General features: G+C 56.0%; 53 protein-coding genes and 2 tRNA genes (1 of these 55 running past the window's edge). 29 read left to right on the forward strand and 26 right to left on the reverse strand.

The window, feature by feature from the left end; all coding sequences use genetic code 11:
* Nucleotides 1-219: 219 nt before the first annotated feature.
* From msrQ to Q6A51_RS16110, 6 genes are all read right to left on the reverse strand, one after another.
* A complete protein-coding gene (gene msrQ, locus Q6A51_RS16085; RefSeq protein WP_304575253.1) occupies nucleotides 220-840 on the reverse strand; it encodes a protein-methionine-sulfoxide reductase heme-binding subunit MsrQ in 621 nt (206 codons plus the stop codon).
* Nucleotides 840-1,853: a protein-methionine-sulfoxide reductase catalytic subunit MsrP gene (msrP, locus tag Q6A51_RS16090; protein ID WP_304575254.1), complete on the reverse strand. Its 1,014-nt coding sequence runs from the start codon at nucleotides 1,851-1,853 to the stop codon at nucleotides 840-842. The genes msrQ and msrP overlap by 1 nt, the downstream gene beginning before the upstream one ends.
* 63 nt (nucleotides 1,854-1,916) lie before the next feature.
* The gene (gene pssA, locus Q6A51_RS16095) at nucleotides 1,917-2,774 is read right to left on the reverse strand and encodes a CDP-diacylglycerol--serine O-phosphatidyltransferase (RefSeq protein WP_201005457.1); all 858 of its coding nucleotides are present in this window, start codon (nucleotides 2,772-2,774) and stop codon (nucleotides 1,917-1,919) included.
* A 145-nt stretch (nucleotides 2,775-2,919) separates the two neighbouring features.
* Entirely contained in the window at nucleotides 2,920-3,936 is a 1,017-nt protein-coding gene (ilvC, locus tag Q6A51_RS16100; protein WP_200994731.1) for a ketol-acid reductoisomerase, read from the reverse strand.
* Nucleotides 3,937-3,989: 53 nt separating this feature from the next.
* Complete coding sequence (gene ilvN, locus Q6A51_RS16105) at nucleotides 3,990-4,481, reverse strand: acetolactate synthase small subunit (RefSeq protein WP_025258538.1); 492 nt, start codon at nucleotides 4,479-4,481, stop codon at nucleotides 3,990-3,992.
* Between the two features lie 2 nt (nucleotides 4,482-4,483).
* On the reverse strand, nucleotides 4,484-6,208 hold the full coding sequence (locus Q6A51_RS16110; protein ID WP_201020505.1) for an acetolactate synthase 3 large subunit: 1,725 nt from the start codon (nucleotides 6,206-6,208) through the stop codon (nucleotides 4,484-4,486).
* 400 nt (nucleotides 6,209-6,608) lie between these two features.
* Here Q6A51_RS16110 and Q6A51_RS16115 point away from each other — a divergent pair, with 400 nt between their 5' ends.
* Nucleotides 6,609-7,028 (forward strand): DUF4124 domain-containing protein, encoded by a 420-nt coding sequence (locus tag Q6A51_RS16115; protein WP_304575255.1) that lies wholly within the window; start codon nucleotides 6,609-6,611, stop codon nucleotides 7,026-7,028.
* Here the strand turns inward: Q6A51_RS16115 and Q6A51_RS16120 are convergent.
* From Q6A51_RS16120 to mrcB, 3 genes are read right to left on the reverse strand one after another with little or no spacing between them, the layout of a single operon-like run.
* Complete coding sequence (locus Q6A51_RS16120) at nucleotides 7,025-7,351, reverse strand: YqcC family protein (RefSeq protein ID WP_201020507.1); 327 nt, start codon at nucleotides 7,349-7,351, stop codon at nucleotides 7,025-7,027. The genes Q6A51_RS16115 and Q6A51_RS16120 overlap by 4 nt on opposite strands.
* Entirely contained in the window at nucleotides 7,351-8,079 is a 729-nt protein-coding gene (locus Q6A51_RS16125; protein ID WP_201020508.1) for a tetratricopeptide repeat protein, read from the reverse strand. The genes Q6A51_RS16120 and Q6A51_RS16125 overlap by 1 nt, the downstream gene beginning before the upstream one ends.
* 16 nt (nucleotides 8,080-8,095) lie before the next feature.
* Nucleotides 8,096-10,420, reverse strand: a complete 2,325-nt coding sequence (gene mrcB, locus Q6A51_RS16130) for a penicillin-binding protein 1B (RefSeq protein WP_201020509.1) — start codon at nucleotides 10,418-10,420, stop codon at nucleotides 8,096-8,098.
* Between the two features lie 130 nt (nucleotides 10,421-10,550).
* On the opposite strand from mrcB, the gene Q6A51_RS16135 reads away from it, so the two are divergent.
* Both Q6A51_RS16135 and Q6A51_RS16140 read left to right on the forward strand, forming a co-directional pair.
* Nucleotides 10,551-12,086, forward strand: a complete 1,536-nt coding sequence (locus Q6A51_RS16135) for a bifunctional aminoglycoside phosphotransferase/ATP-binding protein (protein ID WP_304575256.1) — start codon at nucleotides 10,551-10,553, stop codon at nucleotides 12,084-12,086.
* Nucleotides 12,087-12,181: 95 nt separating this feature from the next.
* On the forward strand, nucleotides 12,182-12,526 hold the full coding sequence (locus Q6A51_RS16140; RefSeq protein ID WP_304575257.1) for a pentapeptide repeat-containing protein: 345 nt from the start codon (nucleotides 12,182-12,184) through the stop codon (nucleotides 12,524-12,526).
* A 304-nt stretch (nucleotides 12,527-12,830) separates the two neighbouring features.
* Here the strand turns inward: Q6A51_RS16140 and deoC are convergent, their stop codons facing one another.
* From deoC to Q6A51_RS16155, 3 genes are all read right to left on the reverse strand, one after another.
* Entirely contained in the window at nucleotides 12,831-13,610 is a 780-nt protein-coding gene (gene deoC, locus Q6A51_RS16145) for a deoxyribose-phosphate aldolase (RefSeq protein ID WP_304575258.1), read from the reverse strand.
* Between the two features lie 118 nt (nucleotides 13,611-13,728).
* The gene (locus tag Q6A51_RS16150; protein WP_405046155.1) at nucleotides 13,729-14,604 is read right to left on the reverse strand and encodes a ChaN family lipoprotein; all 876 of its coding nucleotides are present in this window, start codon (nucleotides 14,602-14,604) and stop codon (nucleotides 13,729-13,731) included.
* 178 nt (nucleotides 14,605-14,782) lie between these two features.
* Nucleotides 14,783-15,088, reverse strand: coding sequence for a c-type cytochrome (locus Q6A51_RS16155; RefSeq protein WP_304575260.1), 306 nt, complete (start codon nucleotides 15,086-15,088; stop codon nucleotides 14,783-14,785).
* A gap of 693 nt (nucleotides 15,089-15,781) precedes the next feature.
* Here Q6A51_RS16155 and Q6A51_RS16160 point away from each other — a divergent pair.
* The 10 genes from Q6A51_RS16160 to Q6A51_RS16205 all read left to right on the forward strand — a co-directional run bounded on the left by Q6A51_RS16160 (nucleotide 15,782) and on the right by Q6A51_RS16205 (nucleotide 24,833).
* Nucleotides 15,782-16,219, forward strand: coding sequence for a hypothetical protein (locus Q6A51_RS16160; protein ID WP_201020514.1), 438 nt, complete (start codon nucleotides 15,782-15,784; stop codon nucleotides 16,217-16,219).
* A 546-nt stretch (nucleotides 16,220-16,765) separates the two neighbouring features.
* A complete protein-coding gene (locus Q6A51_RS16165) occupies nucleotides 16,766-18,064 on the forward strand; it encodes an FAD-dependent oxidoreductase (RefSeq protein WP_304575261.1) in 1,299 nt (432 codons plus the stop codon).
* A 102-nt stretch (nucleotides 18,065-18,166) separates the two neighbouring features.
* The gene (locus Q6A51_RS16170; RefSeq protein WP_304575262.1) at nucleotides 18,167-18,952 is read left to right on the forward strand and encodes a hypothetical protein; all 786 of its coding nucleotides are present in this window, start codon (nucleotides 18,167-18,169) and stop codon (nucleotides 18,950-18,952) included.
* Nucleotides 18,953-19,474, forward strand: a complete 522-nt coding sequence (locus Q6A51_RS16175; RefSeq protein WP_304575263.1) for a hypothetical protein — start codon at nucleotides 18,953-18,955, stop codon at nucleotides 19,472-19,474.
* 84 nt (nucleotides 19,475-19,558) lie between these two features.
* Nucleotides 19,559-20,692 carry an MFS transporter gene (locus tag Q6A51_RS16180; protein WP_304575264.1) on the forward strand — a complete coding sequence of 378 codons (1,134 nt, stop codon included), beginning with the start codon at nucleotides 19,559-19,561 and terminating at the stop codon, nucleotides 20,690-20,692.
* An 80-nt stretch (nucleotides 20,693-20,772) separates the two neighbouring features.
* Nucleotides 20,773-21,423 carry a hypothetical protein gene (locus Q6A51_RS16185; RefSeq protein ID WP_304575265.1) on the forward strand — a complete coding sequence of 217 codons (651 nt, stop codon included), beginning with the start codon at nucleotides 20,773-20,775 and terminating at the stop codon, nucleotides 21,421-21,423.
* Nucleotides 21,416-22,237 (forward strand): NAD(P)-binding domain-containing protein, encoded by an 822-nt coding sequence (locus tag Q6A51_RS16190; protein ID WP_304575266.1) that lies wholly within the window; start codon nucleotides 21,416-21,418, stop codon nucleotides 22,235-22,237. The genes Q6A51_RS16185 and Q6A51_RS16190 overlap by 8 nt, the downstream gene beginning before the upstream one ends.
* Nucleotides 22,234-23,346, forward strand: coding sequence for a MalY/PatB family protein (locus Q6A51_RS16195; RefSeq protein WP_201020521.1), 1,113 nt, complete (start codon nucleotides 22,234-22,236; stop codon nucleotides 23,344-23,346). Before Q6A51_RS16190 ends, Q6A51_RS16195 begins: the two co-directional genes overlap by 4 nt.
* The gene (locus tag Q6A51_RS16200; protein ID WP_201020522.1) at nucleotides 23,343-24,341 is read left to right on the forward strand and encodes an NAD-dependent epimerase/dehydratase family protein; all 999 of its coding nucleotides are present in this window, start codon (nucleotides 23,343-23,345) and stop codon (nucleotides 24,339-24,341) included. Before Q6A51_RS16195 ends, Q6A51_RS16200 begins: the two co-directional genes overlap by 4 nt.
* 159 nt (nucleotides 24,342-24,500) lie before the next feature.
* On the forward strand, nucleotides 24,501-24,833 hold the full coding sequence (locus Q6A51_RS16205; protein WP_201020523.1) for a Rieske (2Fe-2S) protein: 333 nt from the start codon (nucleotides 24,501-24,503) through the stop codon (nucleotides 24,831-24,833).
* A 1-nt stretch (nucleotide 24,834) separates the two neighbouring features.
* Here Q6A51_RS16205 and sfsA read toward each other — a convergent pair whose 3' ends face one another.
* Both sfsA and Q6A51_RS16215 read right to left on the reverse strand, forming a co-directional pair.
* Entirely contained in the window at nucleotides 24,835-25,548 is a 714-nt protein-coding gene (gene sfsA / locus Q6A51_RS16210) for a DNA/RNA nuclease SfsA (protein ID WP_201020524.1), read from the reverse strand.
* Nucleotides 25,548-26,720: a pyridoxal phosphate-dependent aminotransferase gene (locus tag Q6A51_RS16215; RefSeq protein ID WP_201005481.1), complete on the reverse strand. Its 1,173-nt coding sequence runs from the start codon at nucleotides 26,718-26,720 to the stop codon at nucleotides 25,548-25,550. The genes sfsA and Q6A51_RS16215 overlap by 1 nt, the downstream gene beginning before the upstream one ends.
* Nucleotides 26,721-27,058: 338 nt before the next feature.
* Here Q6A51_RS16215 and dksA point away from each other — a divergent pair, with 338 nt between their 5' ends.
* From dksA to Q6A51_RS16295, 16 genes are all read left to right on the forward strand, one after another.
* Nucleotides 27,059-27,499 carry an RNA polymerase-binding protein DksA gene (gene dksA / locus Q6A51_RS16220; RefSeq protein WP_117166288.1) on the forward strand — a complete coding sequence of 147 codons (441 nt, stop codon included), beginning with the start codon at nucleotides 27,059-27,061 and terminating at the stop codon, nucleotides 27,497-27,499.
* 79 nt (nucleotides 27,500-27,578) lie between these two features.
* Entirely contained in the window at nucleotides 27,579-28,466 is an 888-nt protein-coding gene (gluQRS, locus tag Q6A51_RS16225; RefSeq protein WP_304575267.1) for a tRNA glutamyl-Q(34) synthetase GluQRS, read from the forward strand.
* A gap of 89 nt (nucleotides 28,467-28,555) precedes the next feature.
* Nucleotides 28,556-28,732: a hypothetical protein gene (locus Q6A51_RS16230; RefSeq protein ID WP_002552060.1), complete on the forward strand. Its 177-nt coding sequence runs from the start codon at nucleotides 28,556-28,558 to the stop codon at nucleotides 28,730-28,732.
* The gene (locus Q6A51_RS16235) at nucleotides 28,716-31,670 is read left to right on the forward strand and encodes a sensor histidine kinase (RefSeq protein ID WP_201005484.1); all 2,955 of its coding nucleotides are present in this window, start codon (nucleotides 28,716-28,718) and stop codon (nucleotides 31,668-31,670) included. Before Q6A51_RS16230 ends, Q6A51_RS16235 begins: the two co-directional genes overlap by 17 nt.
* Before the next feature lie 22 nt (nucleotides 31,671-31,692).
* On the forward strand, nucleotides 31,693-33,120 hold the full coding sequence (locus Q6A51_RS16240) for a sigma-54-dependent transcriptional regulator (RefSeq protein WP_201020527.1): 1,428 nt from the start codon (nucleotides 31,693-31,695) through the stop codon (nucleotides 33,118-33,120).
* A 690-nt stretch (nucleotides 33,121-33,810) separates the two neighbouring features.
* Nucleotides 33,811-35,211, forward strand: a complete 1,401-nt coding sequence (locus tag Q6A51_RS16245) for a polynucleotide adenylyltransferase PcnB (protein WP_201020528.1) — start codon at nucleotides 33,811-33,813, stop codon at nucleotides 35,209-35,211.
* Complete coding sequence (gene folK / locus Q6A51_RS16250; protein WP_304575268.1) at nucleotides 35,204-35,707, forward strand: 2-amino-4-hydroxy-6-hydroxymethyldihydropteridine diphosphokinase; 504 nt, start codon at nucleotides 35,204-35,206, stop codon at nucleotides 35,705-35,707. The genes Q6A51_RS16245 and folK overlap by 8 nt, the downstream gene beginning before the upstream one ends.
* A gap of 223 nt (nucleotides 35,708-35,930) precedes the next feature.
* Nucleotides 35,931-36,731, forward strand: a complete 801-nt coding sequence (gene panB / locus Q6A51_RS16255; protein WP_201020530.1) for a 3-methyl-2-oxobutanoate hydroxymethyltransferase — start codon at nucleotides 35,931-35,933, stop codon at nucleotides 36,729-36,731.
* The gene (panC, locus tag Q6A51_RS16260; protein WP_304575269.1) at nucleotides 36,728-37,576 is read left to right on the forward strand and encodes a pantoate--beta-alanine ligase; all 849 of its coding nucleotides are present in this window, start codon (nucleotides 36,728-36,730) and stop codon (nucleotides 37,574-37,576) included. The genes panB and panC overlap by 4 nt, the downstream gene beginning before the upstream one ends.
* Nucleotides 37,577-37,583: 7 nt before the next feature.
* Nucleotides 37,584-37,964 carry an aspartate 1-decarboxylase gene (panD, locus tag Q6A51_RS16265; protein WP_201020532.1) on the forward strand — a complete coding sequence of 127 codons (381 nt, stop codon included), beginning with the start codon at nucleotides 37,584-37,586 and terminating at the stop codon, nucleotides 37,962-37,964.
* Between the two features lie 188 nt (nucleotides 37,965-38,152).
* Nucleotides 38,153-39,817 (forward strand): glucose-6-phosphate isomerase, encoded by a 1,665-nt coding sequence (gene pgi, locus Q6A51_RS16270; protein WP_201005496.1) that lies wholly within the window; start codon nucleotides 38,153-38,155, stop codon nucleotides 39,815-39,817.
* A gap of 196 nt (nucleotides 39,818-40,013) precedes the next feature.
* On the forward strand, nucleotides 40,014-40,883 hold the full coding sequence (locus Q6A51_RS16275) for an oxygenase MpaB family protein (RefSeq protein WP_201005497.1): 870 nt from the start codon (nucleotides 40,014-40,016) through the stop codon (nucleotides 40,881-40,883).
* Between the two features lie 114 nt (nucleotides 40,884-40,997).
* Nucleotides 40,998-42,176: an acetyl-CoA C-acetyltransferase gene (locus Q6A51_RS16280; RefSeq protein WP_304575270.1), complete on the forward strand. Its 1,179-nt coding sequence runs from the start codon at nucleotides 40,998-41,000 to the stop codon at nucleotides 42,174-42,176.
* Nucleotides 42,177-42,285: 109 nt separating this feature from the next.
* Complete coding sequence (locus tag Q6A51_RS16285; RefSeq protein WP_304575271.1) at nucleotides 42,286-43,302, forward strand: class I SAM-dependent rRNA methyltransferase; 1,017 nt, start codon at nucleotides 42,286-42,288, stop codon at nucleotides 43,300-43,302.
* 60 nt (nucleotides 43,303-43,362) lie between these two features.
* The gene (locus tag Q6A51_RS16290) at nucleotides 43,363-46,371 is read left to right on the forward strand and encodes a DUF748 domain-containing protein (RefSeq protein ID WP_458296245.1); all 3,009 of its coding nucleotides are present in this window, start codon (nucleotides 43,363-43,365) and stop codon (nucleotides 46,369-46,371) included.
* 5 nt (nucleotides 46,372-46,376) lie between these two features.
* Nucleotides 46,377-46,703 (forward strand): DUF2845 domain-containing protein, encoded by a 327-nt coding sequence (locus Q6A51_RS16295; RefSeq protein WP_304575273.1) that lies wholly within the window; start codon nucleotides 46,377-46,379, stop codon nucleotides 46,701-46,703.
* Nucleotides 46,704-46,841: 138 nt separating this feature from the next.
* On the opposite strand, the gene Q6A51_RS16300 is transcribed toward Q6A51_RS16295, so the two are convergent.
* From Q6A51_RS16300 to tpiA, 12 genes are all read right to left on the reverse strand, one after another.
* Nucleotides 46,842-47,192, reverse strand: a complete 351-nt coding sequence (locus tag Q6A51_RS16300) for a BON domain-containing protein (RefSeq protein WP_201020537.1) — start codon at nucleotides 47,190-47,192, stop codon at nucleotides 46,842-46,844.
* A 291-nt stretch (nucleotides 47,193-47,483) separates the two neighbouring features.
* Complete coding sequence (pnp, locus tag Q6A51_RS16305; RefSeq protein WP_201020538.1) at nucleotides 47,484-49,589, reverse strand: polyribonucleotide nucleotidyltransferase; 2,106 nt, start codon at nucleotides 49,587-49,589, stop codon at nucleotides 47,484-47,486.
* A gap of 172 nt (nucleotides 49,590-49,761) precedes the next feature.
* On the reverse strand, nucleotides 49,762-50,031 hold the full coding sequence (gene rpsO / locus Q6A51_RS16310; protein ID WP_002555121.1) for a 30S ribosomal protein S15: 270 nt from the start codon (nucleotides 50,029-50,031) through the stop codon (nucleotides 49,762-49,764).
* Nucleotides 50,032-50,181: 150 nt separating this feature from the next.
* Nucleotides 50,182-51,099 carry a tRNA pseudouridine(55) synthase TruB gene (truB, locus tag Q6A51_RS16315; RefSeq protein ID WP_201005505.1) on the reverse strand — a complete coding sequence of 306 codons (918 nt, stop codon included), beginning with the start codon at nucleotides 51,097-51,099 and terminating at the stop codon, nucleotides 50,182-50,184.
* A gap of 3 nt (nucleotides 51,100-51,102) precedes the next feature.
* Complete coding sequence (gene rbfA, locus Q6A51_RS16320) at nucleotides 51,103-51,519, reverse strand: 30S ribosome-binding factor RbfA (protein WP_201005506.1); 417 nt, start codon at nucleotides 51,517-51,519, stop codon at nucleotides 51,103-51,105.
* A 160-nt stretch (nucleotides 51,520-51,679) separates the two neighbouring features.
* On the reverse strand, nucleotides 51,680-54,223 hold the full coding sequence (gene infB / locus Q6A51_RS16325; protein ID WP_201020540.1) for a translation initiation factor IF-2: 2,544 nt from the start codon (nucleotides 54,221-54,223) through the stop codon (nucleotides 51,680-51,682).
* Between the two features lie 26 nt (nucleotides 54,224-54,249).
* Nucleotides 54,250-55,731: a transcription termination factor NusA gene (gene nusA / locus Q6A51_RS16330; RefSeq protein WP_201005510.1), complete on the reverse strand. Its 1,482-nt coding sequence runs from the start codon at nucleotides 55,729-55,731 to the stop codon at nucleotides 54,250-54,252.
* 59 nt (nucleotides 55,732-55,790) lie between these two features.
* Nucleotides 55,791-56,249 (reverse strand): ribosome maturation factor RimP, encoded by a 459-nt coding sequence (gene rimP, locus Q6A51_RS16335; protein ID WP_162880526.1) that lies wholly within the window; start codon nucleotides 56,247-56,249, stop codon nucleotides 55,791-55,793.
* A 129-nt stretch (nucleotides 56,250-56,378) separates the two neighbouring features.
* A tRNA-Met gene (locus Q6A51_RS16340) sits at nucleotides 56,379-56,455 on the reverse strand.
* Nucleotides 56,456-56,551: 96 nt separating this feature from the next.
* A tRNA-Leu gene (locus Q6A51_RS16345) sits at nucleotides 56,552-56,637 on the reverse strand.
* 47 nt (nucleotides 56,638-56,684) lie between these two features.
* Nucleotides 56,685-57,065 (reverse strand): preprotein translocase subunit SecG, encoded by a 381-nt coding sequence (gene secG / locus Q6A51_RS16350; protein WP_201005512.1) that lies wholly within the window; start codon nucleotides 57,063-57,065, stop codon nucleotides 56,685-56,687.
* Between the two features lie 4 nt (nucleotides 57,066-57,069).
* Nucleotides 57,070-57,671, reverse strand: the 3' portion of a protein-coding gene (gene tpiA, locus Q6A51_RS16355) for a triose-phosphate isomerase (protein ID WP_201005514.1). 154 nt of this gene lie beyond the right edge of the window; 602 of the gene's 756 nt are visible here — the last part of the coding sequence; the start codon falls outside the window, past its right edge — the gene reads right to left on this strand; the stop codon is at nucleotides 57,070-57,072.

Consider the following 57,671-nt stretch of genomic DNA (forward strand, 5'->3'; position numbering starts at 1 on the left):
GTTGCTCGTTAGCGGGAGGCGAATTCTACAGCACCCGAAGGCAGTGTCAAACTCTTTCTCGAACCGCTATCGATCAGGCTGCGACCGAAGCACTTCCGAAGCCACTCCAGAACCTGATAAACACTTGTAACCTACTGATCTACAAGGCTTTTTCAGTTCCGTCTGCGCCGGAAGTGGGGCGAATTATAGAGACATTAAATCGCCCGTCAACACTTAATTTCAGCTTTTTATCGAACCCGCTGCTTTCCGGGTGCCGAACCGGGGGATTCGCCTCGCAATCATTGGGACTCTCAGGATTAACAACACCGAACCAATCGAAGCATATAAAGCCCATTCCTTGAGATCAGCCCTGACGATCCAGAGCATATGCAACAACCCCAGCCCCAGAATCACATAAACAAGCCGGTGCAGTTTCTTCCAGCGCATCCCCAACCGCCGCTGACTATAGCGATTGGACGTCACGGCCAGAGCCAACAACCCGAGAAAGCCCAGGCTGCCGACAATGATGTAAGGCCGCTTGACCAGCTCTACCCCCAACTGCCCCCAATCCAGCCCGAGGATAAACAGTGCATACATCGTCATGTGCAAGATGACATAGGCAAAACACCACAACCCCAACTGCCTGCGCACTGCAATCCACCCTGCCCAGCCCGTCACTCGCTGCAAAGGCGTCATCGCCAGAGTAATCAGCAACAGGATCAGCGTTCCCAATCCAAGGCGATCAACCAGAACCTTGCCCGGGTCCGGCCCCAGGGCAAAGATCCAGGCCTGATACAGCCAGAGGACAGGAGCAACGCAGGCAGCCAGAAAAACCCCAACACGCCAAAACGGATATCGCATCAATAGTCCTTCCTCAGATCCATGCCGGCATATAAAGAAGCAACCTCTTCGGCATACCCGTTGAACATCTCGGTCTGACGAACATTAGGGCTGAACAACCCGCTCGGCAGCCGACGCTCACGGGCCTGGGTCCAGCGCGGGTGATCGACCTCAGGGTTTACGTTGGCATAGAAACCATATTCATTGGCAGCGATGCTTTGCCAGGTGGTCTTCGGCTGCTCACTGACCAGACTGATGCGCACGATGGATTTCACGCTTTTGAAACCGTACTTCCAGGGCACGACCAATCGCAACGGCGCGCCATTCTGGTTAGGCAACTCCCGCCCGTACATGCCGACCGCAAGAATGGCCAGCGGATTCATGGCTTCATCCAGGCGCAGCCCTTCTACATAAGGCCAGTCGATCAATGCAAAATCGGAGCGTTGCCCCGGCATGGATTGAGGATCCTGAAGCGTTTCAAAACGGATGTATCTGGCCTTGGAAGTAGGCTCCACCTGTTTGAGCAATGCCGAGATAGGGAAACCGATCCAGGGGATGACCATCGACCACGCCTCTACACAGCGAAGCCGGTAGATCCTCTCCTCCAACTGATAAGGCTTCATGAAGTCTTCCAGGGCATAGCGACCCGGTCTGGCGACCTCTCCATCAATGACCACACTCCACGGCTCAGTCTTCAATGACGCAGCATTGCGAGCAGGATCCCCCTTGTCGGTTCCGAACTCATAGAAGTTGTTGTAATGGGTCGCATCCTTGAAGGGCGTGATCGCCTCATCCTTGACGTTGACGGCCTGCCATTGAGTGCCCGGCAGCTTTTCGGAAAACCAGGCAGGCGCTTTCCCCGGCTCGACATCGGCGTATCGCGATGGATCCTGCGCATTCGCCAGACGCGGCATAGCCGTAACCGCCAGACCGGCAAGTGAGCTGGCCAGTAGCGCGCGACGTGAGAGATAGATTTTTTCAGGTGTAACGTCCGACTCTTTGGAGTCGGACGTCGAAGGCAACTTGATCAGCATGGCAACTCCGTAAACCTGGTGAGCTTATGCACCTACAGTCTACGAAGTATGAGGGATATCCGATCAGTCGGCGGACTTGTGGCGACGAAGATGTAACAGGTATTGAACCGGGCCGGATAGCGCATAACCGAGGAATATCAGCAGCAAAATGCGCGGTGGGTCGCTGAACACCACTGCAAACACCAATACAACCACCAGAATCGCAACGAACGGCACTCGGCCTCTCAAGTCCAGCTCCTTGAAGCTGTTGTACTTGATATTACTGACCATCAACATGCCCGCCGCAGCGACCAGCAAGGCCACCAGGAAAGACAGCTTCGAACCCTGGATTCCGAAGTCACTGAAAGCCCAGACCGTACCGGCAACCACACCCGCAGCAGCCGGGCTGGCGAGGCCGATGAAGTAGCGTTTGTCCGCCTTGCCCACCTGGGTGTTGAAACGGGCGAGTCGCAACGCTGCACCAGCCACATAGATGAAGGCGACCATCCAGCCGACCTTGCCCATATCGCCCAGTGCCCAGCCGAATGCCAGCAGTGCCGGCGCAACGCCGAAGGCGACCATATCCGACAACGAGTCATATTCGGCGCCAAAAGCGCTCTGAGTATTGGTCATGCGCGCCACACGACCGTCGAGACCATCGAGGACCATCGCGACAAAGATGGCGATGGCCGCGAAAGCGAAATATTTGCTCGCCGCTGCCGAATCACCCGCGCTCAAGGCGCTCTGGGCACTCATGGAACTGATGATGGAGTAAAAACCTGCAAACAGGTTCGCAGTAGTGAACAGGTTAGGCAGGAGATAGATCCCGCGATGGCGGACCTTGCGCCCTTCGGCGTCGTGCCCTTCTTCAACATGTTCATCGATAGGTAGCAGACTTTCGGCGTCAGAGGCCTTGTTTGGCTCTTCAGGACGTTCGCTCATGGACATTACCTTGCAGCGGTTTGAAAAGATTCGACAGGTGTCTGCGACGAGGGTTCGTCGACAAACGATGCAGCTTTATACCAGACACTGATCCCATAACGAAAAAACGCGGCCGATTGGCCGCGTCCTTTCAGAACGGAAGAACTTAGTTCTTGTTCTTGTCGACGATTTTGTTCGCCGCGATCCAAGGCATCATGGAACGCAGTTGCTCGCCGATGATTTCGATACCGTGAGCAGCGTTGTTACGACGCTTGGCGGTCATCGATGGGTAGCCGGTAGCGCCTTCGCTGATGAACATCTTCGCGTATTCGCCATCCTGGATGCGCTTCAGAGCGTTGCGCATGGCCTGACGGGATTCAGCGTTGATGACTTCCGGACCGGTCACGTACTCGCCGTATTCGGCGTTGTTGGAGATCGAGTAGTTCATGTTGGCGATACCGCCTTCGTACATGAGGTCAACGATCAGCTTCAGTTCGTGCAGGCACTCGAAGTAAGCCATTTCCGGAGCGTAGCCAGCTTCTACCAGAGTCTCGAAGCCAGCCTTGACCAGTTCAACGGTACCACCGCACAGAACGGCTTGTTCGCCGAACAGGTCGGTTTCGGTTTCGTCCTTGAACGTGGTTTCGATGATGCCGGTACGGCCGCCACCAACGCCCGAAGCGTAGGACAGAGCGACGTTCTTGGCGTTGCCCGAAGCGTCCTGGTAAACAGCGATCAGGTCAGGGATGCCGCCGCCTTTGACGAACTCGGTACGTACGGTATGGCCTGGAGCCTTTGGCGCGATCATGATCACGTCCAGGTCAGCGCGTGGCACGACCTGGTTGTAGTGAATCGCGAAGCCGTGGGAAAAAGCCAGGGTTGCGCCCTTCTTCAGGTTCGGCTCGACTTCGTTCTTGTACAGCTGAGCCTGGAATTCATCCGGAGTCAGGATCATGACCAGATCGGCAGCAGCAACGGCAGAAGCAACGTCAGTTACTTTCAGGCCATGAGCTTCAGCTTTGGCGACAGTAGCCGAACCTTTGCGCAGGCCAACAGTGACGTCAACACCGGAGTCTTTCAGGTTGCACGCTTGAGCGTGGCCCTGGGAACCGTAACCGATGATGGCGACTTTTTTGCCCTGGATGATCGAAAGGTCACAGTCTTTGTCGTAAAAAACTTTCATGGAATTCCCCTGTTATCTATCTAGGCCTTCAGGCCATTTGCTAATTGAGTTAATTAAATGCTCAGCACTTTGTCGCCACGGGCAATGCCCGTCACGCCACTGCGTACTGTTTCCAGGATAGCGGCGGTGCCGATGGCCTGAATGAAGCTGTCCAGTTTGTCGCTTGTACCGCTCAACTGTACGGTGTAGACGCTGGCCGTCACGTCAACGATCTGCCCACGGAAGATATCCGTCGTGCGTTTGATCTCGGCGCGCTGGGCGCCGGTGGCCTTGACCTTGACCAGCATCAGTTCACGCTCGATGTGAGCGCTCTCGGACAGATCGACCAGCTTGACCACTTCGACCAGCTTGTTGAGGTTCTTGGTGATCTGCTCGATCACTTCATCGTGCCCGACGGTAGTCAGCGTCAGACGCGACAGGGTCGGGTCTTCGGTTGGCGCCACAGTCAGGCTTTCGATGTTGTAGTTGCGCTGCGAAAAGAGGCCGACGACACGAGACAATGCACCCGGTTCGTTTTCCAGCAAAAGGGAAATGATGTGCCGCATGATTATGTACGCTCCGTCTTGCTCAACCACATATCGCGCATGGAGCCGTCCTTGATTTGCATCGGGTAGACGTGCTCGGTCACATCGACCTGGATGTCGAGGAACACCAGGCGATCCTTCATGGCAAAGGCTTCTTCCATTTTCGGCTTCAGATCTTTCAGATCGGTGACCCGAATGCCGACATGGCCATAAGCTTCGACCAGCTTCACGAAGTCAGGCAACGACTCCATGTAGGAATGGGAGTGACGAGCGCCGTAGCTCATGTCCTGCCACTGACGGACCATGCCAAGCACGCCGTTGTTGAGCAGGATGATCTTCACGGGAAGACCGTATTGCAGACAGGTCGACAGCTCCTGGATGTTCATCTGGATGCTGCCTTCGCCGGTCACACACGCAACATCTGCATCCGGGAAGCTCAGTTTGACGCCCATGGCCGCCGGGAAACCAAAGCCCATGGTGCCCAGACCACCGGAGTTGATCCAGCGATTAGGCTTGTTGAAGCGGTAGTACTGAGCCGCGAACATCTGGTGCTGACCCACGTCGGAGGAAACGTAAGCCTCGCCCTTGGTCACTTCGCACAGTGTTTCGATGACCGTCTGCGGCTTGATGACGCTGCCATCGCCACGGTTGTAAGGGAACAGGTCGCCACCGGCGCGCCACTCATCGATCTGCTTCCACCAGGCAGCAACGGACTCCTTGTTCGGGGTCTCGCCGATATCCTTGAGGGTCGCGACCATTTCGGTCAACACGCTCTCAACCGGCCCAACGATAGGCACATCGGCCTTGATGGTCTTGGAGATCGAAGCCGGGTCGATATCGATGTGGATGATCTTGGCGTTCGGGCTGAACTTGCTCGCGCCATTGATGACGCGGTCATCGAAGCGTGCGCCCACGGCCAGGATCACATCGGTGTGGTGCATGGCCAGGTTGGCGGTGTAGCTGCCGTGCATACCCAGCATGCCGACGAACTGACGGTCGGTGCCCGGATAGCTGCCAAGCCCCATCAAGGTGTTGGTGACAGGAGCGTTGAGCTGTCTGGCCAGTTCGGTCAAAGGCTCGGAACCGTTGCCCATGACCACGCCGCCACCGGCATAGATGATAGGACGCTTGGCAGCCAGCAGCATTTCAACTGCCTTGCGGATCTGACCCGAATGACCGCGAACGGCCGGGCTGTAGGAGCGCAGCTTGGCTTTTTTCGGGAATACGTATTCGTATTTCTCGGCCGGGTTGGTCATGTCTTTCGGAATATCGACGACCACAGGACCCGGACGACCGGACTGCGCCAGGTAGAAGGCCTTCTTCAGGACTTCCGGAATTTCCGAAGGATGCTTGATCATGAAGCTGTGCTTCACGATTGGACGGGAGATACCGATCATGTCGGTCTCCTGGAACGCATCGGTACCGACCAGCGTGCTGGCAACCTGACCGGACAACACCACCATTGGAATGGAGTCCATGTAGGCAGTGGCGATACCGGTGATGGCGTTGGTCGCACCCGGACCGGATGTCACCAGAACCACACCAGCCTTGCCGGTCGCACGAGCGTAACCGTCAGCCATGTGCGTAGCCGCCTGTTCATGACGAACAAGGATATGGTTCACAGCCGGTTCTTTGAACAGTGCGTCGTAGACATGCAGAAGGGCGCCACCCGGGTACCCGTAAATGTACTTAACGCCTTCGTCACGCAGGAAGCGGACGACCATTTCAGCGCCAGATAAAAGCTCCACGTTGTTCACCTCTAAAACGCCAGAATACCGTTCACTCCGGAACGGGTCTTATTAGGTTTACTGCCAAGCAGAGCATGAGCGACGGTGGTCGCCGACTACGTCAGCACTGACTGAGCAAGTATTGGGATGTCCCTGAGTGTTGCGGGACATTCCCACCCAGCGCGAGGTAACGCGTTGCGGGTGTTACAGGTCGGCGCGGGTGTGCGCCTCATGATCTACCGAGACGGTCTGCTTCTGGCAGTCCTTCTACAGCGAACTTTGAATTGTTGTGATTCGCCCCCCGCAAGTCAAGCAATCCGTGAGCTTTCTTCCGGGCAGCACCCGATAAGGGGGACAGATTCGGACTCAAGACCGTTGTATATGGTAGTTTTGCGACGCACAGAATTTTCAAGGAAGTACCATGCGCTGGATGATTCTCGCGGCAGCACTATCAATGGCGATCAGCAGCACCAGCCAGGCCGCCCCAATCTACAAATGGGTCGACGCCCAAGGGGTCACGCATTTCGATGCACAGCCACCGGCAGGCCAGCAGGTAGAAGAAATCAATGTGCAAAAGCCACCACCCACTACTGCCGCGCCAACGGCCAGCCAGGCAGACCCTCAACAGCAGGAGATCGATGCCAGGGTCAAGAAACAGGTAAGGGCTCAGGAAGCCAGAATGGCTGACAACTGCGAAGTCCTGCGCAACAACCTCGCGCAACTGCAGAACAATCCGCGAGTGCGCGAGCAGACAGAAGGTGGGACAAAGCGCCTCACGGATGATCAACGCAAGGCGCGTGTTGCCGAAACGGAAAGGACTATCGCTGAATACTGCCGTTAAGACTGACTGATCAACCGGTCGAACTGAGCCAGTAGTTCCTGCAGCTTACGGGCTTCACCCTGGCGACTGGCGTAGACCATCTCGGCCATCTCCAGAATCCCCGACGAGTTGGGCAATGGAAGATCCCTCTCCAGAATGATTTTCATGCGGGGCAGGAAAATCCATTGCAGCCACTGCTCGAACTCCAGGGTATCGACACTGAACGGCTCGGTACTGGAAAGCGCTTCTTCGCTGGGAGGTGTGTCACTCCACCAACCCAGCACCCTCAACTCACGTTCGATCAGCAGCAGTTGTTCGGCTACTTCAGGCAGACGCTGGTCCATCAGAAATTGGTCCGGGCTTTTTGACGAGCCAGTGCAGCGCCAGCCGAATCACCCTGTTTTTCACGAGACTGGGCGATCAATTCCCAAAGACTTCCCTGCAGGCTTGCACGGCCATTGGCATAAGTCAGGCCACGACGAGCCAGTTGCTCAGCCTGAGCGGCATCGCCCTGAGCCAGACGGACCTGGGCCAGACGATAAAGCACTTGCGGCTCACGCGGAGCTACACGCTGGGCACGCTCAAGACTCGACGATGCGCCATTGAGGTCGCCGCTGCCTTGCTGCTGCTGAGCGGTGGTCAGCAGCGCCAATACCGGTCCATCAAGCTGTTCGTCAGCCGACAGGCCGGACGAACTGGAAGGAATACCGCTCGGCGCCGAGGCTGCCGGCATGCTGTAGTTGCTCACCGGAGCCGAATTGATCGGCTGCTGATTGACCGGCGGCGTATCGATGCTGAACGATGACGAGGCCGCAGGCGCAGAAAAAGTCTGGCCCGCACCAGCACCGCCACCTGGAACCATCACGACCACACCGGAATCCTGTGGCACTGCCTGCGCTTGAGGAGCCTGAACGGTATTGGCCCGATACGCTGTATTGCGCGAAGCCGAAACACGCTCACTGTTAGAAACCTTTGAGCCCGAATCCACGACCGGGATCGAGCCACGCTGCACGCTGGAACAACCACTGAGCAACGCCAGGGTCGTTACAGCCGGAATCAACCATTTATTCACGTCACACCCTCATTGCTTAATTCAACCAACCCTTGACCCAATCCAGCACTTCAGTGGCGGGTGCCGGGCTACCGCTACATGTTGCACCGGGCTGAGGTTCACTGCCGCGAATATACGGCATCTGCACGGCATTCGGGCAGTTGGCATCCGACCCTTGGCCAGTCTGCGCATTGACCCACGCCTGGACCACGTTATCCGGCGTTGCCATGTCCAGCGGCAGCGGGTCGGCCTTGCGCATGAAACTGGTCCAGACCTGCAAGGCGCCGCTGGCTCCGGTGAACGGCGTCTTGCCGTTATCGTCACGGCCCATCCACACCACTGCCAGCAGATCCTGACTGAAACCTGCGAACCAACTGTCGCGCGAATCATTACTGGTGCCGGTCTTGCCCGCCAGATTCAAGGTCGATGGCAATACGCTGTAGACCGACTTGGCAGTGCCCTCGCGCATCACTCGCTGCATTGCGTTCTGCACCAGATAGATGGAACCCGGATCGAAGCGCTGCTCGATCTGGAACGGATAGCGCTTGAGCGGCTCACCCTCGGCAGTCAACACGCTACGAATACCGCGCATTGGGGTATTGAAGCCCCCGCTGGCAATCGTCTGATACATGGTGGCAACTTCCATCGGACTCAAGCCGCCAGCCCCCAGCAACATGGACGGATAAGCCGGCCACTCGCGTGTCACGCCCAGCTTGGCAAGGGTCTTGAAGACGTTGGGCACACCCAGCTCAAGCCCCAGCTTGGCCGTCGACAGGTTGTAGGAATGCGCCAGGCCTTGGTACAGGAAAATGTTTCCGTGGGCCTTGCGATCGTAATTCTGCGGCTTCCAGATCTGGCCATCCGCACCCTTGACCTGAAACGGCTCGTCGGCCACCCAACTGGTCAGGGTGTACTGGCTCGGGCGCTCAAGCGCAGTAAGATAGATTGCCGGCTTGACCAGAGAGCCAATCGGCCGCACGGCATCGATGGCGCGGTTGAAGCCAGCAAACCCGGCCTGACGACTGCCCAGCAAAGCCTGCACTTCGCCGGTCTCGGGATTGGTCACGACCATGGCCGCTTCCACTTCGTCCGAGCCTTTGCGCCCGGCCAGCCGCTTGAACGTATCGTCCATGGCCGCCTGGGATTTCATCTGCAGGATCGGATCGAAACTGGTGAAAATCCGCAGCCCCTCTTCGGTCAAGTCTTCGTCGCGATAGTCTTCACGCAACTGACGCTTGACCAGATCCAGGAACGCCGGGAACGAGCTGTCTGCAAGGCTGCCGGTCTTGGTCACACCCAAAGGCATTTTCTTGGCCGCCTCGACGACTTGCGCCGTTGCAACGCCCTGCTGCTCCAGCAGGTCGAGAACCAGATTGCGACGCTCCAGCGCCCGCTCAGGGTTGCGACGAGGGTTGTAATAGGAAGGCCCTTTGACCAGCCCTACCAGCAATGCCACCTGATGAATCTTCAGTTCAGACAGAGGCTGGCTGAAGAAATACTGGCTGGCCAGACCGAAACCATGCACCGCACGCTGGCCATCCTGACCGACGAACACCTCATTGAGGTAAGCCTCAAGAATTTCCTGCTTGCTGTAATGCAGCTCCAGCAACACCGACATCATGGCTTCGGTCAGCTTGCGCGTGAGGCTGCGCTCGTTGGTCAGGTAGAAGTTCTTGACCAACTGCTGGGTCAGCGTACTGCCGCCCTGACGCATCTGCCCCTGCGAGGTATTGACCCAGACAGCACGGGCAATGGATTTGGGCGATACACCCATATGGCTGTAGAAATCACGATCCTCGACTGCAACCAGGGCATCGAGCAGATACGGAGGTGCCTGATCGAGCTTGATCAGGATCCGGTCTTCCAGATTTTTCGGATACAGGCCGCCGATCATCAGCGGTTCGAGACGGGCCACCGCCAGTTTTGCACCACTGCTGCCAGAGGTCAGGTCCGCCACATAGTCGCCGGAAAAACGCACGCGGACCTGCTGCGCAGGATCAGTGCCTTCGTAGAATTGAAAACCACGAGTGTTGAGATCGACCGTATTGCCATTGACCGCTGCCGCGCCCGGGCCGTTGGCCACGCTTTCGCGGCGATAGCCCAGAGCGTCGAGTTCTATGAGGAAGTCATCGCGGCTCAGTTTCTGGCCTACGAACAGCTCCAGAGGGCGTGCGTAGACCTTGGCCGGAATGGTCCAGCGCTTGCCGGAAAACTTCTCCTGGACCACGGCGTCCAGGTAAACGGCAACGCAAGCCAGCGCCACAAAGCCGACGATACTGAGCTTCAGCACCCAGCCCAACCACTTGGGAAGGCCACGGGGTGCTGGTTTTTTGGAAGTACGAGAAGTGCGAGATCGAGTCATGGCCGCGGATTATACGCACTTTGCCAACGACCGACAGACGCCCGAGCAAGCGGTTTGCAGCCTCGCGCCAAGCGGCCATAATGGCGGCCATGAGCACTTACATTCTGAATCAACTCTTGAAGGATCGCCCGTGAGCCAGTCATTGATTGCAGCCCTGCAGAATCCCGCCCTCTTCCCCCATCCGGTAGAGAACTTCCGGGTCATCGAGACACACATTTCATGGGTTCTGCTCACCGGCACCTATGCCTACAAATTCAAGAAGCCAGTCAATTTCGGCTTTCTGGATTTCACCACCCTCGCCGCTCGTGAACACTTCTGTAATGAAGAGCTGCGCCTCAATCAGCGCCTGACCGAGGGTCTCTACCTGGAAGTCATCCCGGTCACCGGCCCGGCAGAAGCGCCACAACTGGGTGGCAGCGGTGAAGTCCTCGAATACACCCTCAAGATGCGTCAGTTCTCGCAAGAAGGTTTGCTCAGTTCACTGCAAGCCAATGGCGAACTGACGGTCGGGCACATCGATGAGTTGGCCAAGCAGATTGCCGACGCCCACCTCAGCGTGCCGACAGTCACCACCGAGAATGAGCTGGGCTCTCCTGACAGCGTCATGGCACCGGTCGTGCAGAACTTCGAGCAGATTCGCCCGCTCCTCAGTGAAAAGGCCGACCTGTTACAACTTGATTCCCTGCAAGCCTGGGCCGAATCCAGTTTCGAGCGCCTCAAGCCCCTGCTTGCCCAGCGCAAGGCAGACGGCTTCATCCGCGAGTGCCATGGTGACATTCACCTGGGCAACGCTACGGTGATCGACGGCAAGGTAGTGATTTTCGACTGCATCGAATTCAATGAGCCCTTCCGCATGACCGACGTCTACGCAGACATCGGCTTCCTGGCCATGGACCTTGAAGACCGCGGCCTGAAATCCCTGTCGCGCCGTCTCATCAGCCAATACCTGGAACAGACCGGCGACTATCAGGGCCTGGAACTGCTCAACTTCTATAAAGCCTATCGCGCTCTGGTTCGCGCCAAGGTCGCACTGTTCAGCCAGCCGGCAGACGCCGACGGTGTACAGCGTGCTGCCACACTGCGCCGCTATCGCAACTACGCCAATCTGGCCGAAAGCTACAGCGCTATCCCCTCCAGCTTCCTGGCCATTACCCATGGTGTCTCTGCCGTGGGTAAAAGCCATGTGGCGATGCGTCTGGTCGAGTCGCTGGGCGCCATTCGCCTGCGCTCGGATGTCGAGCGCAAACGCCTTTTCTCAGAGAGCTCCGAGCTTTACAACGCTGAAGCCAGCAAGGCCACCTATGACCGCCTGCACGAACTGGCCGAAACCATTCTGCGTGCTGGCTTCTCGGTAGTCATCGATGCGACTTACCTCAAGCAAGAACAACGTAATGCTGCGGCCAAAGCTGCCGAAACAACAGGTGTGCCTTTTCTGATTCTCGATTGTGAAGCGCCACAGGCCGTCATTGCCAGTTGGCTCAAGCAACGCCAGGAACAGAATAACGATCCTTCGGACGCCACTCTGGAGGTTATCGAAGCTCAGCAGGCCAGTCGCGAGCCACTCACAGCGGACGAACGCCTGCGTAGCAAGCACGTTGAAACCCATAAAAGCAGCGACCTGGATGAGCTTGTCGAAAACCTTCGCCAACGCCTGCCAGGACTGTGAAATGAACGTTGAGCCGTTTGGCAGCTAGTGCTTCACGGCTCGACAATGATGGCGATATAATGGCGCCATAATTCCAACGAACCCCAGAGGCACCCATGAGCCAGCCCAAGCAGCTCGATTCGCCGCTTTACATGCTGTTACGTAGAGATGATGTCGAAGGCTTCAATCAAGAGAAGCCCAAAACAGGCACGATCGATATGGTCGGTGGGGATTTCAGGGGCCTGGACTTGCGCGCTCTTGATCCAAGAGGCATCGACTTTACTGACGCCTACTTCCGCTCTGCCGACCTTCGCGGCCTGGACCTGCGCCACACCCCGATGGAAGGCGCCAGCATCGCGCACGCACAAATCTCGGGAGCGTTCTTCCCGCCAGAACTGTCGGCGGATGAGATCCGGATGTCGGTGACCTTCGGGACCCGGATGCGCTACCACACGCGCTAAGCAACACATCCATCAAGCCTGCGTGCGCAATGCATGCGGGCTTTGTGTTGCGTTGATTTTTTTGATGTCTTTCTCTTCATACCTTTTTCGCGAATGAATTCGTTCCTGCCGGATTCGGCAGGGCATTGCTGTGTGAAAAAAGAACTGTTGACTTAGAAATGAGAATCGTTATGATTATCACAACCGGTCGCGAGACTGGCCGATAGCCTGAAAGACCTTGGTTCGGACTTTCAGGATTATCTCCTCATCAGGCTAATCACGGTTTTTGACCCGGCTTTTTGCCGGGTCTTTTTTTGCCTGTTTTTCAGGGTCTATTGATGTCGGGCTCCTGCACACCCAACCTCACCAGCAAGTCATCCAGCAGGCTCGAAGCCCCCAGACGCAGCCTGTCGACATTGAGCCAGTGCGGTCCGAAACGGGAACGCGCCATGTCCATGAAGCCTCTTGCATCGTTGAAGGTACGGACTCCTCCCGCAACCTTGAGGCCAACCTGCCCGCCTACCTCGGCAATCGACTCAAGCATGATGCGTGCGGCTTGCGGCGTTGTACTGACCACACCTTTACCGGTTCCGGTCTTGAGGAAATCGGCGCCGAACAGAATCGAGCTGCGACAAGCGTGAAGAATGATTTGCGGGTCACGCAACCCACCGGTTTCCAGGGTAACGGTCAGCACCACGCGGCTGCCGCACTCGGCCTTGCAGGCCGTAATCATATCCATGCCGGTTTGTTGGTCGCCGGACAAGAGGGCGTGAAACGGATAGACGACATCTATCTCGTCAGCTCCCGACATCACAGCTGAACGCACCTCGGCCAGAACAGGCTCAATGCCAGGGCCACCGTAGGGAAAATTCACAAGCGCCACCACCCGGACCTTCGGGGCAAACAGACGATCAAGCGTAGTGCGCGCCAGACAGACAAAACGCGGGGACACGCACACAGCCGCCACCGCTCCCAAAGGTGTCACTGCGCGCTGACACATACTGACAATCCGCTGCTCGGTGTCATCACTGCTAAAGGCGAACAGATCAAGCAGGCTCAAAATCTGGAGAGCCAGTCGCTCATCATCTGCGGTCATTTCTTTCATACGTCCCGCTCCGAAAAATATGAGCAGGACGATATACGAGTGGCCTTCGCCTGAGATGGACGCAGCTCAGTCAGAGAAAAGGACTACCAAAAGAAGAGAAAAGCCTGAGTCGGCGAGATCAAGTATCTGGTGATCGCTGACGAAACTGAGCGCAGTAATCCTTGCCAGGAATCGCTGCGGTGTACCAGACGTAATCGGCACTCTGCGGTTCGACCTCTTCTCCCTCCTGCGCCAGAAGCAGCACAACCACAGGCTCGGTAACACCCAGATCCGCCAGATGCAAAGGCACTCCCACATCCTTGCGCACATGCCAGGCACCGGCAAACAGCACAGCCGGGACTGGAGCGGCCAGCAGGCTCTGGGCCATTCGTCGATCACGCTGCTGCTGGACCGCCAGCATCGCTGGCAGTTGCTCTTCGGGCAGCCGACCGCAATGAGCATCACGAATCTGCGCCAATAACCGCTCACGCACTGCTGGAGCCGTAGAGCGAGTACCGCTTGATTCAGGGAGTTGCCTGTAAATCGACATGACCTCATGGGCATCGAGATTGGCGGACAGCACCGGATAAGGCTGAGCCAACACATAACGCATGAGCGGACCATACAGCGACCAGTCCCAGGCCTTTTGCCAATGCAGCGCAGCTGGCAGATCGGCCGGGTATTTTTCCTGAGCCAGATCGGCCTGAACCGCACTGACCCTGGCCTGCTGATCGGGGGTCAGCATCTCAAGCAACAGACTGCCTTGCGGGCGTCGGGCAGCCAGTACCTGCATAAGCCATAGCTGTAATGCATGGTGATCGGGGTTGTCGTGTTGCTCGCCAACCAGAATACGCGGAGCAATTGCCAGACGCTGAGCGAGCTGCTGCGCGGTCAGCAACTGCCCACTCCTGTTGTCACGAATCATGCCTAAATCCAAATGCTCATGCCCGTCCGGGCTCTGCGAGGACGGCATATTCGGCAACAAGAGCGGCGCTTGGCAAGCACAGAGATCCATGATGCCGTGATCAGGTAGATACCCGAGACAGTGTTGCCACGCTCAGGTAAGCAACACCAGCCCTAATATAGAGCAAACGGTCACCCCGCGCAGGGCATTTCATGAAAAGGCATGCAGCCGTCTTGAGCAACAGGCCTGGATTAAGTTTTATTAAGATGCAATCACAACGATTCGAAAGTCATTTTATCGAACTAAAGTAGTTTGCCAGAAACTCTATTTTCTGCTCATCAAAGTCCTTCAGGACGCGATTCATTACCGTCCCCTGTAAAGTACCTTTCTTATACCCCTCCATCACGGTGACAAGAAACTCTTTTGGGCGCCCTGCCAAAGCGGGAATATTGCCATCCCTGGTACCTCGCCCCTCGAACCCGTGACAATTCACACAACCATTAGTTGCCATCACACCAGCCACATCACTTTCAGCAAAAGCGAGGCTGGACATAAAAAAAAATGGCACCGCAACAAGACCAACAAGACCCCTCATCAAACCATATCCTTATATTTTTTTAACAACCCGCACGCCACAGAAACCAAGCCATGCGGCACGCTGTTTGAACAAACGAAGAGGCACGCCGGCAGAGACCTCGGCAGCTTCTCGGAACACATAAATAGCACCGTTAGTGATACTTACGCTGTTCTGGCAATGACGAAGCATTTCATTGGGTAGTGATTTTTTTGGGCTAATGACTGCACGGTAACGATTTTTCCTTAATCGTATCTCGGGAAAACACGCTGCGTCAAGGACGCAGCTAAACGCAAAAAACCAAAGAAGCACAGCATTTACTATTCAAAAAATGAAGCGGCGGAAAGTCTGAAATTCCACAGTGCTTTTCCTCTTCCGTACACCACTACATTGGACTCGACATATAAACACATTTTGTTACACTTGCTCACTTGTCGACAGAAAACGCGAAAGATATAACAGTCGACAAATGGCCATAGGCGGCACTTTACTTTAAATCGCACCTGACTAATAATGGCCCAACATTACCAACCAGCCCGACCGCCAACACAAAAAATATACAGACCTGCCATTTACAAGTACAACTTGAAAATAGCAAAACACATACAATCAAGCCAAATAAAAATAAATAGCTCGTGAGCCCTCCCTCTCGGGCCAAGCAACACGTGATAAACCAAACCTGATCAGACGCCCAAGGAAATAACAGGGACCTCCATGAAAAAGACCATTCTGCTGTCATTGCTGTCACTCTCTATTGGATTCAATAGCGTCTCGGCCCTGGCGGATGAAGCCGCACAAAAAACAGAAGACCGAAAAGCCGTGGTCATACTTTTCAACCCACCCAAAGGAATGGAGAAAGAGTTCCTGGAGTCGTTTGTAAAAGAGCAAACCGCCAACTTCAAAGCCCACTCCCATGCTCAAAAGAAAGGGACGGAATCCATCAACGTGATTCCTACAAAGTTAGGGGAGCCGTTAATTCATATTACCATCTTCTCGGACAAAGCACGTTTTGAGGAAACCTACAAAGCCTTCGGCCCTCGCGAAAACAGAGGGGCCTATGTAGGCAAGCACTCTGAAAAGTACGGCGACCTCAATATACCGAAGATATACCTCCAGAACTCACAGTCCTACTTTGCTGACGTCCCCAACTAAAATATAAAGCCTCTGATGAATGAGAGGCTTCTATTTAACAGAGACGCACGCATTAGTCTGGAGGCTCTGCATGAGAAACAGTACTCGACCCTGTTGGGTACGTTTTGATTTTCCTCCGATTAATGCCTGTGCAAGCATAGCGCTAAAAAGCAATATGAATCCTCATTCTCTGGATTGCTCCTCAGCGCATGAGACAACCTGTGTATGCATTGCATAAGCCAATGAGCTTCAGAATTAAAAACAGCTGGGCCATTCGACACCAAAGTACGTGGTGATCACCATTATGATTATCCCGTCCTCATTCGACGTTTAACCTGCTGCACAGGGCAGGCGTCAAAGGATCCAGCCATGGAACCTCTCCATGCAGCGTTTCGACTGGCTCGAACGGAGTAGCCTCTAAAGGCATCACCCGACGCAGGTGGAAAACACTGAGTTGTCACACTCAACGACATGAGCCACTGCATCAAGATCATTTGATAAATAGGCATACAAACAGAGCCTTTGATTTCAATTAATCATTTGAAACTCGAATAACGGAAAAGCAGGATGATTGACGAACGTAGAACGCTTCTTAAATGGCTAGCAACGGGCGCCGGGCTTGCAGCGCTGGACGCGGTGGCAGGGCCTGCGATAAACGCCGCTTATGCCAAGGAGTTTAACGTTGTGGTCATCGGAGGCGGATTTGCAGGTGCCACATTTGCACGCACACTGCGACGCCTTGATCCAAAGGTAAATATCACCTTAATCGAAGCAAACCCTGAATATCGCAGCGGGCCACTGAGTGCGGAATACCTGGTCGACAAACGAGATGAGAGCACATTAACTTTTAACTACAAAAAGCTCGCCTCTGAAGGAATCAATATGGTGTATGACCGTGCGGTCAACATCGACACCGAGAAAAAACGGGTAGAAACCCGTAGCTCGAGCTATCCCTATGATCGGTGCGTTGTCGCCGCAGGTATCAGTTTCGATTTCGAGCATATCAAGGGTTATAGCCAAGAGCTCACTGAAGCATTTCCACATGCCTGGCAAGGCGGAAAGCAGATGACGCTCTTAAAAAAGCAACTGCATGAAATGCCAGATGGCGGCACCATCCTTATGTCTGCCCCCAATACAGAGTACAGGTGCCCTCCCGGCCCCTACGAGCGAGTCAGCCTGATCGCAGAATATCTTAAGCAACACAAGCCAAATTCAAAGCTGATTTTTCTGGACTCCAAAGAGCGTTTTCCCAAACAGGCTCAATTCGAACTGGCATGGACACGGCTTTATGGTTATGGAACCGACAAGAGTTACATCCAGTGGATCGGTGCAAAACAAGGAGGCACGGTAACTGAACTGAGAGCAGATACGCGCGAGCTGATCTGCGCGGCAGGTACATTCAAAGGCGACGTGATCAATATTATTCCCCGGCAGAAGGCTGACCTCTTCACCGCCGCTAACGGGTTGACCGGTGATCACGGATGGTGCCCGGTAAATACGCAAACACTTGAATCGCTGAAGATTCCTGGCATCCATGTGATTGGTGATGCTGCTGAGGCCCCAAGCCTGCCGAAATCTGCGTTCGCAGCAACTTGCCAGGCAAGAGTCTGTGCTCTGGCGATCTATTCGATATTCAATAACCGACCGCTGATGCACCCCGAATACATGAATGTCTGCTTCAGCGTCTGCGAAACCAACTACGCAATTTCAGTGGCCGTCAACTACCGACAAAATCCGGAAACGAACAAGATTGAAACAATTTCCTCAAACATAACACCGCTTGATGCGCCAGCAGATCAATACATCAGCGAGGTGCAATCCGCCTACACCATGTTCAACAATATGGTAACCGGGGCCTTTGGCTGACACTCAACGGACCAGCCTTGAAGAGTGGAAATCTTTAAAAAATACCCTTGCCTTAAAACCGAGTTTTCTTGCGAGGATATTGAAGAATAGGGAAATCAATACATGTACAACCTGGTTGAAATCAAGAGTTTTGTCGACAGCTTAAAGGAGTCCAGAATTCCTTACACACTGGCATTAACGGGGTCAACTGCGAGAGGCGAGTTACGCAGCAACTCAAGCCCCTATGATTACAATTCTGATACAGACATACTTTGCATCCTGGCCCCCAGCGATATTGCAGCGGCATTGTCATGCAAAGAAAAATGCAGCGAGTCCACGTCGCTAATTTTAATGAGTTCGGAGGCTTTAAATCATCCATCGAATGCCGTCCTGTCCATTGCATTTGACTCACTTATAATCAACGACCTTCATTTATCACAACCACTTTTCGACGACGTAAACGCGGCAGAATTCATAGCCTATCAACTCCAACCGCTGGCTTACTACACCTCAAACTTACGCCATTCGACACCCGCCTTGAAAAGACGACTGTACAGCAAGGTCGCGATAACCTGTTTGAAACTGCTTTACCTGGCGGACCATTCAGATAAAAGAAGCTTCATTTATGAAAGTGAAGTGAAGCAACATAACTTTACGAACGTTGACGAAGTGCTTGTCCACAGCATCATCAATAGAGAATTACCAGATGAGCCACTGCAGCGTGCAGCGGAGCACTTGGAAAAACTGGTAATACAGTGCCCACTGATAGTCAAGGCAGCCAGTGTTCTGACGTCGACGAAACTCTATTTATCCGACAAGGAAACGTGCTCAGCGCACATCATCGAGGCCGTGTTTTTAGAAAACAACAAGCTGAAAAGATCAGACGCTCTATTTATAAGGGCAGCCTAAATGTGTGAGACAATCGCCACATTGGGTCCAGTCGGAACCGATTCACACAAGCAAGCTGAACAGCTTGGAGCCCGTGTGTCATTACATGACACTTTCCACGCAGCGGTTGAACATGCAAAAACTCATGGCACAAAACTTTTAGTGCCCGCAGGCTTCAGAGAAAACCGCGACGGCAAGCCATTCTCCTGGGTGGACTTCCACTTTGAAAATATTGGGACGATTGAACTTGAAAAGGTCTGGTTTGAAAAAACAATGCCAATGGTTCTACTCCATAAATCCTATCATTCAATCGCCATTCACCCCTCGACATCATCATTGGTACCTGAGCTAGAAAGATACGAACATGTCAACTACACCAGATCGAAGGTGGAGGCCTACCAGTTATTTGCCCAAGGAAAAGCATCCGCAGTGATCGCAAGCACTTGCCTCACAAATGAAGAGTCTGACCGTGCCTGTATCAAAGCTCAATTCAACCCCACAATGGTGTGGTGTTTATACCGAATGATAAACACCTCATCATAAAACATGTGCCCCTCCCAAAGCACAATTTTTATAAAACGCCTTTTCACCTGGGCGATACCAGTACCTGGTCAAAGGAGCCTAGTGATGAATACCTTAAAAAACCACGTCATTATATTACTGTGCTTTGGCATTTCCCTCACGGAACGTTTTACCCAAGCATCCATTCCTCTGATTGTCGATCACCTAGGGTTGAGCAGCATTGAGATGTCATTATTTCTCAGTGCAATGGCGGCATCGACTGTCTTTACAAGCGTCGTCATTGCTCCTTATGTCGACGCCTACAACAGAAGATATTTCCTGGGGCTTATGGGCTTTCTTGGCGCTGTAGCGGTCTTGTCCTTTTTCATGTTTGGCTATACCCGAGCGCTGGGATGGGGGTGTTTCCTGATGTTCTGCATCGGCGCAGCGCTTCGCATTATAAACCTTCGTCGTCTCTCAGTAATAAATAGCGAAGTTATTAAAAGCGAACTCTCGCGCGCCCATACCCGTATGCAACTTTCAATAACAGTTGCCATGGCCATTGCCCCCCTGTGCCTGACCCTTATTGCTCCCGGCAACTATCTGAGTTTCGCCATTGTCATGCTATCGATCTGCATCGTTTTTAGCGCCTGCACGTCGTCCACATCCACTTCCTTGATCTCAAAAACCTCAAAATCAGCCCCCCCCGACCGGGCCGAATCCAGAGAACTGGGTTTCGCAAACAACTTCATATTTATTGGAATGCTACTTTCCGGCTTATTCATCAGCACTCTACTTATATACTGCAAAAGCATTTCAGATCAACCAGACCGACTTTATGCGCATATCATATTGTCGCAAATGGTCGGCCTTATTATAGCCAACATACTGTTTGAGCGTTTTTTTGGCGAGCGTTTCAAACGATACAGCATCCTCATTACGATCATCGCACTTTCAGAGCTTGCTTTCATCCTGGCAGAGTCGAAATTGCTTATCAGCACACTCTCATTCCTGATCGGCTTTTCCTTTCAAATCATGTTTTTAAGATCTCACAACCAGTTTCAACGCACGATCCCTCATGGTTTGACAGCCAGGCTCAACGGCATACGTGGTCTATATACATTTACGGGAATGACTACCGGGTATCTGCTGGGGCCTCTTCTATATAAATCCGGCGGTATAGAGCTGGTATTTCTAACATGCAGCGCCACCGCACTACTTTTTCTGCCATGTCTCAAGCACCTGAGGCCTTCCCGCTAAAATCATGACACGAATGATTAGCCCTCGCCCCTAAAAACATTAATTCCCGCATTGATTCAACTACAACAAGGACTCTTTAAATGATAGCGCCATGGAAGTTCAAGTGTGAAAACCTACACATCCAATTTGACGCAGCCTTTTGCCATGAACGTCTATCTCTTAAAATTTCCGACGCTCTTTCTTTTTTACCGAAGGAAGCAACGATCAGTCAAAGAATGCTCTTGACGATTTCAAAAATGCACTCAACCTGTTATAGCGACAACGATTTCATCGTCAGCCATGAAGTCATTATGAAAGTGATGATTGCGCTAAACTCTGTGCTGTACTATTACCCGATACTGGCCATTGTTGATGCCCCCCACTCTATTACAAGAGGTGCCTTTCTCGGATATGCAAAACACATCGGGGAGGTTAAATTTGGTAATTCACTCAGTCATTTCCATATGGAAGGGGTCGACAATTTCATTCAATTCGATATGTCCCCCTCGGAAATCGAAGAGATATCCCTCCTCCCGCATCTGACCTATCGACACTATCGGACCCCTGACTTTGAAGCCAAAGGGCTATCGGTGATCGACATTACAGATCACATCGCCTCACCCATTTCAAAATGCACATCCCTGGCTGTGGATTTTCCATTTCTCGAGCAGTGCGGAATTACGCCACTGAGCCCCTACAAAGTCGGGATGATTTCCGACTCCTTCACCGTGCTGGGTGCCAGCTATGTCTAAAGTCCTCTTTATCGGAAAAGGAATCATCACGACATCGCTGGGCAAACATCTGGACAGCTGCGCGTGGAAGGTCAGTCATCACCACAGGGAAGAGGGGAATTTAAACACCTGCGACCTTTCACTGTATGACTACGTCGTCTCCTGCCTGCCTGATGCAGAAACTGCAAAAACAGTATGGGACGATATTTTAATTTCAGCGGTGGCTAGCAAGGCACACAAGACCGTATTTATTGAAATATCCACACTGACATGTGAAACGATCAAAAACATAAATGCCGACTTCTGTCGTGAACACTTTACCTTTATCGAAGCCCCTTTTACGGGCAGTAAAACAGGCGCCTTAAATGGAAGCCTTATTTACTTTGCAGCCTCGGACATTGCGTCACCCGAACACGATGTCTTTCTTAAAAGCACTTCTTCAAAAATATACAACTTCCAGAATATCGGCACCCCGACACAGTTCAAATTATTTTATAACCTCTGGGGGCTCACCTCTCTTGGCCTGATGGGGCAAATGCTTCAAATCATGCGCTCTTTGCCCCAAGCGGAGTTAATATCCGAAATCCTCACCTCCCATGAAGGATTCTGGATGAATACCATCGCCAGACAGAAACTTCATCAAAGCCTGTCTCAACAGTATGACGATGTTCACTGCAAACTAAAATACGCAACAAAAGATATACGATACGCCTTGGATGAATTCAGAGATTACAACCTGGACTTATCCAAACACTTACTTTCCCTACTGGAGAAAGACGGAGCCCAGCACTACAACGATCTGGATTTCACTTCAATGTGCGAGCTTTTCAGATGAATGAATTACGTGTTATCCATCGTCAGGCGAAGCACACTTTAGCACTTGCCAAATACCCGGAAGCCCAGCCGCACTGGGTCGCCGACATGTCTTTTGCAACACCTGAGCCTGTACTATCCGCAATAAAGGATAGAGTTGCAGAAGGGCACTTTTCCTACCCCAACACACCGGATACTTTATACGACGCCATTCAACACTGGTGCAAAACCCGTTACCAGTGGGATATTGATCGTGAGTGGATTGTTATCGTCCCAAATACCATGTCTGGTGTAAGGACCGGCGTTAAAAGTGTCTGCGAGAAAGGCCCTCTTTTCTTTCAACGGCCTAATTACAGCAAGCTGCTGAATCTAAGCAGTGGTTTCGACGTTGAATCCAGGATCATAAATCCAGCCATGGCAGGCACGCCATTTTACGCTAACGATTTTCTTGAGATAAAACGTGCCCGACCATCAGCAGTGGTTTTATGTAACCCTACGAATCCGACCGGAATCGTGTCCAGCCGGGAACAATTAGAAGCCATGGCTAACTGCATTCAGGATCTGGACACGGTCATCATTTCTGACGAAGCTCATGCAGATTTCATTCTCGGGGAGCGCTACCATATCCCGGCGGGCTCAGTAAAGGGCCTGGAGAATAGATCCATAACAATCTTGTCCCCCAGTAAAACGTTCAATCTGGCGGGTATATCCGTAGCCTATGCAGTGATTCCGTCGCGGTCACTTCGGGAAAAGTTTATATCGACTAAAGAGTTTTACTCTACGGGAATCAACGCATTGGGACTCGTGGCGCTAGAGCACGCTTATCTTCATTGTGCAAAATGGCTTGACAAGCTTGTCGTGCACCTGAAGGAAAACCAAGCTATACTGCGCAACGATTTGCTGCACACATCGCTACGGTATAGCCCTTCAGATGCGACATATCTCGCGTGGATTGATGCTAGAGAAGCAGGTGACAACATTTTCGAGAAGCTTTTACACAGGGGCATTGCAGTATCGGACGGCCATGAGTTTGGGTCCCCCGGCTGGATAAGATTAAACTTCTCCTGCCCGACAGATCAACTAAAAAATGCAACCAACACAATGTTAAGTTTGTTTGGAAGTTCTAAATGAAAATTCTTGTTACTGGCGGCGCTGGATATATTGGCAATACCATTGCCTTTGCGTTGGCTGATGCCGGCTATCACCCGATCATTCTCGATGAACAACCTGCTCAGGCTCATGAGACATTTACCTCTTTTGACTACTATCAAGGTGACATTGCAGACAAAACGCTGCTGACAGCCATCGTTGAAGCGCACCCTGAAATACAATTGGTTATTCACTGTGCGGCCAAGATTGATGTGTCCGAGTCGACCCTGGAACCAGAACTGTACTACACCAATAACTTCTCGAAATCCGTTGCCATGGTTAATCACTTGATTGACCTCGGTGTTAAAAAGCTGATACTCAGCGGTACAGCTTCGTTGTACAACTCAGAAGTTGCTTATAGCTTCGATGAAAATGCAACCCCCAACCCAACCAGCCCTTATGCCCGGTCCAAATACTTCCTGGAACTCGCTCTCAGTGACATTGCGAGAGCAAGAGACTTTCAGTTCGTCATCTTCAGGTATTTCAACCCGATTGGAAGCGACAAAGAACTAAGAACGGGTTTCCGGGGGAGCAACAAGAGCAGCCTTTTGAACTCGTTGATCCAATGTGCAACCCTCAATAAGCCGTTTCAGCTCAATGGTGTCGACTGGGATACTCGTGATGGCTCGACCATTAGAGACTTCGTGGACGTACGCGACCTTGCGGACGCGCACGTTCTGGCAGCCGAAGTATTTGGCAAAGATAACTTGTCTGTTCCACTCAATACCTTTGGTCTTCCCATCATAAACCTGGGCTCGGAGCAAGGTGTCACAGTCAAAGAGTTTGTCTCTGTTTTCACAAAAGCTACGACATCCGACCTGATCGTGGAACTGGTTGGTCGTCGTTCAGGAGATATCATTGGTGGCTATGCATCCAGCAAGCTAGCGCGCGAACTGCTTGGCTGGAGCCCTTCTACCATTCTCGAAACATCTATTCTCAACTCCATCCGCTGGGAGTCTAAACTGTCATCCGTTTAGTGGCTGATAGATCATTTCTCATTACGAGTACTCCACAAGAGTGCTCGTAATGAAAAACCGTACAGTGATATACAATCCCATCCCTGTAGTCACCAATCCGAACGCTGGCCCGGCTGATTGATAGTTTGCGTTTGAACATCAGACCGAATGGAAAACCTCATGAAGCGTCTATGTGCCGCAGCCGATCTTCCCGAGGCAGAAAGCCGCGGGTTCGAAAGTGGTGGGCTGAAGCTGCTGGCAGTACGTCGCCAGGGTCAAGTGTTCGTCTACAGGAATCGTTGCCCCCATCGCGGCATTGCGCTGGAGTGGGAGGCGGACCGGTTTCTGGATGACAGCGCCAGCCTGATCCAGTGCGCCAGCCATGGCGCACTGTTTCTTGTCGAGAATGGCGAATGTGTTGCGGGGCCTTGCGAAGGACAATCGCTGAGCGCCATTGCCTGCCGGGAGGACGCCGAAGGGATCTGGGTCATGCTGCCGGATGAGGAGCAATAGTTCAGCTCAAACCCTGAACCTGCAAACGCCTGTCGATGCGTACCTCTTCCGGCGTCAGTTGAACCCCATAAGCCAACACCTCGACACCCGCCGCTACAGCTTCACGCAGCGCAGCAGCATAAGCCGGATCGATTTCCTCTGCCGGGCGAACCGCATCTATGCCGCTGAGGTTCACGCAATACAGCAAGACGGCACGCACGCCATCGCGAGCCAGTGCCGCCAGCTCACGCAAATGCCGGGCACCACGCTGAGTGACCGCGTCGGGAAAGGCCGCAACAGTTGAATCATCAAAGCCCAGCGTGACGCTCTTGACCTCCACATAGGCATAGCCTTCGGGGTATTCGAGGCGAAAATCCACCCGGCTTTTTTCCTGCCCGTAAGCCACCTCGCGCTTGAGTGCCGTAAAGCCATTGAGTTCGCTGATAACCCCGGCGCGCAGTGCTTCCTCGACCAGCGTATTGGCGCGCCCGGTATTGATGCAGGCAATGCGTCCCTGAGGCGTTTCGCTGATCTCCCAGGTCCCGGGCAGCTTGCGCTTGGGATCATTGGAGCGACTGAACCAGACTCGTCCTCCCGGCAGCATGCAATTGAGCATCGAGCCGGTATTGGGGCAATGAATGGTCAGCAACTCGCCGCTATCGGTCTCGATGTCAGCCAGGAAGCGTTTGTAGCGAATCAGCAAGCGACCTTGCTCAAGTTCAGGAGAGAAACGCATCAGCTTTTCCAGCTCCGCAAGCCACGGGCAATCCGCTCGACCGCCTCTTCAAGCCTTGGCAGGCTTTGGGTATAAGCAAAACGCACATGATGCCCCGCCTGAAAGCGTCCGAAATCCAGCCCAGGCGTGAACGCGACGTGCTCGGTTTCAAGGAAGTGCCGACAAAACTCAAAGGCATCGCCACCGAAGGCGCTGATATCGGCATACAGATAGAAAGCCCCTTGCGGCTCGACCGCAATACCGAAACCCAGCTCGCGCAAGGCAGGCAGCAGGAAGTCGCGACGGCGGCCGAATTCGGCGCGGCGCTGCTCGAAAATCTCGATGGTCTGCGGCTCGAAACAGGCCAGCGCGGCATATTGGGCCATGCTCGGAGCGCTGATGTAGAGGTTCTGCGCCAGCTTCTCCAGATCGGCAACGGCTTCGGGAGGCGCCACCAGCCACCCCAGACGCCAGCCCGTCATGCCGAAATACTTTGAAAAACTATTGAGGACGAACGCATCGTTATCGACTTCCAGCACGCTGCTCGCATCAACGCCGTAAGTCAGTCCGTGATAGATCTCATCCACGACCAGATGACCGTTGCGCGCCTTGAGCGTCTGCGACAACGCGGCCAGCTCATCCACATGCAGAAGCGTGCCTGTCGGGTTGGCCGGGGATGCGACCAAGGCACCGACGCTGTCTTGATTCCAGTGCTGCGCTACCAGTTCTGGCGTCAATTGGTAACGCTCTTGCGGCCCGACCGGCACCAGTTGCGCGGCGCCTTCCACCAGACGCAGAAAATGCCGATTGCACGGATAACCCGGATCGGCCAGCAACCAGTGTTTGCCGGGATCGACCAGAAGACTGCTGGCCAGCAGCAATGCACCTGAACCGCCGGGCGTGACAAGAATTCGCTCCGGGTCGATATCCAGTCGATAGCGCTGAGCGTAGAAACCGGCGATAGCCTGGCGCAACTCCGGCAGGCCGCGTGCGGCGGTGTACCGGGTTTTACCCGCTGCAAGCGCCGCCTGCCCGGCCGCAATGATGGGCTCTGCCGTGGTGAAATCGGGCTCTCCGATCTCCAGATGAATGACATCGTGGCCCGCCGCCTGCAACTCATTGGCCCGCGCCAAAAGCGCCATGACATGAAAAGGTTCGATGGCGCGACTACGCTCACTGTAAGGCTGGGCCATTTTTCTTCCTTAAATGAAACACGAATCAGAAACATAACGGTCATGACCATTCGGCTAGATTCTAACCAAGCGTTTGCCGTGCCGTACTTTAAATCATGAAACGCCAGTACTTGTTGAACAGAAAATAAAAAGACCGGGACAGCTGCACGCCTTGATGACTGTGTGCTTGCGTTACAAGCGTCCTGTTCTGTAGAGAAGCGAGACGATGCTCGACAACCGGGAGTAGCGCACCACGATTTGATCTGGTAAGTTCGCCCGCTTGCAGCTGCAGGGCCGACAGGGGTCGGTGATGGAACAATCCTGCGCAATAGATTAGAAGAGTGAGAGGCGGTCCATACATGCCCACCCCAGAAAAGCAACAGAATCATCTAATCAGCGGCTTTGAACCCTACGTGGAAAAAGCGGGTGAAGAGTATATGGGCGAGCCCATGCGCGCGCACTTCACCAAGATCCTGAACAAGTGGAAACAGGATCTGATGCAAGAGGTCGACCGCACGGTAGACCACATGAAGGACGAAGCTGCAAACTTCCCCGACCCAGCAGACCGTGCCAGTCAGGAAGAAGAATTCAGCCTGGAACTTCGTGCCCGTGATCGTGAGCGCAAGCTGATCAAGAAGATCGACAAGACGCTGCAACTGATCCTGGACGAAGAATACGGCTGGTGTGAATCCTGCGGTGTGGAAATCGGCCTTCGTCGCCTTGAAGCACGCCCGACTGCCGACCTTTGCATCGACTGCAAGACACTGGCAGAAATCAAGGAAAAACAGGTCGGCAAGTGATCTGACGACACCTTGAACAAAAAGACGCTTCGGCGTCTTTTTTGGTTTCATGAGTCCACTCCCTGGTTTGGATGCAACCATGAAAAACCCGGTTTACATCGGACGCTTTGCGCCAACTCCAAGCGGTTACCTGCACTTCGGCTCATTGGTCGCAGCGCTCGCGTCCTATCTCGATGCCCGTGCCGCAGGCGGCAAATGGCTGATGCGCATGGAAGACCTGGACCCGCCTCGGGAGGTCGCCGGGGCGCAAGCTGCGATTCTCGACACCCTTGAGCGCTACGGCTTTGAATGGGATGGTGAACGGGTCCGCCAGAGCCTGCGCCATGATGCCTATGCCGAAGTCCTGAATCGCTGGTTCAGTCACGGCCTGGCCTATGCCTGCACCTGTTCGCGCAAACAACTGGAAGGTTTCGAGGGCATCTACCCCGGTTTTTGCCGCAACGCCGGGCATGCAACCGAAGATGCCGCGATACGTATCCGCGTACCGGAGCTGGAGTACCGCTTCATCGATCGGGTGCAGGGTGCCTTCAAGCAGCATCTGGGCCGCGAATCCGGGGACTTTGTCATTCGACGGCGCGACGGCCTGTATGCCTATCAACTGGCCGTGGTGATCGATGATGCCTGGCAGGGCGTTACCGATATCGTGCGCGGTGCCGACTTGCTGGACTCAACGCCTCGCCAGCTCTACCTTCAGGAGTTGCTGGGGCTGCCGCAGCCGCGTTACCTGCATGTGCCGCTGATCACTCAGCCCGATGGCCACAAGCTGGGCAAATCCTATCGCTCGCCACCACTGCCCGCCGATCAGGCGACACCTTTATTGCTGCGGGCATTACGAGCGCTCGGCCAGCCCACGACCAGCGACCTGGTCTACGGCAGCGCCCGTGAAGTGCTCGACTGGGGCATCGCGCACTGGGATGCAGCGGCAATACCGCGCACGAGCACAATTGAGGAAGCCCGAATAGACTGAGCTAGAGCGGTCGCGGAAAACTCGTACATAAGTAGACTTGCAGGTTGTACGGCATCCGTTACCATGCCGCTCCTTACTAGGGAGACCCTATGTATATTTACCGGCTGGTCTTACTCCTGGTAGTAGGCATCTACCTCTTCTCCCCGGCCATCATGGACTGGTGGATCGACGCGACAGGTGCCTGGTATCGCCCCTATATGCTGTGGCTGATCCTGATTGTGGTGACCTTCATTCTTCAGAGCCAGCGAGATGCCGATGAGCTTTAGCCTGACGCAGATGCTGCTGGTCAGCGCCGGATATCTGCTGTTCCTGTTCGGCATTGCCTGGATCAGTGAACGTGGCGTCATTCCACGCTGGATCATTCGTCACCCCCTGACCTACACCTTGTCGCTGGGCGTGTATGCCAGTGCATGGGCGTTCTATGGTTCTGTCGGCCTGGCGTATCAGTATGGCTATGGCTTCCTGTCCAGCTACCTCGGGGTTTCCGGGGCATTTCTGCTGGCCCCGGTGTTGCTTTACCCCATTCTCAAGATCACCCGCACCTACCAGCTTTCGTCCCTGGCCGACCTGTTTGCCTTTCGTTTCAGAAGCACCTGGGCTGGCGCGCTGACCACGGTTTTCATGCTGATTGGCGTGCTGCCGCTTCTGGCATTGCAGATCCAGGCCGTGGCCGATTCCATCAGCATCCTGACCCGTGAGCCGGTACAGGATCGGGTCGCCGTAGCGTTCTGTGCGTTGATCACGCTTTTCACCATCTTCTTCGGCTCACGGCATATCGCAACGCGGGAAAAACATGAAGGGCTGGTGTTCGCCGTTGCTTTCGAGTCACTGATCAAGCTGATAGCCCTGGGCGGCGTCGGGCTTTATGCCTTGTATGGCGTATTCGACGGCCCGCAGAACCTGGAGCTTTGGCTGCTGCAAAACCAGACGGCTCTGGCCTCGTTGCATACGCCGTTGCAGGAAGGTCCATGGCGCACATTGCTGTTAGTGTTTTTCGCTTCGGCCATCGTGATGCCGCACATGTATCACATGACCTTCACCGAAAACCTCAACCCGCGTTCGCTGGTCAGCGCCAGCTGGGGGTTGCCGCTGTTCCTGCTGCTGATCAGTCTGGCTGTGCCACTGATTCTGTGGGCCGGGCTCAAGCTGGGCGCCACCACCAGCCCTGAATATTTCACCCTGGGGATCGGCATCGCCGCCAACAGCAAACCGCTGGCCTTGCTGGCGTATGTGGGCGGGCTGGCGGCTGCCAGCGGCCTGATTATCGTCACCACCCTGGCGCTTTCGGGTATGGCGCTCAACCATCTGGTGCTGCCGCTTTATCAGCCTCCGGCCGAAGGCAATATCTATCGCTGGCTGAAATGGACCCGGCGCGGCCTGATCGTGGCGATCATCACCGCAGGCTATTGCTTCTACCTGATGCTTGGTGCGCAACAGGACCTGGCCAACCTGGGCATCGTCGCCTTCGTTGCGACCCTGCAATTTCTCCCCGGTGTGCTGTCGGTGCTGTATTGGCCAACCGCCAACCGGCGCGGTTTCATCGCAGGCCTGCTTGCCGGAACGGCTGTCTGGGTTGTGGGCATGCTGTTACCGCTGATCGGTAACCTGCAGGGTTTCTATATTCCGCTGCTGAACATGATCTACGTGCTGGATGACACAAGCTGGCACATGGCGGCCATCGCCTCGCTGGCAGCCAACGTACTGCTGTTCACTCTGATTTCTCTGTTCACCAATGCTAGTCCCGAAGAAGTCAGTGCTGCCGAGGCCTGTGCCGTCGACAATGTACGTCGCCCGCAGCGCCGCGAGCTGTATGCAGTGTCGCCACAGGAATTCGCCACGCAACTGGCCAAGCCGCTGGGTGCCAAGGCTGCGCAGAAGGAAGTCGAGCAGGCGCTGCGCGATCTGTATCTGCCGTTTGACGAGCGCCGACCTTATGCCCTGCGCCGTCTGCGCGACCGAATCGAGGCCAACCTGTCCGGCCTGATGGGGCCAAGCGTGGCCCAGGACATGGTGGAAACCTTCCTGCCCTACAAGTCCGGCAGCGAGAAATACGTCACTGAAGACATTCACTTCATCGAGAGCCGCCTTGAGGACTATCACTCGCGCCTGACCGGCCTTGCCGCCGAACTCGATGCCTTGCGCCGCTATCACCGTCAGACTCTTCAGGAACTGCCCATGGGGGTCTGCTCGCTGGCCAAGGATCAGGAAATCCTCATGTGGAACCGGGCCATGGAAGAGCTGACCGGCATTGCCGCTCAGCGCGTGGTGGGCTCGCGCCTGGAAACCATCACAGAACCATGGAAAGGCCTGCTGACAGGCTTTATCAATGTACCGGACGAGCACTTGCACAAGCAGAAGCTCGCTCTGGACGGACAGACCCGCTGGCTCAACCTGCACAAGGCCGCTATCGACGAGCCGCTGGCCCCCGGCAGCAGCGGCCTGGTGGTGCTGGTCGAAGACCTGACCGAAACCCAGATGCTGGAAGACAAGCTGGTCCACTCGGAACGACTGGCAAGTATCGGGCGTCTGGCGGCCGGCGTTGCCCATGAGATCGGCAACCCGATCACCGGCATCGCCTGCCTTGCGCAGAACCTGCGCGAAGAGCGCGAGGAAGACGGTGAAATCAAGGAAATCAGCAGTCAGATCCTTGAGCAGACCAAGCGTGTCTCGCGCATCGTGCAATCCTTGATGAGCTTCGCCCACGCAGGCGCTCATCAGCATAACGACGAAGCCGTCTGTCTGGCCGAGGTCGCTCAGGATGCCATTGGTCTGCTGGCACTGAACCGCCGCAATTTCGAAGTCCAGTTCTATAACCTGTGCAACCCTCAGCACAAGGTCGATGGCGACCCGCAACGGCTGGCACAGGTGTTGATCAATCTGCTCTCCAACGCCCGCGACGCCTCGCCGTCCGGCAGCGCTGTCAGGGTCAAGAGCGAAGCATCCGAACACACTGTAGATCTGATCGTCGAAGACGAAGGCAGTGGAATTCCGAAGGCAATCATGGATCGATTGTTTGAACCATTCTTCACGACCAAGGAACCGGGAGAAGGAACCGGGCTAGGTCTTGCACTGGTCTATTCCATCGTTGAAGAGCATTATGGACAAATCACCATCGACAGCCCGGCTGACCCCGAGCAGCAACGAGGCACCCGTATCAGGGTAACCTTGCCGCGCCATGTCGAAGCGACGTCCGCCGTGAACTGAGACCGTCGAGAGAACTGAATCGATGCCGCATATTTTGATCGTCGAAGACGAAACCATTATCCGCTCTGCCCTGCGTCGTCTGCTTGAGCGCAACCAGTACGAAGTCAGCGAAGCAGGATCGGTACCCGAGGCTCAGGAGCGTTTCAATATTTCGTCGTTTGACCTGATCGTCAGCGACCTGCGACTGCCTGGGGCTCCTGGCACCGAACTGATCAAGCTTGGCGAAGGTAAGCCTGTCCTTATCATGACCAGCTATGCCAGCCTGCGCTCGGCCGTTGATTCCATGAAAATGGGCGCAGTGGATTACATCGCCAAACCCTTCGACCACGATGAAATGCTCCAGGCTGTCGCACGTATCCTGCGTGATCGCCAGACCAGCTCAAGCCAGCAGGCAGAACGCAGTGCCCCCGCCAAAGCCAATGGTGCCGACAAGGGCGCCACGCACAACGGCGAAATCGGCATCATCGGCTCCTGCCCGCCCATGCTCGATCTTTACAGCAAGATCCGTAAAGTCGCGCCGACCGACTCCAACGTTCTGGTCCAGGGCGAGTCCGGTACCGGCAAGGAACTGGTCGCCCGCGCCCTGCACAATCTTTCGCGCCGCGCCAAGGCACCGATGATCTCCGTGAACTGCGCAGCGATTCCCGAATCCCTGATCGAGTCCGAACTCTTCGGCCATGAAAAAGGTGCCTTCACCGGAGCCAGCGCAGGTCGCGCAGGCCTGGTGGAAGCCGCCGATGGCGGGACCCTGTTTCTCGATGAAATCGGCGAACTGCCTCTGGAAGCGCAGGCCCGACTCTTGCGGGTACTGCAGGAAGGCGAGATTCGTCGCGTGGGCTCCGTGCAATCGCAGAAGGTCGATGTTCGCCTGATCGCCGCAACCCACCGGGACCTCAAGACCTTGGCCAAGAATGGCGAGTTCCGTGAAGACCTTTATTACCGCTTGCACGTGATTGCGCTGAAACTGCCGGCACTGCGCGAACGCGGTAACGATGTACTCGAAATCGCCCGCGCCTTTCTGGTACGCCAGAGCGCCAAGGCCGGTCGCAACGACCTGAAGTTTGCCCCCGACGCTGAACAGGCGATCCGTCATTACAGTTGGCCGGGTAACGTGCGGGAACTGGAAAACGCAGTGGAACGTTCGGTGATCCTGTGCGAAAGCCCGGAAATCTCTGCCGACCTGCTGGGCATCGATATCGAACTGGACGGCCTGGACGAAGACGAATACATGGGGCTGGCCCCACTGAGCGCTTCCGCGAACTCGACCAACAACGAGCCTACCGAAGACCTCTCACTGGAAGACTACTTCCAGCATTTCGTTCTGGAGCATCAGGACCACATGACCGAGACCGAACTGGCGCGCAAACTGGGCGTCAGCCGCAAATGCCTGTGGGAACGCCGCCAGCGCCTGGGCATTCCACGCCGCAAAGGGGTCGCCAACGAAACCTGAGAAGGCTCTGCGTCGGGGTGCGCAGGTCAGTTAACAAAACTGTTACCTTCGTACCTCCTCCGTAACAAAAGCCGGGTCTTACGGTAACGAAGCCCGGCTTTTTTGTACCTGACCCAAAAGCCGGATACCCGCAAAGCCCCGGTTTTACTGGGTTCGCAAAAGTTGGCACACCTTCTGCTATATGCTTAGTACAAGAAGAACAACAAGCAGTACGACACCCATAATAAAAATAAGACGAATCGACTCACGCATAACAAGAACAACACGGCGGAGGCGCAGCTAACTGATTCTTTTGGAGAGGAGTTGTATTTGGGGCTTGCCCCGCAACCAGGCCGAGAACAATAAAAACTACCCTTAGGTAGCGCCTGAACTGGTTGGATCGAATGATCATTGCAACGCAGCGACCAAAGCAATCCGTTTGCTCTTGACTCCCGATTGGGAGATTTCACAGGCGAAACCCTGTGAATGGGCACTCAACAAAAACAAGAAGCCCAAAAAGACAATAAAAATAAAGAGCACGCACTTTGGGGGAGCTTCGGCTCCCCCAGTAGCTTCCAGAGCTTTTACATCCCTTCCTCTTGATGCCGATGCGCAGCGTCCTACACCATCCCCCGACTAAATGCTAGAATCCCCGCCCATCGTGCGGCCATTCTTCATTTTGGCCGAATATTCCTTCAAACAGTGCATCCCATGCTGAAGAAGCTGTTCCAGTCATTCCGTTCCCCACTGCGTAAACCGCAGCAACACACGCGCACCACGCCTGAAGTGCTCAATAGCAGCCAGCACTCGCTGCAACGCAGCCAGTTCAGCCGTCATGCCGTCAATATCGTCGAACGCCTGCAAAACGCTGGCTACCAGGCCTATCTGGTCGGCGGTTGTGTACGCGACCTGATGCTCAATATCGAGCCAAAGGACTTCGACGTGGCGACCAGCGCCACTCCCGAGCAGGTACGTGCAGAATTCCGTAACGCCCGGATCATCGGCCGCCGCTTCAAGCTGGTCCATATCCATTTTGGCCGGGAAATCATCGAAGTCGCGACCTTTCGTGCCAATCATCCTCAGGATGAGGACGAAGAGGACAGCAACCAGTCCTCGCGCAATGAAAGCGGCCGCATCCTGCGTGACAACGTCTATGGCACGCTGGAAGAAGACGCCCAGCGCCGTGACTTCACAATCAACGCGCTGTATTACGATCCGGTCAGCGAGCGGGTTCTCGATTACGCCAACGGCGTACACGATATTCGCAACCGCCTGATCCGCCTGATTGGCGACCCGGAGCAACGCTACAAGGAAGACCCGGTACGCATGCTGCGGGCCGTGCGCTTCGCGGCCAAGCTGGATTTCGGCATCGAAAAACACAGCACCCTGCCGATTCGCCCGCTGGCCCCGATGCTGCGTGATATCCCGTCGGCCCGTCTGTTCGAAGAAGTGCTCAAGCTGTTCCTGTCCGGCCACGCCGAGCCCACCTTTGAAATGCTGGTGGACCTGGAGCTGTTCGAGCCACTGTTCCCGGCCAGCTCCAAGGCCCTGGAATACAACCCGACCTACACCCACACCCTGATCAGCCAGGCATTGATCAACACCGACCTGCGCATCAAGCAGAACAAGCCGGTCACTCCGGCATTCCTGTTCGCTGCCCTGCTCTGGCCGGCACTGCCAGCCAAGGTACTGCGCCTGCAAGAGCGCGGCATGCCGCCGATTGCTGCCATGCAGGAAGCCGCCCACGAGTTGATCATCGAGCAATGCCAGCGCATCGCGATCCCCAAGCGTTTCACCATGCCGATCCGCGAGATCTGGGACATGCAGGAACGTCTGCCGCGCCGTTCCGGCAAGCGCGCCGACCTGCTGCTCGACAACCCGCGCTTCCGTGCCGGTTACGACTTCCTGCTGCTGCGCGAAACCGCTGGCGAGCAGACCGACGGCCTGGGCGAGTGGTGGACCGATTATCAGGACAGCAACGACAGCGAACGCCGCGACATGATTCGTGACCTGAGCAACAAGCCTGAAGCGGCCGGCACCGGTCCACGCAAGCGTCGTCGCAGCAGCGGCGCCAAACGCAAGCGCTCAGACGCCGAGGCGTCGGGTGAGTAAGCAGTCGAACCTCGAACGTGTCTATATCGGCCTGGGCAGCAATCTTGCTGACCCGGCCGAGCAATTGCGCCATGCCCTCGATGCAATAGCGCAACTGCCACAGAGCCAACTGGCAGGCGTCTCGTCCTTTTACGTCAGCGACTCCCTGCTGCCCGGCCAGCCCCGCTATACCAATGCGGTAGCAGCGCTGGATACATCACTGGCACCGCTTGAGCTGCTCGATGCATTGCAAGGCATCGAGCTGGATCAAGGCCGCGAACGCCATGAACGCTGGGGGCCACGCACGCTGGACCTGGATATCCTGCTGTTCGGCGAGCGACTTATCGACGAGCCACGCCTGAAAGTGCCGCACTATCACATGCACGCCCGGCCCTTCGTGCTCTACCCTTTGGCAGAACTCGCCCCCCGACTGCATCTGGCAGACGGACGCGCCCTGAGCCAGTTATTGGCCGACTGTCCATTCGCGGGTCTGGAGCGTTTGTCCGCTCAGGCGTAACGCTGTTGTGTCACCCGTTACGCCGCATCTGTAACCGATGATGAAAACGGGTAACACCTGCAATTGACTTCATGCCCCCTCCTCACGAAGATAGGCCTCCCGCCGCCAACCCAAGGGTGAACGGGCGTGAAACAGGCCTTTGCGAAACACCGCGACACGACGGTGTGCCTGCTTTTCCAAGATGAATCGCCGCAGTGTGCATAGCGCCTGATGGAGACTTTAAATGCCTGATATAACTGTTACGTCGCTGCTGGCACTCAAGCAGAAAGGTGAAAAAATCACCATGCTGACCTGCTACGACGCGACCTTCGCCCACACCGCCAGCCAGGCAGGTGTCGAAGTGTTGCTGGTTGGCGACTCGCTGGGCATGGTCCTGCAAGGGCATGACAGCACCTTGCCTGTTACCACTGCCGAAATGGCTTATCACGTTGCCTGCGTCAAACGCGGCAATCAGGGCGCGCTGATTCTCGCCGACCTGCCGTTCATGGCCAACGCCACCCTTGAGCAGACCTTCAGCAACAGCGCGGCACTCATGCAGGCTGGCGCACACATGGTCAAGGTCGAAGGTGCCGCGTGGCTGGCCGAATCGATACGCCTGCTCGCCGAACGCGGGATTCCGGTATGTGCCCACATGGGCCTGACACCGCAGGCTGTGAACGTGCTGGGCGGTTACAAGGTTCAGGGCCGCCTGGAAGCCCAGGCACGCCAGATGCGCGCTGACGCAATTACTCTGGAGCAGGCCGGTGCGGCCATGATCCTGCTGGAATGCGTACCGAGCGAACTGGCCGAGGAAATCACCCAGGCCGTTAAAGTCCCGGTCATCGGCATAGGCGCTGGCAGCTCCACCGACGGCCAGGTGCTGGTGCTGCATGACATGCTCGGCCTGTCGATCAGCGGTCGCGTCCCGAAATTCGTCAAGAACTTCATGGTCGGCCAGCCGGATATCCAGTCCGCTATCCAGGCCTACGTCATCGCAGTGAAAAACGTCAGCTTCCCGGCAACTGAACACGGATTCTCGGCATGAACACAGTAAAAACCGTACTGGAACTGCGCGCAGCCGTTGCTCGCGCCCGCAGCGAAGGTAAACGGATCGGCTTGACGCCCACGATGGGCAACCTGCACAGCGGGCATACGGCACTGGTCACTCGTGCATCCCAGCGTGCAGACTTCGTGGTAGCCACCATCTTCGTCAACCCGTTGCAGTTCGGCCCCAACGAAGACCTGGCGAGTTACCCGCGCACTCTGGCTGCCGATCAGGAAAAACTTCTGGAAGCAGGTTGCAACCTGCTGTTCACGCCCAGCGTCGAAGAAATGTACCCGCACGGCATGGCTGATCAGACGCTGGTCAGCGTCCCGCACCTTTCCGAAGGGCTGTGCGGTGCAAGCCGTCCAGGCCATTTCGATGGTGTCGCCACCGTCGTCAGCAAGCTGTTCAACATGGTGCAGCCCGATCTGGCCGTGTTTGGCGAAAAAGACTTCCAGCAACTGGCTGTGATTCGTGCCCTGGTCCGGGATCTGAACATGCCGATCCAGATCATTGGCGAGCCGACCGTGCGCGCCAGCGATGGCCTGGCCCTGTCATCGCGTAACGGTTATCTGAGCGAAGAGCAACGCGCCAAAGCGCCTGCGCTGTATCGCGTGCTCAGTACGGTAGCCGACGGCATTCGCAACAACGAAGACATCAATGCCCTGACCAGCATCGGCAAAAGGACGCTGGAAGCCGAAGGTTTCCGTATCGACTATCTGGAAGTGCGCGAAGCCACCAGCCTGCGTCCTGCGACCGGACAAGACCGGGACCTGGTCATTCTGGCTGCAGCCTTTCTGGGCAAGACCCGCTTGATCGACAATCTGCACCTGACCAAGGAATAACAACAAGATGCAAACCGTGATGCTCAAAGCCAAACTGCACCGCGCAGAAGTCACCCACGCCGTGCTCGACTACGAAGGCTCATGCGCCATCGATGGCGAGTGGCTGGACCTGTCCGGCATTCGCGAGTACGAACAGATCCAGATCTACAACATCGACAATGGCGAGCGTTTCACCACCTACGCCATCCGTGGCGAAGAAGGTTCGCGCATGATTTCGGTCAATGGCGCAGCGGCCCACAAGGCAAAAGTCGGCGACCGTGTGATCATCTGCGCCTATGCTCAGTACTCCGACGCCGAGCTGGTCAATTTCAAGCCGCGCATGCTCTATATGGCGCCGGGCAATGAACTTAGCCATACAAGTAATGCCATACCGGTACAGGTTGCTTAAGCAATCCATACACCGAATAGCTAAAAGCCCGGTCACTGACATGTGTGAAATAGTACCGGGCTCAGGTAAGACAGAGCGCAGACAAACAGGCATGCGGAGGGTAGTCTCCGTTACGTTGCCGAGCATTCGAGTTTGCGACCTGGCTTTTCAACCTCCAAGGCAGTTCAAGTTAAAGGAAACCCGCAGCGATGGCGTACTACCGCAATCCTTCTGATGTGACCGCTCTGCCCGCCTGGCAAGCGCTGAGTCAACACCGCCAAGCCATGCAGGATTTCAGCATGCGCGATGCGTTCAATGCAGATCCGCAACGCTTCAGCCAATTCACCCTCAGCAGTTGCGGCCTGTTTCTCGACTACTCGAAAAACCTGATTACCGGCGAAACCCAGGATTTGCTGGTCAATCTGGCCAATGAAGTCGGCCTGAAAGAAGCTATCAAAGCGCAGTACGACGGCGAACTGGTCAACTCTTCAGAAGGTCGTCCGGCCCTGCATACCGCGCTGCGCCGCCCGGTTGGCGACAAGTTGCTGGTCAACGGCGTCAACGTGATGCCGGAAGTCCACAAAGTCCTCAACCAGATCACCGAACTGGTCGGGCGCATTCACGATGGCCTCTGGCGCGGCTACACCGAGAAACCCATCACCGACGTGGTGAACATCGGTATCGGTGGCTCGTTCCTCGGCCCGGAGCTGGTCTCCGAAGCACTCTTGTCGTACGCCCACAAAGGCGTGCGCTGCCATTACCTGGCCAATATCGACGGCAGTGAATTCCACGAACTGTCGATGAAGATTCGCGCCGAAACCACGCTGTTTATCGTGTCGTCGAAATCCTTCAACACTCTGGAAACCCTGAAGAACGCTCAGGCAGCACGCGCCTGGTATCTGGCTCAAGGGGGCTCCGAGGCCGAGCTGTATCGCCACTTCATCGCGGTATCGAGCAACAACGCTGCGGCGGTGGCCTTCGGTATCCGTGAAGAGAACATCTTCCCGATGTGGGACTGGGTTGGCGGACGTTACTCGCTGTGGTCGGCCATCGGCCTGCCTATCGCGCTGGCCATCGGCATGTCCAACTTCAAGGAATTGCTGTCCGGTGCCTATACCATGGACCAGCACTTCCAGAGCGCGCCTTTTGAAAAGAACATGCCGGTTCTGCTGGCACTGCTGGGCGTCTGGTATGGCAATTTCTGGGGCTCGCAGAGCCACGCGATCCTGCCTTACGACCACTACCTGCGTAACATCACCAAGCACTTGCAACAGCTGGACATGGAATCCAACGGCAAGAGCGTGCGCCAGGACGGTACTCCGGTTTCCACCGATACCGGCCCGGTCATCTGGGGTGGCGTCGGCTGCAATGGTCAGCACGCTTACCACCAGTTGCTGCACCAAGGCACCCAACTGATTCCGGCTGACTTCATCGTGCCGATCGTCAGCTTCAACCCGGTTTCCGACCATCACCAGTGGCTGTACGCCAACTGCCTGTCGCAAAGCCAGGCACTGATGCTGGGCAAGACCCGCGCCGAAGCCGAAGCCGAGCTGCGTGAAAAAGGCCTGCCGGAAGATCAGGTGCAGCAGATTGCGCCGCACAAGGTCATTCCGGGCAACCGCCCGAGCAACACGCTGGTGGTTGAACGCATCAGCCCACGCCGTCTGGGTGCGCTGGTGGCCATGTATGAACACAAGGTCTTCGTGCAGAGCGTGATCTGGGGCATCAACGCCTTCGACCAGTGGGGCGTCGAGCTGGGTAAAGAGCTGGGCAAAGGTGTTTATCAGCGCCTGACCGGCGGTATCGAAGACCCTGCCGAAGATGCTTCGACTCAAGGCCTGATCAACTACTTCCGCGGGCGTCATCGCGGCTGATCGAGATCGAAACAGGGGCAGATTCATTTGCGATGACGGTATTGAACACGACAGATATCTGTCGGATGTGACGGCCTCTCGCGAATGAATTCGCTCCTGCTCTGTAATGCCGATACAAAACTTGTAGGAGGCAGCTTGCAGGCGACAAGGCTCCTACTCTCTGTAGAAGCTGCCCGTTGTTTCAAAACGAGAGCACATGGAATTCATTCGTCGTCGTATCGAAACTCAGGTCATCAGCCTGACCGGATTGTCATTGGGCCAACTGGATCTGGAAAATCCCAAGGGCGATCCCGGTCTGTTCGGCCCGCAGGCCATTTGCTGGCGCGTGCATGGCGACTTCACCAGCATGCTGATCGGCGGCATCAGCGCCTTGATGTTGCAGGCGCTTCATCCCCTGGCATTGTCCGGTATCTGGGATCACTCCAACTTCCGACAGGACATGCTGGGCCGGCTGCGTCGCACCGGACAGTTCCTGGCTGGCACAACCTTTGGCGCCACCCACGATGCGAACTGGCTGATCGAAAAGGTGCGCACCATCCATCTACAGATCACCGGAACCGCGCCCGATGGCCGGCCTTACGCCGCCAGCGATCCCGAGCTGCTGACCTGGGTGCATGTAGCGGAAGTCAGCAGCTTTCTCGCGGCACATCTGCGCTATCTCAACCCTGAGTTGTCACTGGCCGATCAAGACACCTACTACGCTGAAACAGCCCTTATCGCCGAACGCCTGGGCGCACGTGATGTACCCGGCTCACGCCAGGAAATTGCCAGCTATCTGGAGAACATACGCGGGCAACTGCTGTGCGACGAGCGCAGCCGCGAGGTGATACGCCTGTTGCTCAACGAGCCGGCCCCCAACTGGCTGGTCAAACCGTTCGGCGCCCTGATGATGCAGGCCGGGATCGACCTGCTTCCACTCTGGGCCTGCGAGATGCTCGATGTCGAGCAAGGCCCTCTGCGGCGCAAGATGATTCGAGCTGGAGTCAATGGCAGCGCCCCGATACTGCGCTGGGCCGTGCGCAACGGCTCCATTCATCGGGCACAGCGAAGAATGGCGCCTGGATAAGGTGACCGCCGGGTTCTCGGTTGGAACCCCGGTTTGTAGATGTGCCAACATGAGCCGATCGATCACACAGAGCCGCCACCCGGCTCAGCCCCAATAAAAATGAGGATCAGCACCATGCAAGACGTCGTTATCGTTGCCGCCACCCGGACTGCCGTGGGCAGCTTTCAGGGCTCACTGGCCAACGTGCCCGCTGTGGAACTGGGCGCTGCGGTTATTCGCCAACTCCTGACCCGGACCGGTGTGGATGGCGGGCAGATCGGTGAAGTCATCATGGGCCAGGTGCTGACCGCTGGTGCAGGCCAGAACCCTGCACGTCAGGCTGCGATCAAGGCCGGGCTGCCGTTTGCCGTGCCTGCCATGACCCTGAACAAGGTCTGCGGCTCCGGCCTCAAGGCCCTGCATCTGGCAACCCAGGCGATTCGTTGTGGTGATGCAGAGATCATCATTGCCGGTGGCCAGGAGAACATGAGCCTGGCCAATTACGTGATGCCTGGCGCACGCACCGGTCTGCGCATGGGCCACGCTTCTCTGGTGGACACCATGATCAGTGATGGCCTGTGGGACGCCTTCAACGATTACCACATGGGAATCACGGCCGAAAACCTCGCCGACAAATACGAAATCAGCCGTCAGGCACAAGACGAATTCGCCGCCACTTCCCAGCAGCACGCCGTTGCGGCCATCGAAGCCGGGCGTTTCGTGGATGAAATCACCCCGATCCTGATTCCGCAGCGCAAAGGCGACCCACTGCGCTTCGATACCGATGAACAGCCACGCGCCGGCACCACCGCCGAATCCCTGGGCAAGCTCAAGGCCGCCTTCAAGAAAGACGGCACAGTCACCGCTGGCAATGCCTCGTCTATCAATGATGGCGCAGCGGCCGTGATGCTGATGAGCGCTGCCAAAGCCGAACAACTGGGGTTGCCGGTGCTGGCGCGCATAGCCGGCTATGCCAATGCAGGCGTAGACCCGGCCATCATGGGCATCGGCCCGGTCAGCGCGACACGCCGCTGCCTGGACAAGGCAGGCTGGACGCTGGAAGAGCTGGACCTGATCGAAGCCAACGAAGCGTTTGCCGCGCAGTCGCTATCGGTTGCCAAGGAACTGGGCCTGGATCTGAACAAGGTCAACGTCAATGGCGGCGCCATCGCCCTGGGTCATCCCATCGGCGCATCTGGCTGCCGCGTGCTGGTGACGCTGCTGCATGAAATGATCAAGCGCGACGCCAAAAAAGGGCTGGCCACGCTCTGCATTGGAGGCGGTCAGGGTGTCGCACTGGCGCTGGCTCGCTGATTTATGGTGTCTGGCCGATCGCTCTCATGCCTGTGGGAGCGATCGGCAATCTCTCCTCGCCCTGTAACTGGTAAACTCCCGCGCCTAATTCCAGCCCAAGGCGCTCTGCATGTCTTCCTTGAATCAGGCGCTCAGCGTCGCCCTCGATAACCGTCAAAACCTGCTGGCCGAGCTACATCAGCAAGGGACGGACTGCTATCGCCTGTTTCACGGCAGCCAAGAAGGTGCCAGCGGCTTGACCATCGACCGCTATGGCCCGCAACTGCTGGTACAAAGCTTTCATAACACGCTGGATCTGGACTCGTTGCTTGGGCTGCACGCACTGCTCAATGCCCGGTTGGGCCTGGAAACCTTGCTGGTTTATAACGACCGCTCGCAGGGCAACTCGCGCATCGACCGCCAGGACCCGGTCTACAAGCCTCAAGAGGCCGCGCTGGAGGACCTGATCGGTCACGAGTGGGGCCTGAAATATCGGGTGCGCGGCCGTCATACCGGGCAGGACCCGCTGCTGTTTCTCGACCTGCGCAATACACGCGGCTGGGTCAAGGCGCACAGCAAGGGCAAAAGTGTATTGAACCTGTTTTCCTACACCTGCGGCGTCGGCTTGAGCGCTGCTGCCGGTGGCGCGAGTGAAGTCTGCAATCTGGACTTTGCCGAGAGCAATCTGGCCGTGGGCCGTGAAAACGGCGCCCTCAACCCGCACTTGCCGCCGATGCAATTCATCCAGTCGGATTATTTCCCGGCCATTCGGCAACTGGCAGGCTTGCCGGTCAGTGCCCGTCGCGGGCAAAAACTTCCAGCCTACACAAGACTTGAACAACGTCAGTACGATCTGGTGCTGCTCGACCCGCCAGCCTGGGCGAAAAGCGCCTTCGGCACGGTCGACCTCCTGCGTGACTACCAGAGCCTGCTCAAACCGGCACTCCTGAGCACAGCCGAAGACGGTGTACTGATCTGCTGCAACAACCTGGCAAAAGTCAGCATGGACGATTGGCGAGAGCAGGTTCTGCGTTGCGCAACCAAAGCTGGCCGACCGGTACGTGACTGTCAGGTCATTCAGCCTGCCGCAGACTTCCCTTCACAGGACAATCAGCCTCCGCTCAAAACGCTGATTCTGCAGTTCTGATATCGCCTCGTATTAAAGGAAATTTCCTACGACGCTGGGAGGCTTTGCCTTTTGAACCCAATGGGCGTGCCATACTCCAAGGAGCTCCGAAAGAAAGAGACAAAGCCCCACATGTCCAAAGGATTGAAACGTACTCTTGGCACTTTGCTGGCTGTATTCGTGCTTTACAGCCTGCTGGGCTTTTTCATTCTGCCCGGCATTGCCCTGCGTATCGCCAACCAGCAGTTGAGCAACTACTCCACCGTTCCGGCAAAGCTCGAACGCCTGGAACTCAATCCCTACAGCCTTGAACTGACTCTCTGGGGCCTGAACATCGGCATTCCAGGCAAAGAGCAGATTGCCTTCGAGAAGCTGTATGCCAACCTGCAGATCGACAGCCTCTGGAGCGGAGCGCTGCATCTGCAAAAGGTAGAGCTGAGCACTCCGAGAACCGAGCTGCTGTTCGACAAGGCCGGCCAGTTGAATCTGGCGCAACTGTTCAAGCTGCCGCCCAGTGAACCCGCCAAGGATGAGCCCGCAAGCAAACCCTTCCCGCTGCGTATCGATGAAATAAAGCTGGCCGACGGCTATGTACACTTTCAGGACATGCGCCCCGGCGAGCCCATTGAGTTCCTTTACGACAAGCTGAACCTGGAGCTGAAGAACCTCAGCACGCTCCCTGAAGACAACGCAGACATGACACTGGTCGCCGCTGGCCCCGATGGCGGCCAGATCGACTGGGTGGGGCGCATCAGCCTCGTGCCGATCACCTCCGAGGGCACGCTCAAAGTCACCGACAGCAAGATGAAACTCTGGTGGCCGTATGTTCGCGATGCCCTGCCACTCGTATTGAAAGACGGTGTGCTGAACTTCAGTACCGCCTACACGCTCGACCTGAGCAAGGAAACCGAACTCAAGCTCAGCAACGCAGCGGCCAGCATCGCGCCGTTCTCGCTCGATGCGCCTGACGGGAGGCCACTGGTACGCCTGCAGCGTCTGGAGGTCAGCGAGACTTCGGTGGATCTGGCCAAGCAGCTTGTCACTGTCGGCAAGATCCGCAGCAACAAGCTGGAAACCTGGGCGGCCCGTGAAGCGGATGGCCAACTGGACTGGCAGAAGCTGTTTGCCAGCCAACCGGCAAAACCAGCACCGAAAAAACCGGAAATCGATGCCAAGGCTGCCGAGCCTGCCTCTTCCGCCGATGCCCAACCCCAGACTGCCGCTCGCCCCGCGCCTCCGGCGAAACCCTGGCAGGTGCTGCTACGAGACGTGCAACTGCGCGACTATCAGGTTCATCTGGCTGACCGAGTGCCTGCAGAAGCGGTTGCACTGGACGTCGGCCCCTTGAATCTGGACCTGCAGAACTTCGACAGCCTGAACAAATCGCCCTTTACCCTCAAACTCGATACCGGGCTAGGCAAGCAAGGCAAGCTGACAGCAGCGGGCGACGTCAATCTCAGCCCGGTCAGCGCACGCCTGAAGGTCACGACACGGGACATCGACCTGCGTCTCGCTCAAGCCTATATCAGCCCGTTCATTCGCCTGGAAATGCGCAGCGGGATGCTGGACAGCGATATTGCGCTCGACCTGAAAAGCACCGAGCCTCTGGCACTGGGGGTTACCGGCAAGGCTCAGGTCAATCAACTGCACACGCTCGACACCCTCAAGCAGCGCGACTTCATGAAGTGGCAGCGCCTGGAGGTTGAAGGCCTGAACTATCAACATGGCGACAACCTGTCGATTACCCAGGTCAATCTGGAGCAGCCTTATGCACGCTTCATGATCAATGACGACCGGACCACCAATATCGATGACCTGCTTATTCCCCAGCCTGCCGACAAGCAGCCTGCCAAAGACTCGCCCAAAACAGCTGGCAATGAAAAACCGCTGGGCATCCATATCGGCGAGGTCAACATCAAGGACGGTTCGGCCAACTTCGCCGACTTTACCCTGACACCCAACTTCATCACCGCCGTGCAGCAGCTCAATGGCCGTATTGGCACCATCGATAACCGTCAGGCCAAACCGGCACCGGTCAATGTCGAGGGCAAGGTGGACCGTTATGCCCCGGTCACCATCAAGGGCAGCCTCAACCCGTTCGATCCGATGGCCAGCCTCGATATCGCCACCAGCTTCAAGCGTGTAGAGCTGACCACACTGACGCCCTACTCCGGGAAGTTCGCCGGGTTCCGAATCCGCAAGGGCCGCCTTAATCTCGATCTGCATTACCTGATCACCCAGGGCAAGCTGAAGGCCGAAAACAAGGTGCTCGTCGAGCAGTTGCAACTGGGCGAGAAAGTCGACAGCCCCGACGCGGTGGACTTACCGATTCGTCTGGCGGTCGCCTTGCTCAAGGACACTCAGGGCCGGATTGCACTTGAGCTGCCGGTCGAAGGTGACCTGAACAACCCGCAATTCAGCGTCATGCCGATTGTCTGGCAAACCCTGCGTAATCTTGTGCTGCGCGCGGCCCAGGCGCCCTTCAAGTTATTAGGCGGCCTGGTCAGCGGTGGTGGCTCTGAAGATTTGGGCAATGTGAGTTTCGCGCCCGGTTCCAGCGAGTTGAGCAGTGACGCCACAAAAGCTCTGGATACACTTGCAGCAGCACTCAGGGAGCGCCCTGCCCTGCGTCTGGAGATCGAAGGCACCAGCGCGGCCAGCAGCGACGGCCCACTGATCGCCCAGCAGCGCCTGGAGCGTGAATACCAGTTCACTTACTACAAGATCATGCAGCGCCGTGGCGACAAGGTCCCGGCCAGAGCCGCCTTGTTGCAAGTCCCTGACGACGAGAAAGGCCCGATGCTCGAAGGCATCTATCGCGCCCGCCTCAAGCAGCAGCCACCGGCAGAGTGGACGGACCTGGGCAAGGAAGAGCGCCTGAACAGAATGCGTGCCGCCGTGCTCAAGTTCTGGAGCGGCAACGAGGTCCTGTTGCGTGAACTGGGTCAGGACCGGGCTGGCAGTATCAAGGACTATCTGGTACAGAAGGGGCAACTGGAAGACGAACGTATCTATTTCGTCGATGCACACCTGGGTCAGGCACAAGCAGATGGCCGGGTTATCAGCCCACTTCATCTGGACAGCGAGTAAACGACTTGAAGAGAAACCCGATCAGCCTTGCCGGCTTCATCCTGCTGGCGCTCTCTGGAGCGCTGGCGGCGACAAGCGCACAGGCTTCGACCTTGCGTTGCGGCAGCCAGTTGATCAGTACGGGGGACCGGATCTTCGAGGTTCAGCAGAAGTGCGGAACACCTGTCAGCCAGGAAGTTGTGGGCAGCAAGGAAACCTACAGCAGCAACTACCGCAGGTCCGAGGAAGTGAGAGTCGAGGAATGGGTCTACGGCCCCGATAACGGGATGTATCGATACCTGCGCTTCGAGGGTGGTCGTCTGGTCAGGATCGACAGCAAACGCGGACATTGAGCGGCAGAAATAGAACAGGCCCCAGTGCGAACACCGGGGCCTGTAATGGCCACATCCTTGTAGCCTCTCGCATGAACTTCCTGTCAGCCGACAACCTGCGGGGTCATCGGCTCGACGTCAGATGCTCATTTCAAAGGGTTATTCAGCCTTCAGGCCATCGGCCGAAACAGCCTGAACGCCTTTGATTTTCTTGGTGATAGCCACAGCAGTTTTCTTCTGGGCTTCAGTCACCGCGACGGTGGAGGACAGGGAAACCACGCCTTTATTGGTTTCAACCTTGATGTCCGAGCCTGGGATGCCTTTTTCAGTCAGCAAGTCAGCTTTGACCTTGGTGGTGATCCAGGTATCGGTAGTCGCTTCCTTGGCCTCAGTCACTTCACCGGCAGCCAGCATCATTGGAGCCTGGGTGTTGGTCTGAGCGAATGCAGCGTTAGCCATGGTCAGAGTCAGGGCAGTTGCAGTGGCAGCAGCGATAGCGAACTTCTTCATACGATAACTCCTGTTTTTCTCAGAAACTGCAGCACATCGTTGGCTGCAGGGTTATCAGGTATATCGCAAGGGGTGTGCCAATCTGCCACAAGAAATAAAATCGTTTAAATTCAATGAGTTATATTTTTATCTATTTTGCACGATCGTGCAGATTGCCCGTTCGACCAAAAACCTCACTTGCAAGATGCATGTTCCCGTCGGGCGTTTTGAGAGGCTTTGCGTAAGCCGTTATTTACGCTCATAAAAAAAGGATCCCGAAGGATCCTTTCTTTGGCGAAGCCTATCGAGCTATCAAACGCCCGACGCTTTTGCAGCGGCTACGTCTTTGATCGACAGCTTGATACGGCCGCGGTTGTCCACGTCCAGTACCAGAACTTCAACTTCCTGACCTTCTTTCAGGATATCGGTCACTTTCTCTACGCGAGCATCGCTCAGCATGGAGATGTGAACCAGACCGTCCTTGCCAGGCAGGATGTTCACGAATGCGCCGAAGTCGACGATACGCTCAACCTTACCGACGTAGATCTTGCCGATTTCCGCCTCGGCGGTGATACCCAGAACGCGCTGACGTGCTGCTTCAGCCGCTTCCTTGGTTTCGCCGAAGATCTTGATCGAGCCGTCGTCTTCGATGTCGATCGAAGCCTTGGTCTCTTCACAGATTGCACGGATGGTCGCGCCGCCTTTACCGATGACGTCACGGATCTTGTCGGTGTCGATCTTCATGGCGATCATGGTCGGAGCGTTGGCCGACAGTTCGGTACGCGACTGACCAATGATCTGGTTCATCTGGCCGAGGATGTTCAGGCGAGCTTCCAGGGCCTGGCCCAGGGCGATCTCCATGATTTCTTCGGTGATGCCTTTGATCTTGATGTCCATCTGCAGCGCGGTAACACCTTTGGAGGTACCGGCTACCTTGAAGTCCATGTCGCCCAGGTGATCTTCATCACCCAGGATGTCGGTCAGAACTGCGAATTTCTCGCCTTCCTTGACCAGACCCATGGCGATACCGGCAACAGGAGCCTTCATCGGCACACCGGCATCCATCAGAGCCAGGGAGGCACCGCAGACCGAAGCCATGGAGCTGGAACCGTTGGACTCGGTGATTTCCGATACGACACGGATGGTGTACGGGAACACGTCAGTCTCAGGCAGCATGGCCTGAACGCTGCGACGAGCCAGACGGCCGTGACCGATTTCACGACGACCAGCGCCACCCATGCGGCCACACTCGCCTACCGAGAACGGAGGGAAGTTGTAGTGCAGCATGAAGGGGTCTTTCTTCTCGCCTTCGAGGGTGTCCAGCAGCTGTGCGTCACGCGCAGTACCCAGAGTAGCGACGACCAGAGCCTGGGTTTCGCCACGGGTGAACAGTGCAGAACCGTGAGTCTTCGGCAGAACGCCCACTTCGATGTTCAGAGGGCGAACGGTGCGGGTGTCACGGCCATCGATACGAGGCTTGCCGTTGACGATGTTCTCACGCACTGTGCGGTATTCGATTTCACCGAAAGCGGCTTTGACTTCACCGGCAGACGGGCTGCCTTCTTCAACAGCCAGCTTGGCAACGACCTGGTCACGCAGCTCGCCCAGACGCGCATAGCGGTCGGCTTTGACAGTGATGGTGTAAGCCTGGGAGATCGCGTCGCCGAACTCGGAACGGATCGCGCCCAGCAGGTCAGTGGCTTCAGGCTTTGGCTGCCAGTCCCAGACAGGCTTGGCGGCTTCGGCGGCCAGCTCCTTGACGGCATTGATCACGACCTGGAATTCGTCGTGGGCGAACAGAACGGCACCCAGCATCTGGTCTTCGGTCAGCTCACGGGCTTCGGACTCAACCATCAGAACGGCTTCGGAAGTACCGGCTACAACCATGTCCAGGCTCGAAGCCTGCAGTTGCTCGTAAGTCGGGTTCAGCAGGTAGCCGGTGCTTTCGTGGAAAGCAACACGGGCAGCGCCGACAGGGCCGTCGAACGGAATGCCGGAGATGGCCAGGGCAGCCGAAGTACCGATCATCGCAGCGATGTCCGGATCGGTTTTCTTGCTGGTGGAAACCACGGTGCAGACAACCTGCACTTCGTTCATGAAGCCTTCTGGAAACAACGGACGAATCGGACGGTCGATCAGACGCGAAGTCAGGGTTTCTTTCTCGGAAGGACGACCTTCACGCTTGAAGAAACCACCAGGGATCTTGCCGGCAGCGTAGGTTTTTTCCTGATAGTGCACGGACAGCGGGAAGAAGCCTTTGCTTGCATCGGCGTTCTTGGCGCCGACCACTGTCACCAATACGCTGACGTCATCGTCAACGGTGACCAATACTGCGCCGGAAGCCTGACGGGCGATGCGGCCAGTCTCCAGGGTTACGGTCGATTGACCGAACTGAAATTTCTTGATTACCGGGTTCACGGTTTCCTACCTTTTCTGTGGCTCTTGGGGAACTGGTTTCTTGCGAATTCTTGGGCAGCGAGGGGAATCGGACCCTTCGGCAGTCCAGATAAAACTAGAGGCTGGAAGCCTGCCAGAACCATCGGTATACCGATGAATCGTGACAGACAACCAACCTCTCGCAACGTCGTTATTAGCGACGCAGACCCAGACGACCGATCAGGGCGCTGTAACGGCTAACGTCCTTACCTTTCAGGTAATCCAGCAGCTTGCGACGCTGGTTTACCATACGGATCAGACCACGACGCGAGTGGTGGTCCTTACCGTTGGCCTTGAAGTGGCCTTGCAGTTTGTTGATGTTGGCGGTCAGCAGTGCAACTTGCACTTCTGGCGAACCAGTGTCACCAACAGCTTGCTGGTAGTCGGTTACGATCTGAGCTTTTTCTTCAACGCTGAGTGCCATGTGGGCAATCCTTCAGTAAAGGAGCCGCTTCCGGGGAAGACGGTTCCAACAGGCCGGGGACAAACCCCGTATTAAAAAATGAGATGTGACCGTGCCTGTTGACAGCCACCCTCGTTCCAGGCTGCCTGCATGCAGCCAGCCTGGTTCCGGTCATTCTGACCGAATCAGACGACGCGGCGCTATACGCCCGTCTTCGCTTACTTCACCGATACCGATGAAGCGACCTTCATGATCCTGCACCCGAACCATGCCGAACTTCGGCGCATCCGGTGCTCTTACCGGCTGACCATGCAGCCAGTAGAAAGAACTGTGTTCCGAAAACTTCAACAGTGGCCAATGTAGCAGACCGCTGTCCGATGGCATCAGAAAACGGTCAACCGCTTCGTTGCCACCGTCGGCGTGTACCTGCTCAAGCTCTTCGAGCGTGACCGTCTGGCTCAGGTTGAAAGGCCCGGCCTGGGTACGACGCAGTTCGGCTACATAGGCACCACAGCCCAGTTTCTCACCAATATCCTCGACCAGGGTCCGGATATAAGTGCCTTTGCTGCAATCGACCGAAAGACGCGCAGTCTCGGACTCGCTAGACAGCAATTCCAGGCGCGCAATAGTAACAGAACGAGGCTCGCGCTCCACTACTTCCCCGGCACGGGCCAGCTTGTAAAGAGGCTGGCCATCACGCTTGAGGGCCGAGTACATAGGAGGTATCTGGCTGATTTGACCGCGAAAAGCAGGCAACACCGCTTCGATATCTTCGCGACCAACGGTCACCGGGCGAGTCTGTAACACTTCGCCTTCAGAGTCTGCCGTGGTGGTGGTCTTGCCCAGTTGCATCAGCGTCTCGTAGGACTTGTCCGAATCGAGCAGGTACTGAGAGAACTTGGTGGCTTCACCAAAGCACAACGGCAACACACCTGTCGCCAAAGGATCGAGGCTGCCGGTATGCCCGGCCTTTTCGGCATTGAGCAACCAGCGCACCTTTTGCAGGGCCGCATTGGAAGTAAAGCCCAGAGGCTTGTCGAGCAGAATGATACCGCTGACGTTTCGGCGTATACGCTTGACCTGAGCCACGCCTTACTCCTCGGTACTGTCCGGCTTCACGCCTTGTGGCGCGGAACCTTCCTGATGTTGTCCGTCTTCGGCCACTGCACGCTCGATCAATGCCGAGAGATGTGCGCCACGAGCCACGCTTTCGTCGTAGTGGAAATGCAACTGCGGCACGCTGCGCAGTTTCATTTCACGGGCCAGCTGCATGCGCAGAAAGCCTGCGGCGGAGTTGAGCACCTTGATGCTCTGCGCGATTTCCTCGGCGCTGTCCTGGCCCATTACGGTCATGAAAATCTTGGCGTGACCGACATCACGACTGACATCGACAGCAGTGATGGTGACCAGACCCACACGTGGGTCCTTGATTTCGCGGCGGATCAACTGCGCCAGTTCGCGCTGCATCTGATCGCCAATTCGTTGGGTACGGCTATATTCTTTTGCCATGGTTTGCTACCTGTTACTGACTCGGGACCAAACCCTGACAGTCTGAAAGCGGCAAACGCCCGGCCTGACAATTGCCAGACCGGGCGTTGCGTTTAGAGCCCATGACAGAGGCTGAGGCATTTGCATGCCTCGTTCTGCCATGGCTCCTACAGCTCGCGACTTAAAGGCTGCGAGCAACCTGGACCTTCTCGAAGACTTCGATCTTGTCACCGACCTTGACGTCGTTGTAGCTCTTGACGCCGATACCGCATTCCATGCCGGCACGAACTTCAGAAGCATCGTCCTTGAAGCGACGCAGGGATTCCAGCTCGCCTTCAAAGATAACGATGTCGTCGCGCAGAACGCGGATTGGACGGTTACGGTGAACGACACCTTCAATAACCATACAACCTGCAATCGCGCCGAACTTCGGCGAGCGGAACACGTCACGCACTTCGGCGATACCGAGGATGTTCTCGCGAACATCGCTGCCCAGCATACCGGTCAGTGCTTTCTTGACGTCTTCGATGATGTCGTAGATCACGTTGTAGTAACGCATATCCAGACCTTCCTGCTCGACGATCTTGCGAGCGCCGGCATCGGCACGCACGTTGAAGCCGAACAGTACAGCGTTGGAGGCCAGTGCCAGGTTGGCGTCGCTCTCGGTGATACCACCGACACCGCCACCGACAACACGCACTTGCACTTCGTCGTTACCCAGGCCGCCCAGGGCGCCCTGCAGTGCTTCCAGCGAACCACGGACGTCGGATTTGAGGACGATGTTAAGCGTCTTCTTCTCTTCCTGACCCATGTTCTCGAAGATGTTTTCCAGCTTGCCAGCATGAGCGCGAGCCAGTTTGACTTCACGGAACTTGCCTTGACGGAACAGAGCGACCTCACGGGCCTTCTTCTCGTCAGCCAGTACGCTCATCTCGTCGCCAGCGTCCGGCGTGCCATCCAGACCGAGGATCTCGACCGGAATCGACGGGCCAGCCTCTTTTACAGGCTTGCCGTTCTCGTCGAGCATGGCGCGGATACGACCGAAGTTCGAGCCGACCAGAACCATGTCGCCCTGACGCAGAGTACCGTCCTGAACCAGAACGGTCGCAACCGGGCCGCGGCCTTTGTCCAGACGGGATTCAACGACAACACCACGGCCAGGAGCCGATGGAGTGGCCTTGAGTTCCAGAACTTCAGCCTGCAGCAGGACCGCTTCGAGCAGTTCGTCGACGCCGGTACCCATTTTCGCGGAAACAGGAACGAAAGGCGTATCACCGCCCCACTCTTCGGAAGTCACGCCATGGACCGACAGTTCGCTGCGGATGCGATCGAGGTCAGCGCCCGGCTTGTCAATCTTGTTCACTGCAACAACCAGCGGCACGCCAGCAGCTACGGCATGCTGAACGGCTTCGATGGTTTGCGGCATCACGCCGTCGTCTGCTGCAACAACCAGGATGACGATATCGGTCGCCTTGGCACCACGGGCACGCATTGCGGTAAACGCGGCGTGACCAGGGGTGTCGAGGAAGGTGACCATGCCGCGTTCGGTTTCAACGTGGTAGGCACCGATGTGCTGGGTGATACCGCCGGCTTCGCCAGCAGCAACCTTGGCACGACGGATATAGTCGAGCAGGGAAGTCTTACCGTGGTCAACGTGGCCCATTACGGTCACGACCGGAGCACGGGAGAACGTCTCACCTACGAATTTCAGCGATTCAGCCAGGGAGTCTTCCAAGGCGTTGTCGCTGACCAGCGTGACCTTGTGGCCCAGCTCTTCGGCGATCAACTGGGCAGTTTCCTGATCCAGTACCTGGTTGATGGTCACCGGAGTGCCCAGCTTGAACATGAACTTGATGACTTCAGCTGCCTTGACGGACATCTGTGCCGACAGTTCGCCAACAGTGATCGTCTCGCCGATGGCAACGTCACGAATAACCGGACCGGTTGGGTTCTGGAAACCGTGGGCATTGCGTTTCTTCAGCTTGGACTTGCCACGACCACCACGACGGAAACCATCGCTTTCTTCGTCGGTAGTACGAGGAGCAACGCGAACAGCCGGTGCCTTCTCTTTTACCGAAGCACGATGCGGGGCGTTCTTGCGCTCGCCGTCGCCGCCACGAGAGTTGCGATCATCGCCACGGGTCTTGTCCGGACGACGCTGATCGTCACGCTTGCGAACTTCGACAACAGGCGCAGCAGGTGCGGATGTTGGCGCAGGTGCCGCAGGGGCAGCAGGCGCTTCACGTACTGGCTCGGCAGCAGCCACAGGGGCTGGCGCAGGAGCAGCTTCTGCAACGACCGGTTGAGCAGCAGGCTGGCGACGCGCTTCTTCTTCGGCGCGGCGCTTGGCTTCTTCTTCAGCCTTTTGACGGGCGGCATTTTCTACCGCACGGCGTTCGTCCAGCTCACGCTTGCGCTCGGCTTCGATTTCTTCCGGGCTGCGTTGCACGAAAACTTTCTTCTTGCGCACTTCAACGCTGATGCTTTTGCTGCCAGCAACGCGCAAGGTGCTCGTGGTCTTGCGCTGCAAGGTAATCTTGCGCGGCTCTTCCACTTTAGCCTTGTGGCTGCTTTTCAAGTGAGTCAGCAACGATTGCTTTTCACTGTCGGTCACATGTTCCTCGGCGGCGGTGTGCGGCAGACCTGCCTCACGCATCTGCTGCAGCAGGCGCTCTACCGGTGTTTTGACCTCATCGGCCAGTTGTTTCACCGTGACTTGCGTCATGCACTTCTCTCCTCAGGCCGCGCCTGTTACTCGAACCAATGGGCTCGGGCGGCCATGATCAACTTGCCGGCACGATCATCGTCAATGCCGTCGATGTCGAGCAGGTCATCTATAGACTGCTCGGCCAGGTCTTCGCGGGTAATTACGCCGCGCACCGCCAGTTCCATCGCCAAATCCTTGTCCATACCCTCAAGCGAGAGCAGGTCTTCGGCCGGATGGGCGTCTGCCAGCTTTTCCTCAGTAGCGATGGCTTTAGTCAACAAGCGATCCTTGGCACGAGCGCGAAGCTCGTTGACGGTTTCTTCGTCAAAGCCATCGATGTTGAGCATTTCTTCCAGCGGTACGTAGGCAATCTCTTCCAGGCTTGTGAAGCCTTCATCAACCAGCACCTGCGCCAGATCTTCGTCGACTTCCAGCTCTTCGATGAAGTTGCGCAGAATGTCACCGGTCTCTGCCTGCTGCTTGGCCTGGATGTCCGATTCGGTCATCACGTTCAGGGTCCAGCCAGTCAACTGACTCGCCAGACGCACGTTCTGACCGCCACGACCAATGGCCTGAGCCAGGTTGTCCGCACCAACAGCGATATCCATTGCATGGGCATCTTCATCGACGATGATTGCCGCCACTTCTGCAGGGGACATTGCGTTGATCACGAACTGCGCCGGGTTATCGTCCCAGAGCACGATATCCACACGCTCGCCACCCAACTCGCCGGATACGGCCTGAACACGCGAACCGCGCATGCCGATGCAGGCGCCTTGCGGGTCGATTCGTTTGTCCTTGGAGCGAACAGCGATCTTTGCACGAGAACCCGGGTCACGGGAGGCAGCCATCACCTCGATCAGACCTTCGGCAATTTCCGGTACTTCGATACGGAAAAGCTCGATCAGCATTTCTGGCGCAGTACGCGACAGAATCAGCTGAGGGCCACGGTTTTCAGTGCGGATTTCTTTCAGCAGAGCCCGCAGACGCACACCTACCCGGAAAGTTTCCCGGGAGATGATGTCTTCGCGAGCCAGCAATGCTTCGGCATTGTTGCCCAGGTCAACGATGACATTGTCACGTGTAACCTTTTTAACAGTACCGGAAATGATTTCGCCCAGACGCTCGCGATAGGCATCGACCACCTGAGCACGCTCGGCTTCACGAACCTTTTGCACAATGACTTGCTTGGCGGTCTGCGCAGCAATACGACCGAACTCGATGGACTCGATCTTCTCTTCGATCAGATCGCCAGCGACAGCACCCGGCTTTTTAGCCTGGGCCTGGTCTACAGCCAACTCGTAGGCCGGATCGTCCAGATCTTCGTCTTCGACCACAGTCCAGCGACGGAACGTCTCGTAGTTCCCGGTGTGGCGGTTGATTTCCACACGCAGCTCAACTTCATCTTCGAAACGCTTCTTGGTAGCAGTGGCAAGAGCCAGCTCCAACGCTTCAAAAATCACTCCTGCCGGAACGCCCTTTTCATTGGACACCGACTCAACAACCAGCAGTACTTCTTTGCTCATCGTACGCCTCGCCTTTCGCAAGCCATTGGATCCGCGGGATCCGCAGTATCTGGCACGTCTCAGTCAAACGTGGGAATAATGTTGGCTTTGTCGATCAAGTCGATCGGCAACAGGTACTCGTGATCTTCTACATGCACCACGACATCCTGCTCCTCCACCCCGCGGAGAAGGCCTTGAAAGTTGCGTCGACCATCGAATGGCGAGCGCAGCTTTATTTTCACTTGTTCCCCAGCGTGCAAAGCAAACTGTTCAAGAGTGAACAGCGGGCGATCCATGCCGGGAGAAGACACTTCAAGCGTGTATTCAGCACTGATGGGATCTTCAACATCCAAAACACCGCTGACCTGGCGACTGACTATTTCGCAGTCCTCCACCAGAACGCCGCCTTCTTTGTCGATATAAATACGCAGCAGTGAATGTCGGCCCTGGGAAAGAAATTCAATTCCCCAGCATTGATAGCCAAGAGCCTCGACCACCGGGGCCAACAAGGCCTGCAACTGTTCTAGCTTGCTCGACACCTGAACCCCCTCGTGCATGCTTTAGAAATAAAAAAATGGGCTAAAGCCCATCATGAAAACGCCGCTGAACATTGGCGTTATGTACTGTCCAGCTAACAAAAAGCCCCTAGAATAGGGGCTTCGCGAAACTGGTTGCGGGGGCTGGATTTGAACCAACGACCTTCGGGTTATGAGCCCGACGAGCTACCAGACTGCTCCACCCCGCGACAAAGCTGGGGCGGAAGTATACGACCGATCCCTTAAAGGGTCAATCCAACATCCACCTACAAGAAAGCCCGCTAGTGCGGGCTATCCTGCTTAATTGGTACCGAGAAGGGGACTCGAACCCCTACACCCTATGGGCACAACCACCTCAAGGTTGCGTGTCTACCAATTCCACCACCTCGGCATTACAACTCTTTTTGGCGACCTCAACAAACATCGCCGAATTCTTTTTTACTTCTGCTCTGGAGCTTGAGGTACGTCAGCTGGAACTACCGCTGGCTTTTGCCCTTCGAGCACCGGAACATCATCTGCTGCCGGTTTTTGTTTCACTTCCAATACCGCTGGATTTGGTAAACCTACTTCAGTCAGCCCTTGAGCTTTCTCTTTAGCAAAGTAACCTAACCCCAAGCTGGTTATGAAAAAAGCTGCGGCGAGTATAGCAGTAAACTTACTAAGAAAGGTAGAGGTTCCTTGCCCTCCGAACACAGTATTTGATGCACCTGCTCCGAAAGACGCACCGGCGTCCGCACCTTTACCCTGCTGCAGCAATACCAGGACAACAACGCCCAGAGCGCCCAGCAGATGAAAAACGACTACGACTGTTTCCAGCATTTTTTCAGTTTCCCGCGGCGCGACAGATCGCACCGAACTCATCTGCATTCAGGGAAGCTCCACCAATGAGCCCCCCATCGATATCCGGCATGCTGAACAACTCGACCGCATTGGCCGCCTTCACGCTGCCGCCATAAAGAAGACGCACGCCTTGTGCGACTTCGGAATTCTCTTTCGCCAGCTGCGCGCGAATAGCTGCGTGCACGTCCTGCGCCTGCTGAGGCGAGGCTGTCAGCCCGGTACCAATGGCCCAGACCGGCTCGTAAGCGATTACCGCATCAACAAATGCACCGATGCCAAACTCGGCGATGATGCTATCGAGCTGCTGCCCGACAACTTCCAGCGTCTGACCCGCTTCGCGCTGCTCAAGGGTTTCCCCTACACACAACACCGGTATCAGGCCGCTCGCCTGAATCGCCGCAAACTTGCGATTGAGAACATCATCCTGCTCACCAATCAATTGGCGGCGCTCGGAGTGCCCAACCAGTACAAACCTGCAACCCGCATCAGCAAGCTGACTCGACGCTATCTCGCCTGTCAGCGCACCTTGTGCTGCCTGTATCGCAGCATCCTGGGCACCAACGGCGATGGACTGGCCCTTGAGCC

Origin of the sequence: Pseudomonas serbiensis (assembly GCF_030580745.1) — a bacterium.
GTDB lineage: Bacteria > Pseudomonadota > Gammaproteobacteria > Pseudomonadales > Pseudomonadaceae > Aquipseudomonas > Aquipseudomonas serbiensis.

Excerpts from the sequence above, each read along its gene's own strand:
- Q6A51_RS16285 (WP_304575271.1), top strand. The coding sequence starts at position 42,286 with ATGTCTTCCTTGAATCAGGCGCTCAGCGTCGCCCTCGATAACCGTCAA.
- Q6A51_RS16245 (WP_201020528.1), top strand. The coding sequence starts at position 33,811 with ATGCTGAAGAAGCTGTTCCAGTCATTCCGTTCCCCACTGCGTAAACCG.
- ilvC (WP_200994731.1), bottom strand. The coding sequence starts at position 3,936 with ATGAAAGTTTTTTACGACAAAGACTGTGACCTTTCGATCATCCAGGGC.
- Q6A51_RS16140 (WP_304575257.1), top strand. The coding sequence starts at position 12,182 with ATGAGCCAGCCCAAGCAGCTCGATTCGCCGCTTTACATGCTGTTACGT.
- Q6A51_RS16165 (WP_304575261.1), top strand. The coding sequence starts at position 16,766 with ATGATTGACGAACGTAGAACGCTTCTTAAATGGCTAGCAACGGGCGCC.
- Q6A51_RS16175 (WP_304575263.1), top strand. The coding sequence starts at position 18,953 with ATGTGTGAGACAATCGCCACATTGGGTCCAGTCGGAACCGATTCACAC.
- Q6A51_RS16155 (WP_304575260.1), bottom strand. The coding sequence starts at position 15,088 with ATGAGGGGTCTTGTTGGTCTTGTTGCGGTGCCATTTTTTTTTATGTCC.
- Q6A51_RS16190 (WP_304575266.1), top strand. The coding sequence starts at position 21,416 with ATGTCTAAAGTCCTCTTTATCGGAAAAGGAATCATCACGACATCGCTG.
- Q6A51_RS16185 (WP_304575265.1), top strand. The coding sequence starts at position 20,773 with ATGATAGCGCCATGGAAGTTCAAGTGTGAAAACCTACACATCCAATTT.
- rbfA (WP_201005506.1), bottom strand. The coding sequence starts at position 51,519 with ATGGCAAAAGAATATAGCCGTACCCAACGAATTGGCGATCAGATGCAG.
- msrP (WP_304575254.1), bottom strand. The coding sequence starts at position 1,853 with ATGCTGATCAAGTTGCCTTCGACGTCCGACTCCAAAGAGTCGGACGTT.
- Q6A51_RS16235 (WP_201005484.1), top strand. The coding sequence starts at position 28,716 with ATGCCGATGAGCTTTAGCCTGACGCAGATGCTGCTGGTCAGCGCCGGA.
- msrQ (WP_304575253.1), bottom strand. The coding sequence starts at position 840 with ATGCGATATCCGTTTTGGCGTGTTGGGGTTTTTCTGGCTGCCTGCGTT.
- Q6A51_RS16215 (WP_201005481.1), bottom strand. The coding sequence starts at position 26,720 with ATGGCCCAGCCTTACAGTGAGCGTAGTCGCGCCATCGAACCTTTTCAT.
- pssA (WP_201005457.1), bottom strand. The coding sequence starts at position 2,774 with ATGAGCGAACGTCCTGAAGAGCCAAACAAGGCCTCTGACGCCGAAAGT.
- Q6A51_RS16275 (WP_201005497.1), top strand. The coding sequence starts at position 40,014 with ATGGAATTCATTCGTCGTCGTATCGAAACTCAGGTCATCAGCCTGACC.
- nusA (WP_201005510.1), bottom strand. The coding sequence starts at position 55,731 with ATGAGCAAAGAAGTACTGCTGGTTGTTGAGTCGGTGTCCAATGAAAAG.
- Q6A51_RS16240 (WP_201020527.1), top strand. The coding sequence starts at position 31,693 with ATGCCGCATATTTTGATCGTCGAAGACGAAACCATTATCCGCTCTGCC.
- pgi (WP_201005496.1), top strand. The coding sequence starts at position 38,153 with ATGGCGTACTACCGCAATCCTTCTGATGTGACCGCTCTGCCCGCCTGG.
- Q6A51_RS16160 (WP_201020514.1), top strand. The coding sequence starts at position 15,782 with ATGAAAAAGACCATTCTGCTGTCATTGCTGTCACTCTCTATTGGATTC.
- Q6A51_RS16150 (WP_405046155.1), bottom strand. The coding sequence starts at position 14,604 with ATGGATCTCTGTGCTTGCCAAGCGCCGCTCTTGTTGCCGAATATGCCG.
- mrcB (WP_201020509.1), bottom strand. The coding sequence starts at position 10,420 with ATGACTCGATCTCGCACTTCTCGTACTTCCAAAAAACCAGCACCCCGT.
- rpsO (WP_002555121.1), bottom strand. The coding sequence starts at position 50,031 with ATGGCACTCAGCGTTGAAGAAAAAGCTCAGATCGTAACCGACTACCAG.
- Q6A51_RS16180 (WP_304575264.1), top strand. The coding sequence starts at position 19,559 with ATGAATACCTTAAAAAACCACGTCATTATATTACTGTGCTTTGGCATT.
- Q6A51_RS16300 (WP_201020537.1), bottom strand. The coding sequence starts at position 47,192 with ATGAAGAAGTTCGCTATCGCTGCTGCCACTGCAACTGCCCTGACTCTG.
- panB (WP_201020530.1), top strand. The coding sequence starts at position 35,931 with ATGCCTGATATAACTGTTACGTCGCTGCTGGCACTCAAGCAGAAAGGT.
- Q6A51_RS16170 (WP_304575262.1), top strand. The coding sequence starts at position 18,167 with ATGTACAACCTGGTTGAAATCAAGAGTTTTGTCGACAGCTTAAAGGAG.
- infB (WP_201020540.1), bottom strand. The coding sequence starts at position 54,223 with ATGACGCAAGTCACGGTGAAACAACTGGCCGATGAGGTCAAAACACCG.
- secG (WP_201005512.1), bottom strand. The coding sequence starts at position 57,065 with ATGCTGGAAACAGTCGTAGTCGTTTTTCATCTGCTGGGCGCTCTGGGC.
- dksA (WP_117166288.1), top strand. The coding sequence starts at position 27,059 with ATGCCCACCCCAGAAAAGCAACAGAATCATCTAATCAGCGGCTTTGAA.
- Q6A51_RS16115 (WP_304575255.1), top strand. The coding sequence starts at position 6,609 with ATGCGCTGGATGATTCTCGCGGCAGCACTATCAATGGCGATCAGCAGC.
- Q6A51_RS16230 (WP_002552060.1), top strand. The coding sequence starts at position 28,556 with ATGTATATTTACCGGCTGGTCTTACTCCTGGTAGTAGGCATCTACCTC.
- Q6A51_RS16200 (WP_201020522.1), top strand. The coding sequence starts at position 23,343 with ATGAAAATTCTTGTTACTGGCGGCGCTGGATATATTGGCAATACCATT.
- panC (WP_304575269.1), top strand. The coding sequence starts at position 36,728 with ATGAACACAGTAAAAACCGTACTGGAACTGCGCGCAGCCGTTGCTCGC.
- Q6A51_RS16195 (WP_201020521.1), top strand. The coding sequence starts at position 22,234 with ATGAATGAATTACGTGTTATCCATCGTCAGGCGAAGCACACTTTAGCA.
- Q6A51_RS16120 (WP_201020507.1), bottom strand. The coding sequence starts at position 7,351 with ATGGACCAGCGTCTGCCTGAAGTAGCCGAACAACTGCTGCTGATCGAA.
- gluQRS (WP_304575267.1), top strand. The coding sequence starts at position 27,579 with ATGAAAAACCCGGTTTACATCGGACGCTTTGCGCCAACTCCAAGCGGT.
- panD (WP_201020532.1), top strand. The coding sequence starts at position 37,584 with ATGCAAACCGTGATGCTCAAAGCCAAACTGCACCGCGCAGAAGTCACC.
- Q6A51_RS16280 (WP_304575270.1), top strand. The coding sequence starts at position 40,998 with ATGCAAGACGTCGTTATCGTTGCCGCCACCCGGACTGCCGTGGGCAGC.
- deoC (WP_304575258.1), bottom strand. The coding sequence starts at position 13,610 with ATGAAAGAAATGACCGCAGATGATGAGCGACTGGCTCTCCAGATTTTG.
- ilvN (WP_025258538.1), bottom strand. The coding sequence starts at position 4,481 with ATGCGGCACATCATTTCCCTTTTGCTGGAAAACGAACCGGGTGCATTG.
- Q6A51_RS16205 (WP_201020523.1), top strand. The coding sequence starts at position 24,501 with ATGAAGCGTCTATGTGCCGCAGCCGATCTTCCCGAGGCAGAAAGCCGC.
- sfsA (WP_201020524.1), bottom strand. The coding sequence starts at position 25,548 with ATGCGTTTCTCTCCTGAACTTGAGCAAGGTCGCTTGCTGATTCGCTAC.
- Q6A51_RS16290 (WP_458296245.1), top strand. The coding sequence starts at position 43,363 with ATGGGCGTGCCATACTCCAAGGAGCTCCGAAAGAAAGAGACAAAGCCC.